This window comes from Streptomyces sp. NPDC051018 (assembly GCF_044456085.1).
GTDB lineage: Bacteria > Actinomycetota > Actinomycetes > Streptomycetales > Streptomycetaceae > Streptomyces.
On sequence record NZ_JBITFN010000009.1, the window covers coordinates 1 to 57,139 of the forward strand.

Annotated in this window: 44 protein-coding genes and 4 pseudogenes; 20 read left to right on the forward strand and 28 right to left on the reverse strand. The window is 70.5% G+C overall.

What is annotated here, in order from left to right; all coding sequences use genetic code 11:
• The first annotated feature begins 449 nt into the window (after positions 1 to 449).
• Positions 450 to 1,274 (forward strand): class I SAM-dependent methyltransferase, encoded by an 825-nt coding sequence (locus ACIBCM_RS17080; RefSeq protein ID WP_399243910.1) that lies wholly within the window; start codon positions 450 to 452, stop codon positions 1,272 to 1,274.
• A 267-nt stretch (positions 1,275 to 1,541) separates the two neighbouring features.
• On the opposite strand, the gene ACIBCM_RS17085 is transcribed toward ACIBCM_RS17080, so the two are convergent.
• The gene (locus ACIBCM_RS17085; RefSeq protein ID WP_399244385.1) at positions 1,542 to 2,678 is read right to left on the reverse strand and encodes a YbhN family protein; all 1,137 of its coding nucleotides are present in this window, start codon (positions 2,676 to 2,678) and stop codon (positions 1,542 to 1,544) included.
• A gap of 299 nt (positions 2,679 to 2,977) precedes the next feature.
• Here ACIBCM_RS17085 and ACIBCM_RS17090 point away from each other — a divergent pair, with 299 nt between their 5' ends.
• Entirely contained in the window at positions 2,978 to 4,042 is a 1,065-nt protein-coding gene (locus ACIBCM_RS17090; protein WP_399243912.1) for a class I SAM-dependent methyltransferase family protein, read from the forward strand.
• Here ACIBCM_RS17090 and ACIBCM_RS17095 read toward each other — a convergent pair.
• From ACIBCM_RS17095 to ACIBCM_RS17105, 3 genes are all read right to left on the reverse strand, one after another.
• Complete coding sequence (locus tag ACIBCM_RS17095; RefSeq protein WP_399243914.1) at positions 4,017 to 4,511, reverse strand: DUF1772 domain-containing protein; 495 nt, start codon at positions 4,509 to 4,511, stop codon at positions 4,017 to 4,019. The two genes, ACIBCM_RS17090 and ACIBCM_RS17095, sit on opposite strands and share 26 nt — an antisense overlap.
• 327 nt (positions 4,512 to 4,838) lie before the next feature.
• Positions 4,839 to 6,416 carry a von Willebrand factor type A domain-containing protein gene (locus ACIBCM_RS17100; protein ID WP_399244387.1) on the reverse strand — a complete coding sequence of 526 codons (1,578 nt, stop codon included), beginning with the start codon at positions 6,414 to 6,416 and terminating at the stop codon, positions 4,839 to 4,841.
• A 279-nt stretch (positions 6,417 to 6,695) separates the two neighbouring features.
• Positions 6,696 to 7,022 (reverse strand): hypothetical protein, encoded by a 327-nt coding sequence (locus ACIBCM_RS17105; RefSeq protein ID WP_399243916.1) that lies wholly within the window; start codon positions 7,020 to 7,022, stop codon positions 6,696 to 6,698.
• A 209-nt stretch (positions 7,023 to 7,231) separates the two neighbouring features.
• Between ACIBCM_RS17105 and ACIBCM_RS17110 the strand changes: the two genes are divergently transcribed.
• On the forward strand, positions 7,232 to 7,933 hold the full coding sequence (locus tag ACIBCM_RS17110) for a DNA-binding response regulator (RefSeq protein WP_399243918.1): 702 nt from the start codon (positions 7,232 to 7,234) through the stop codon (positions 7,931 to 7,933).
• Positions 7,934 to 8,191: 258 nt separating this feature from the next.
• Here ACIBCM_RS17110 and ACIBCM_RS17115 read toward each other — a convergent pair whose 3' ends face one another.
• The 3 genes from ACIBCM_RS17115 to ACIBCM_RS17125 all read right to left on the reverse strand — a co-directional run bounded on the left by ACIBCM_RS17115 (position 8,192) and on the right by ACIBCM_RS17125 (position 13,060).
• Positions 8,192 to 9,214 carry a DUF1963 domain-containing protein gene (locus ACIBCM_RS17115; RefSeq protein ID WP_399243920.1) on the reverse strand — a complete coding sequence of 341 codons (1,023 nt, stop codon included), beginning with the start codon at positions 9,212 to 9,214 and terminating at the stop codon, positions 8,192 to 8,194.
• 211 nt (positions 9,215 to 9,425) lie between these two features.
• Positions 9,426 to 10,283 carry an ABC transporter permease gene (locus tag ACIBCM_RS17120; protein WP_399243922.1) on the reverse strand — a complete coding sequence of 286 codons (858 nt, stop codon included), beginning with the start codon at positions 10,281 to 10,283 and terminating at the stop codon, positions 9,426 to 9,428.
• Positions 10,280 to 13,060, reverse strand: coding sequence for an alpha/beta fold hydrolase (locus tag ACIBCM_RS17125; protein ID WP_399243924.1), 2,781 nt, complete (start codon positions 13,058 to 13,060; stop codon positions 10,280 to 10,282). Before ACIBCM_RS17125 ends, ACIBCM_RS17120 begins: the two co-directional genes overlap by 4 nt.
• Positions 13,061 to 13,657: 597 nt before the next feature.
• Here ACIBCM_RS17125 and ACIBCM_RS17130 point away from each other — a divergent pair.
• Positions 13,658 to 14,836: a S8 family peptidase gene (locus ACIBCM_RS17130; RefSeq protein WP_399243927.1), complete on the forward strand. Its 1,179-nt coding sequence runs from the start codon at positions 13,658 to 13,660 to the stop codon at positions 14,834 to 14,836.
• Positions 14,837 to 14,966: 130 nt separating this feature from the next.
• Here ACIBCM_RS17130 and ACIBCM_RS17135 read toward each other — a convergent pair whose 3' ends face one another.
• Positions 14,967 to 15,461: a DUF4291 domain-containing protein gene (locus ACIBCM_RS17135; RefSeq protein WP_399244389.1), complete on the reverse strand. Its 495-nt coding sequence runs from the start codon at positions 15,459 to 15,461 to the stop codon at positions 14,967 to 14,969.
• Between the two features lie 208 nt (positions 15,462 to 15,669).
• Between ACIBCM_RS17135 and ACIBCM_RS17140 the strand changes: the two genes are divergently transcribed.
• Positions 15,670 to 16,590 (forward strand): aminoglycoside phosphotransferase family protein, encoded by a 921-nt coding sequence (locus ACIBCM_RS17140; RefSeq protein WP_399243929.1) that lies wholly within the window; start codon positions 15,670 to 15,672, stop codon positions 16,588 to 16,590.
• Positions 16,591 to 16,593: 3 nt separating this feature from the next.
• Here the strand turns inward: ACIBCM_RS17140 and ACIBCM_RS17145 are convergent, their stop codons facing one another.
• On the reverse strand, positions 16,594 to 17,961 hold the full coding sequence (locus ACIBCM_RS17145) for a sporulation protein (RefSeq protein ID WP_399243931.1): 1,368 nt from the start codon (positions 17,959 to 17,961) through the stop codon (positions 16,594 to 16,596).
• 206 nt (positions 17,962 to 18,167) lie between these two features.
• Between ACIBCM_RS17145 and ACIBCM_RS17150 the strand changes: the two genes are divergently transcribed.
• Positions 18,168 to 18,710, forward strand: coding sequence for an ATP-binding protein (locus ACIBCM_RS17150; protein WP_399243933.1), 543 nt, complete (start codon positions 18,168 to 18,170; stop codon positions 18,708 to 18,710).
• Between the two features lie 313 nt (positions 18,711 to 19,023).
• Entirely contained in the window at positions 19,024 to 19,323 is a 300-nt protein-coding gene (locus ACIBCM_RS17155; RefSeq protein ID WP_399243935.1) for a hypothetical protein, read from the forward strand.
• A 404-nt stretch (positions 19,324 to 19,727) separates the two neighbouring features.
• Here ACIBCM_RS17155 and ACIBCM_RS17160 read toward each other — a convergent pair whose 3' ends face one another.
• Complete coding sequence (locus tag ACIBCM_RS17160) at positions 19,728 to 20,504, reverse strand: GntR family transcriptional regulator (protein ID WP_399243937.1); 777 nt, start codon at positions 20,502 to 20,504, stop codon at positions 19,728 to 19,730.
• A 174-nt stretch (positions 20,505 to 20,678) separates the two neighbouring features.
• On the opposite strand from ACIBCM_RS17160, the gene ACIBCM_RS17165 reads away from it, so the two are divergent.
• From ACIBCM_RS17165 to ACIBCM_RS17185, 5 genes are all read left to right on the forward strand, one after another.
• Complete coding sequence (locus ACIBCM_RS17165) at positions 20,679 to 21,023, forward strand: hypothetical protein (RefSeq protein ID WP_399243938.1); 345 nt, start codon at positions 20,679 to 20,681, stop codon at positions 21,021 to 21,023.
• On the forward strand, positions 21,020 to 22,324 hold the full coding sequence (locus tag ACIBCM_RS17170; protein WP_399243940.1) for an FtsK/SpoIIIE domain-containing protein: 1,305 nt from the start codon (positions 21,020 to 21,022) through the stop codon (positions 22,322 to 22,324). The genes ACIBCM_RS17165 and ACIBCM_RS17170 overlap by 4 nt, the downstream gene beginning before the upstream one ends.
• Positions 22,321 to 22,515, forward strand: a complete 195-nt coding sequence (locus ACIBCM_RS17175; RefSeq protein ID WP_399243942.1) for a hypothetical protein — start codon at positions 22,321 to 22,323, stop codon at positions 22,513 to 22,515. The genes ACIBCM_RS17170 and ACIBCM_RS17175 overlap by 4 nt, the downstream gene beginning before the upstream one ends.
• 286 nt (positions 22,516 to 22,801) lie before the next feature.
• Positions 22,802 to 24,166, forward strand: coding sequence for a replication initiator (locus ACIBCM_RS17180; RefSeq protein ID WP_399244391.1), 1,365 nt, complete (start codon positions 22,802 to 22,804; stop codon positions 24,164 to 24,166).
• Positions 24,163 to 24,303, forward strand: coding sequence for a hypothetical protein (locus ACIBCM_RS17185; RefSeq protein WP_399243944.1), 141 nt, complete (start codon positions 24,163 to 24,165; stop codon positions 24,301 to 24,303). Before ACIBCM_RS17180 ends, ACIBCM_RS17185 begins: the two co-directional genes overlap by 4 nt.
• 47 nt (positions 24,304 to 24,350) lie before the next feature.
• Here ACIBCM_RS17185 and ACIBCM_RS17190 read toward each other — a convergent pair whose 3' ends face one another.
• The 7 genes and pseudogenes from ACIBCM_RS17190 to iolC all read right to left on the reverse strand — a co-directional run bounded on the left by ACIBCM_RS17190 (position 24,351) and on the right by iolC (position 33,082).
• On the reverse strand, positions 24,351 to 25,868 hold the full coding sequence (locus tag ACIBCM_RS17190) for a recombinase family protein (RefSeq protein ID WP_399243946.1): 1,518 nt from the start codon (positions 25,866 to 25,868) through the stop codon (positions 24,351 to 24,353).
• An 18-nt stretch (positions 25,869 to 25,886) separates the two neighbouring features.
• Positions 25,887 to 26,045 (reverse strand): annotated as a pseudogene (locus ACIBCM_RS17195) (DUF4291 family protein); the annotation flags it as partial.
• Positions 26,046 to 26,227: 182 nt separating this feature from the next.
• Entirely contained in the window at positions 26,228 to 27,730 is a 1,503-nt protein-coding gene (gene mmsA / locus ACIBCM_RS17200; protein ID WP_399243948.1) for a CoA-acylating methylmalonate-semialdehyde dehydrogenase, read from the reverse strand.
• A 40-nt stretch (positions 27,731 to 27,770) separates the two neighbouring features.
• Positions 27,771 to 29,660, reverse strand: coding sequence for a 3D-(3,5/4)-trihydroxycyclohexane-1,2-dione acylhydrolase (decyclizing) (gene iolD, locus ACIBCM_RS17205; protein WP_399243950.1), 1,890 nt, complete (start codon positions 29,658 to 29,660; stop codon positions 27,771 to 27,773).
• Between the two features lie 260 nt (positions 29,661 to 29,920).
• Positions 29,921 to 30,808: pseudogene (iolB, locus tag ACIBCM_RS17210) on the reverse strand (5-deoxy-glucuronate isomerase); the annotation flags it as partial.
• A gap of 34 nt (positions 30,809 to 30,842) precedes the next feature.
• Positions 30,843 to 31,727, reverse strand: coding sequence for a deoxyribose-phosphate aldolase (locus tag ACIBCM_RS17215; RefSeq protein WP_399243952.1), 885 nt, complete (start codon positions 31,725 to 31,727; stop codon positions 30,843 to 30,845).
• Positions 31,724 to 33,082, reverse strand: a complete 1,359-nt coding sequence (iolC, locus tag ACIBCM_RS17220) for a 5-dehydro-2-deoxygluconokinase (protein WP_399243954.1) — start codon at positions 33,080 to 33,082, stop codon at positions 31,724 to 31,726. The genes ACIBCM_RS17215 and iolC overlap by 4 nt, the downstream gene beginning before the upstream one ends.
• A gap of 130 nt (positions 33,083 to 33,212) precedes the next feature.
• Here iolC and ACIBCM_RS17225 point away from each other — a divergent pair, with 130 nt between their 5' ends.
• Together ACIBCM_RS17225 and ACIBCM_RS17230 are read left to right on the forward strand one after the other, a co-directional pair.
• Entirely contained in the window at positions 33,213 to 34,124 is a 912-nt protein-coding gene (locus ACIBCM_RS17225; protein ID WP_399243956.1) for a sugar phosphate isomerase/epimerase family protein, read from the forward strand.
• A 777-nt stretch (positions 34,125 to 34,901) separates the two neighbouring features.
• Positions 34,902 to 35,102 (forward strand): helix-turn-helix transcriptional regulator, encoded by a 201-nt coding sequence (locus ACIBCM_RS17230; RefSeq protein WP_399243958.1) that lies wholly within the window; start codon positions 34,902 to 34,904, stop codon positions 35,100 to 35,102.
• 183 nt (positions 35,103 to 35,285) lie between these two features.
• On the opposite strand, the gene ACIBCM_RS17235 is transcribed toward ACIBCM_RS17230, so the two are convergent.
• Positions 35,286 to 37,670 (reverse strand): MMPL family transporter, encoded by a 2,385-nt coding sequence (locus ACIBCM_RS17235; RefSeq protein ID WP_399243960.1) that lies wholly within the window; start codon positions 37,668 to 37,670, stop codon positions 35,286 to 35,288.
• A gap of 178 nt (positions 37,671 to 37,848) precedes the next feature.
• Between ACIBCM_RS17235 and ACIBCM_RS17240 the strand changes: the two genes are divergently transcribed.
• Positions 37,849 to 38,748, forward strand: a complete 900-nt coding sequence (locus ACIBCM_RS17240; RefSeq protein WP_399243961.1) for a TetR family transcriptional regulator — start codon at positions 37,849 to 37,851, stop codon at positions 38,746 to 38,748.
• A gap of 131 nt (positions 38,749 to 38,879) precedes the next feature.
• Positions 38,880 to 39,194 (forward strand): heavy-metal-associated domain-containing protein, encoded by a 315-nt coding sequence (locus ACIBCM_RS17245; RefSeq protein WP_399243963.1) that lies wholly within the window; start codon positions 38,880 to 38,882, stop codon positions 39,192 to 39,194.
• A 1,020-nt stretch (positions 39,195 to 40,214) separates the two neighbouring features.
• Here the strand turns inward: ACIBCM_RS17245 and ACIBCM_RS17250 are convergent.
• The 9 genes and pseudogenes from ACIBCM_RS17250 to ACIBCM_RS17290 all read right to left on the reverse strand — a co-directional run bounded on the left by ACIBCM_RS17250 (position 40,215) and on the right by ACIBCM_RS17290 (position 50,458).
• Entirely contained in the window at positions 40,215 to 41,504 is a 1,290-nt protein-coding gene (locus ACIBCM_RS17250) for a citrate synthase (RefSeq protein WP_389267897.1), read from the reverse strand.
• 226 nt (positions 41,505 to 41,730) lie between these two features.
• Positions 41,731 to 43,938, reverse strand: coding sequence for an ATP-dependent RecD-like DNA helicase (locus tag ACIBCM_RS17255; protein WP_399243965.1), 2,208 nt, complete (start codon positions 43,936 to 43,938; stop codon positions 41,731 to 41,733).
• Positions 43,939 to 44,293: 355 nt separating this feature from the next.
• Positions 44,294 to 45,328 (reverse strand): hypothetical protein, encoded by a 1,035-nt coding sequence (locus ACIBCM_RS17260; protein ID WP_399243967.1) that lies wholly within the window; start codon positions 45,326 to 45,328, stop codon positions 44,294 to 44,296.
• The gene (locus ACIBCM_RS17265; protein ID WP_399243969.1) at positions 45,325 to 45,894 is read right to left on the reverse strand and encodes a SigE family RNA polymerase sigma factor; all 570 of its coding nucleotides are present in this window, start codon (positions 45,892 to 45,894) and stop codon (positions 45,325 to 45,327) included. Before ACIBCM_RS17265 ends, ACIBCM_RS17260 begins: the two co-directional genes overlap by 4 nt.
• Positions 45,895 to 45,957: 63 nt before the next feature.
• Positions 45,958 to 46,728, reverse strand: coding sequence for a hypothetical protein (locus tag ACIBCM_RS17270; protein WP_399243970.1), 771 nt, complete (start codon positions 46,726 to 46,728; stop codon positions 45,958 to 45,960).
• A 141-nt stretch (positions 46,729 to 46,869) separates the two neighbouring features.
• The gene (locus tag ACIBCM_RS17275; RefSeq protein WP_399244393.1) at positions 46,870 to 47,667 is read right to left on the reverse strand and encodes a sugar phosphate isomerase/epimerase family protein; all 798 of its coding nucleotides are present in this window, start codon (positions 47,665 to 47,667) and stop codon (positions 46,870 to 46,872) included.
• A 35-nt stretch (positions 47,668 to 47,702) separates the two neighbouring features.
• Positions 47,703 to 48,323 carry a DUF993 family protein gene (locus ACIBCM_RS17280; RefSeq protein WP_399244395.1) on the reverse strand — a complete coding sequence of 207 codons (621 nt, stop codon included), beginning with the start codon at positions 48,321 to 48,323 and terminating at the stop codon, positions 47,703 to 47,705.
• Between the two features lie 90 nt (positions 48,324 to 48,413).
• Positions 48,414 to 49,310: pseudogene (locus ACIBCM_RS17285) on the reverse strand (DUF993 family protein); the annotation flags it as partial.
• Positions 49,307 to 50,458 carry a Gfo/Idh/MocA family protein gene (locus tag ACIBCM_RS17290; protein WP_399243972.1) on the reverse strand — a complete coding sequence of 384 codons (1,152 nt, stop codon included), beginning with the start codon at positions 50,456 to 50,458 and terminating at the stop codon, positions 49,307 to 49,309. The pseudogene ACIBCM_RS17285 and the gene ACIBCM_RS17290, both read right to left, overlap by 4 nt.
• A 741-nt stretch (positions 50,459 to 51,199) precedes the next feature.
• On the opposite strand from ACIBCM_RS17290, the gene ACIBCM_RS17295 reads away from it, so the two are divergent.
• From ACIBCM_RS17295 to ACIBCM_RS17305, 3 genes are all read left to right on the forward strand, one after another.
• Positions 51,200 to 52,342 (forward strand): LacI family DNA-binding transcriptional regulator, encoded by a 1,143-nt coding sequence (locus ACIBCM_RS17295; RefSeq protein WP_399243975.1) that lies wholly within the window; start codon positions 51,200 to 51,202, stop codon positions 52,340 to 52,342.
• Between the two features lie 331 nt (positions 52,343 to 52,673).
• The gene (locus ACIBCM_RS17300; RefSeq protein ID WP_399244397.1) at positions 52,674 to 53,615 is read left to right on the forward strand and encodes a GNAT family N-acetyltransferase; all 942 of its coding nucleotides are present in this window, start codon (positions 52,674 to 52,676) and stop codon (positions 53,613 to 53,615) included.
• A gap of 194 nt (positions 53,616 to 53,809) precedes the next feature.
• Positions 53,810 to 54,598, forward strand: coding sequence for a sugar phosphate isomerase/epimerase family protein (locus ACIBCM_RS17305; protein WP_399244399.1), 789 nt, complete (start codon positions 53,810 to 53,812; stop codon positions 54,596 to 54,598).
• Here the strand turns inward: ACIBCM_RS17305 and ACIBCM_RS17310 are convergent.
• Positions 54,498 to 55,430: pseudogene (locus ACIBCM_RS17310) on the reverse strand (EamA family transporter); the annotation flags it as partial. The gene ACIBCM_RS17305 and the pseudogene ACIBCM_RS17310 sit on opposite strands and share 101 nt — an antisense overlap.
• A 266-nt stretch (positions 55,431 to 55,696) precedes the next feature.
• On the opposite strand from ACIBCM_RS17310, the gene ACIBCM_RS17315 reads away from it, so the two are divergent.
• The gene (locus ACIBCM_RS17315) at positions 55,697 to 56,620 is read left to right on the forward strand and encodes a LysR family transcriptional regulator (RefSeq protein ID WP_399243977.1); all 924 of its coding nucleotides are present in this window, start codon (positions 55,697 to 55,699) and stop codon (positions 56,618 to 56,620) included.
• Positions 56,621 to 57,139: the final 519 nt, after the last annotated feature.

The window sequence follows — 57,139 nt, forward strand, 5'->3', positions numbered from 1 at the left end:
GCTTCACCGCCCTGCTGCGACAGGACGGCGGCGACGGTCTCTCACCTCCGCACGAGTTCACAACGCTTCACGGCGCACTGACACCACCCCCCAGGCCATGCGTTCGACAGGGGGAGAAAGTCATGCCAACTCCGGAGGCCGGGCGCCCCATTGCGGGGCCACCAAAAAGGTAATGGGGGGCGGGAGGGTGCTGAGGCCGGGAACCAGGGTGCGGACGGCCGGGGTGCTCCGGCCTGGGGCCGCGGGCCGGGGGTGCTGGGACCGGGAGGTGCCTCGGCCCGGGGCCGCTGGCCGGGGAGGCGGGTGGCCGGGCGGAGGTGCGGCCCGGAAGGGGGGCGGCGGCCCGGGAGCCGGGTTCCGGTGTCGTCGTGGGGTGCTGCGGCCCGGGAGGGACGACCGGGGCAGAAATCGTGTTGAGTGAGGTCAGGGGCCCGTGGCGGGCTCATCCGATGGCCGATCGAGCTTTCTCGGAACCCGCACTCGCCGCCCTCTACGACGTGCTCCATCCCTCGGAGGGACGGGCCGACTTCTCCTTCTATCTCCCTCTGATCATGTCCGCGCGATCCGTGCTCGACGTCGGCTGCGGTACGGGAAGCCTGCTGCACTCCGCCCGCCTCGCCGGTCACACGGGACGGCTCGTCGGCCTCGACCCGGCGCCCGGGATGCTGGAACAGGCCCGCGCCCGTCCCGCTGTTCCCGCTGAGAGCCCCGGGGGTACATCCGCCGCGCCGGACATCGAGTGGGTACTGGGTGATCTGCGGTCGTTCCGTCCACAGGGCGAGTTCGAGCTGGTCGTGATGTCGGGCCATGCCTTCCAGGTGTTCCTGGAGGACAAGGAACTGCGGGACGCGCTGGCCGCGATCGCCTCCGCGCTGACCGACGAGGGCCGGTTCGCCTTCGAGACGCGTAATCCTCCCGCGCGGGAGTGGGAGTCCTGGAACACCACCGAGGCGGACGACCACGCGGTCATCACCCCTTCCGGTGACCCGGTCCATACGGTCATCGAGGTGGAGACCCCGGTGACCGGGGACATCGTCTCGTTCACCTCTACGTACTCCAGCCCGGCCTGGCAGCGGCCCGAACACAGCCGCAGCAGCCTGAGGTTCCTCGGCGTGGACACCCTGTCGTCCTTCCTCTCCGGGGCCGGGCTGACGGCCGACCGCCAGTACGGGAACTGGGACCGCACCCCGGTGACCAGCACCAGCCCTGAGATCATCACCATCGCGCGCCGCCGCGACCCGGCGGGGAGCGACGAGGCCCGGCGGATGCCCTAGCCCGGGAGGCGTCGGAGATCCCGGAGGCGCCGAGGTTCCCCGGGGCCGTACGGGAATCCCACTCCGCCGAGCGTGCCCGGCCCCCGGAGGCGCACCCCGGTTCCGAAGGCCGAGGGCTCGGGTCATTGGGCTCGGGGCCATGGGCTCGGGGGGCTCGGGCACTCAGACGTCGGGGCTCAGGGGGTTGAGGCCCAAAAGCTCGGCGCCCCCGGGGCACGGGGCTCAACAGGTCGGCGCCCCCGGCACGAAGCCCGGCTCGGGAACTCGTCACAGGATCCGGCGGCGGACCAGCACCGCGAGCACCGCCACTCCGGGCAGCAGGGGCAGCCACACGGTGAGGAAACGGAAGCCGATGACCGTGGCCGTCGCGACGACCAGCGGCGCACCGGCCGCCACCAGCGAGAGCGCCAGGGCCGGTTCGACGGAGCCGATACCGCCCGGCGCGGGGATCAGCCCGGCCGCCATACGCGCCGTCAGATGGGCGATCACGACATACGCCCAGGGCAGGGAGAGCCCCAGCGCGAACGCGACACACACGAGCACCCCGGACTGGAGCAGAGGAAACGCGAACGCCCCTCCCCACAACGCCAGCGTCCGGGCCGGCATCGCGTGCAGGGTGCGCGCGTCCATCAGCGCCGTACGCAGAAACCCGGCGACGACGCGGCGCAGCCGGCGGACGGTCACCAGGACGGCCCCCACCACCGCCAGCGCCCCGACGACGGCGAACCCCAGGGCGAACCCGGCGGTCGACAGCACCCGGCCCGGCGGCAGGAGTTCATGCAGCCGGAGCGCTCCGGGGAACGCCATCACCAGCCCCACCAGCAGCGCGATCCTGGCGACCGCCTCGACCAGGGTGTAGAGGGCGAGCGCCGCCGTCGAACGGTCCAGCGGAACGCCACAGCCGCGCAGAAAGCGCAGGGTGACCACATGCGCGCCCAGTCCGACCGGGAGCAGATGGTTGGCGGCACCGGCCGCGAACTGCGAGGCCAGCAACCGTCCCGCGGGCAACCGTTCCACGATCGTCCCCTGCCGTACGCAGGAGGCCGCCACCCAGCACAGCCCGGTGAGTACGCCGCCCATGACCAGCCAGCCGGGGTCGGCCGCGCCGAGACGGCCGACCCCGGAGGTGACCAGGGACCAGTTGCCGAACGTCCAGACCACGACCAGCGCGAACGGCACCAGACAGACGATCCGCCGCACGGGCAGCCGACGCCCCCACCGCCACGGAAACTCCCGCCGCTCTCCACCGACCGGTGAGAGGGCGTCGGTCCCGGCTCCTGCCACGGCCAGGGTTCGGACGCCGGTCTCCGCCCGGCAGTCCGCTCCCGCGTGGATCTCGGTCACTGCCTGGGGGGCGGTTGTTGTCCGGGGTTCGGATACCGACTGGGTACGGGTCCGGGACATGGCCACGCTCTCGACCGTCCTTCTTGCTCCAACGACTGCTCTGACGTTCAACGGCCGGCTCCCCACTTCGGTTCGTTCTCGTTGAAACGGCGGGACCGAGCCCCTTGCAGGAACCTTTCGTCATGGGTAGCTCCCCCGGCCGGACCGTCATCCGATGGAGGGGCCGACGGCAGGAGCAGTCATGCTCCTGTGTACGGCAGAACACGGACGGATACTCACAGACTTCGATGAGGACTCACTCACATGCCGAGTAGCTGCACGGATACCGTCCTCAGGTCCATGCCCAGAGGCTGATACCCATGAACGGGCGACTGAAGAACATGCAATGGGCCACGATGCGGCTTCTGCTGGGAACCGTCGGGCGGCTCAGCGACGGCATCCGCATCGGATACCGTCACGGTTTCGACAGCGGATCGATGCTCGACTATGTCTATGTCAACAAAGCCCACGGCCGTCTCGGCATCGGGCGGATCATCGACCGCGTCTATCTGAACGCCGTCGGCTGGCGCGCCATCCGCGCCCGGCGCGAACTCCTCAAGGAGATCCTCCGCCAGGAGATCGCCGACCGCGCGGGTCCGGCCGGTGAGGCCGGTACGAGCAGGAGGTCCGGTGCCGCCGGAACAGACGGCTCAACCGGGTCCGCCGGTGCGATGGCCGAGCCCGGGACACACGGGCCCCTCGGACCGGCCGGCTCCCGGAGCAGCGGGCCCGGACCTGTCGGCCCCGGGACCAATGGGCCCGAGAGCTCCCGGTCACACGGGCAGCGCGGGCCGCTCACTGCGACCGCTCCGGCCGGGAGCGCCGCACGGACGGGACGGAGCGGGCCCCGGGCCAACGGGTCGGCCGTACCGGTCGCGGTCCTGGATGTGGCGTCCGGACCGGGCCGCTATCTCCAGGACGTCGTCGAGGAGTTCGCCTCCGGAACCGTACGGGTGGAGTGCCGCGACCTGGACCGCGCCGGACTCGACCAGGGCGAACGCCGGGCCCGGGAACGCGGACTGACCGCCATCACCTACTCCCCGGGGGATGCTCTCGACCCCCGACCCGGTGACCCCGCCCCCGATGTGATCGTCGTGTCCGGGCTCTATGAACTGCTGCTCGACGACTCCGTCATCGCCGCCTCCATCGCTCGGCTGCGCACCCTGCTGGCGCCCGGCGGGGTTCTCGTCTTCACCACCCAGACCCGCCACCCCCAACTGGAGTTCATCGCCCATGTGCTGCCCAACCGTGACGGGGCTCTGTGGGTGATGAAGTGCCGTCCGGTCGAGCAGGCGGAACGCTGGGCCACCGATGCCGGCTTCACCGAGGTCAGCAGCCGCCGGGAGTCGGTGGGCCTGTTCACGGTGACGACAGCGCGGAACTGACCAGCAGCACGAACGCCGCGATCGTGAACAGGGTCCTGACGAGATGGAGCCTGTTCCAGCGGGGCTCGAAGGCCGCCCTGACCTCGCTGTCGGCCCGGCCGCTCCCGTCCCCCGATGCCCCGTCCTTCTCCGCTGCGGCCAGTGCGTTGTTCAACGGAACGTTCCCGGCGACGGTGATGATGTGGTTGATCACCGAACAGACGAGGCCCGCCACCAGCAGCCAGAGCTGGGTGTCACCACGATCGTCGACGGGAACCACGAGACACACCGCGGGGAACACGATGATCCCGAAGAAGGTCAGCAGGAACAGCGGCCGTGGCACCACTTCATTGATACGGCGCATGGCCGCCAGGAACTGTTCGTCGGAGAGCCGGGCGAGCGCGGGCATGACCCCGGTCCGGAACGTCAGCATGAAGCCCGCGTACAGCCCGGTCGAGATGATCGCGAGAGCGAGAAGCACAGTGGCCATGGCACACATGATGGCCCCTCACCCCGTGCCGGCCACCCCTCGCTCACACCGATCCGCTCACCTTTCCCCTCCGTAGTCCCCTTGGGCCCCTTACCTCTCCGGGATTCCCACCACTGCCGTCATCCGGGATCCCCGCCCGGTCTCCCCGGCACGGCCCGTGGCCCACGGCCTCCACCGACGGTCTCGGGCGGCAGTGCCTGCTCCGCCGCCTCAGGATCCCGGCGATGTATACCCGGGCCCGCCCCGGTCGGGTGGCTCCCGAACCCCCGCGGTATCCGCTTCCCGCCTCCGCGGATCCCTCTCTGTCCGGCTCGGGTGTTCCGTGGCTCAGTGCTTGAGCCGTTCCGCCTGCCCGATCGCATCCGCGAGCCGGCGCACCTCCTTGTCCTCCGTCCTGCCTGCCAGTTCCCTTGCCCGTGCCGCCAACTCCCCGAGCCCCGGAGCGCCCGGCATCGCCCCACCGCGCAACGACTCGGCGAAGTAGGCCGCGACCGCCGTGACCTGGAGCCGGGCCGACGCCTCGCCCCACAGCTCCCCGTCGATTGCGCCGGTCGTGACCGAGCCCGACTCCTCGCGCGGATCCCTGGTCGCCGGGTCGAGCCAGCGGACGGTCGCCGTCGCGAGATGACCGCTCGCACCCGCCCTCAGGCGTACGGCGTACAACGCCGTCACGGTGTGGCCGGGCCCCACCTCACCGCCGTCCACCCGGTCGTTGCGGAAGTCCTCGTCCGCCACGGCCCGGTTCTCATAGCCGATGAGCCGGAACTGGCGCACCGTTTCGGGGTTGAAGGCCACCTGTGCCTTCGCGTCCCGTGCCCGCAGCTCCACCTGCGTGGGCAGGGTGTCCCGGAAGACCTTGCGGGCCTGCTCGGTGGTGGACACATAGGTGGTGTGCCCATCGCCCTTGTCCGCGAGCTGCTCCATGAGCGCGTCCCCGTACTCACTGCCGACGCCCACGCCGAACAGGGTGATGCCGTAGGTCCGCCGCGCGTCCTCGATCCGCTCCAGGATGGCGTCGGCCCGGGTCGCGCCGGTGTTGGCGAGGGCGTCGGAGAGGAGCACCACCCGGTTGGTGGCACCACTCCGGCGGCCCTTGACCGCCGTGTCATAGCCGGTCCGCACACCCGCCTCGACATTGGTGGACTCGGCCGGCTCCAGGCTTTCGATCACCTCCTTGACCCGGTCCCGGTTTCCGTCGAGCCGGGTCATCGGCAGCCGGGTCCTCGCCGTGTCGCTGAAGGTGACCAGCGCGACCGAGTCATCGCCGCGCAGCTCCCCGGTGAGGATGCCGAGCGACTTCTTCACCAGGTCGAGCCGGCCGGGCTCGCCCATGGAACCGGAGATGTCGATGACGAAGGTGAGGGCGGCGGGCGGCCGTTCGCCCGTGCGGTCGGAGGGACGGGTGGCTAGCCCGACCCGCACCAGCGACCAGTCGTCGCCGCCCTCTTCCTCCCCTCCGGCCTCTCCTCGGATCTCGCCGTCGGTACCCCGGGGGTGGGCACCGTCGACGGTCACCGAGAAGCCGTTGCCCTTCGGCCTCGGATAGTCCTGCCGGAAGCTGTTGATGAACTCCTCGGGCCGGATGGACTCGGCGGCCGGCCGCTTTCCGTCCTCCAGCGTGCGGCGGGCGTAGCCGTACGAGGCGGTGTCCACGTCGAGCGCGAAGGTCGAGAGGTAGTCCGCCGGGGGGCGGGCACTGTCCGATTCCCGGTCCCGCTTCTTTTCCTCCGCCCCGTCCACCGGACCGTCCGGGCCGGTCGCGGGGGCTCCGCCGCCCGGGAGCGCGGGGGTCGGCGGTGCTTTCGCGCCGCCGTTCCTCGGCAGGGAGGTGTCGGACGCGGTCTCCCGTTCGCTCCCCGCCCCGTCACTGCTGCAACCGGAGGTCAGCAGGACCGCGCCGGCCATCAGTGCGGCGAGGACTCCCCTGGCTGCCCGGGTGCCGGACACCCGCCCGCCGTGCGCCCGTACGCGGATGGAGTCCGGCGCGCAGAGGGACGTCACGGTACCGGACGTCCATGCGTCACCATCGAGTTTCCTTGCGCTGGGCTTCATCCCGGCTCCCCGTGAATCGTCGGCACTTGTGACTGTGACGTCCGGAGCGGTTCACAGGAGCCGTCGGAGGAGTTGCGGATGGATCTCAATGCGGCAACGGGCCAGACCGCTGCCCGGTCGCGCGGCGCCCGGTCAGCCTTCTTCCCAGCTCACACTTCCCACCCCGCTCCCTCCTCCGCAGGTCCCCGACGACCATCCGGACTGGCCGGGGCTGAGGGTGATCCACTTGCCGTTGACATCGGGCCACAGGCCGCAGACGACGACGGCACGGAAGGCGACCACCTGGCTGCTGTGGTTGGAGCAGTCCGCCCGGCCCGTCCAGCCGTCGGTGCTGGTACTGCATGACAGCAGCGCCGGCCGTGGGGCGGATTCCGCCGCGTGGGCGATCGGGCTCATGGCGATCAGCGGCAGCGCGACGACGGCGGCGGACGCCGCCATGGCGGTGATACGACGGATCATGGTGAACTCCCCTTCGCTGGAAGGCCTCACTCGGTTCTCGTGCCTACAAGCGTGTCCAGCCGGGCGCCTGAATCAAAGCGAGTGGCAAGGACTCGCCAGTCTCTGACCAGGACCTTGTCACGGTGCGCTTTCGTGTGCGTACATGGAGTCGCGCGCGGATCCGGGGGGACGGACCGTGTGTCAGCGGGAATACCGGGGGATGATGTGCCATGTCAGTGGCGGTGGTTCCGGGCTCCGTGCTCGGCAGGGAAGTATCGCGGTCTGTGCTGCGGGAGGCGCCGGGGCAGCCCGTTCGGGGAGTCACACGTGTCAGAGCGGCCCTCGCCGGCCTGGTCCGCTCGGCACGCCATGAGCTTCTGAGCTTCGACGACCCGGCGGGCGCGCTCGGCCAGGGTGTGCCCGAGCCTTTCCTGAGATTCGCCGGAATATGTGTGCGGACTGCCGCCGCCCGGACGACGACGGTGCGGCGGATCGCCCCGCGTCACGGTCTGACCCATATCCGCGAGCCCTGGCGCTGTCCCGGCGAGGCCAGAGTCACGGACTCGATCCCGTTCAAGATAATCGTGGCGGACCGCTCGGTCGCCGCCGTCCCGCTCGATCTCGATCTGCACTACAACGGCGTACTGCTGATCCGGGACCCCGTCGTCGTCCAGACCCTCGTACGCACCCATCGTGCCTGGTGGGACAGCGGCGACGATCTGACCAGGCATGTGCTGCCCCATGCGATGCCCGCCCATCTCCAGCCCGTCCTCCAGGCCATACTGGCCGGCCTCACCGACGACGCGGCCGCGGCCCGTCTCAATATGTCCGGCCGGACCTACAGCCGTCGGGTGGGCGAACTACTGGCCGCTCTCGGCACGACGAGCCGCTTCCGCGCCGGAGCGGAAGCGGCCCGTCGGGGCTGGATCTAGTGCGGTGACGGCACGTCTGAAGCTCTTCCTCCGAGACGAAGGAGACCCCCGGCCTCTTCAGCACGGGGGCGGAGGACGTGATTCAAGGGGGACGCTAGTGCTGTGGCCGGAAAGGTTTGCCGTGGGCCCGCGGCGTCCGGTGCGGTGCAGCGCAAGGCGGAGGTCCGCAGCTCGTACTCGCCGTACTCGCGCGGTCCGACAACGCAGCGAAGTGCCGTGCAGGGCGTCGCGGGCCGGTGAACGTTTCCGGCCACAGCACTAGTGAACCCAGCATCCCGTATCAGCCCACCGGTTGTCGTCCATGGCCGGTGGGGCGGTGGCGTCCGCCGTGAACACCAACGGTCCGTCGCCCCAGCGATCGTAGAGTGCGAGCAGCGAGTCCCGCGGCCCGGCGCAAGGCCCGCTCTCATGGGAGTGGCCCGGAACATCGGAAGGCGCGGAGCGGCCACACGGGCATGTCCCCCCGGCCGGCGGGCAGGAGGCCGGGCGCCCCAGGAGCATGGCCGTCCATGGCCTGTCCCCCACCGCTGCCGCGTTCAGCAGCCGCTGGACGTCTGCGAACACCTCGAAACCGGCGTCCATCTCGTCAAGCTGCTCGTCCAGGGCCTCGGCGAGCGCGTCATAGCCCCGGCTCTGCCAGCCGGCCTTGTAGTTCGCCGTCAGAAACAGCCCCCGATGCGGGCTCACCCGTACCGGCCGGTCAAGCTCGGGGCCGAGGCCGAGGCCGCCGAGGTAGTCCAGATCGTCCGGCGGACGGATGGTCCGCAGCTCGTGCAGGGGGACGTCGGCATGAAGCACGACATGGCCGGGTCGGGAAGGGGCTGCCTCCTTCTCATCGCGGAAGAACCACAGCCAGCCGCTCGACGGCAGCCATCCGGCGTCGGCGACGCCGGGTACCCGGGCAAGGTTGATCTGTGCGGTGAAGGCGAGTGCGGCCTCGGTGGCGTTTCCCTCGTCCTCCCAGCGCGGCACGATCCGAGTGGTGGGCCACTGCCATCCTCGGGGCAGATCCGGCACCCCACCCACGCGGGAGCCACCGATGTCGCCGGATTCCGCCGGGCCGCCGTCACGGACCGGCGTGAGCAACCAAGCAGGACGCACCAGCGCCCGGATGCTGTCGACGAGACGGTCCCTGGCGGGCTGGTCCAGGGCGTCGTCCCACTCGTCGGACGCCTCCAGCACCGCCCTGGTCAGCATCGCGTCCAGATCTTCCGCGAGCAGGTGCCGGTTGGGCTGTGGGCGGGGCGAGGCCGAAGACGAGGCGGGTTGAAGTACAGACATGATGAGCAGGCTAAGCGGCTCTCTCCAGCCGGCACGCACATGTCACCACCGCCCCGCCCGGACGCCGTCGGCCCGACGGCCGTGTCCGGCGCACACGGCACCCGACTCACCCGCGGCCGTACGAGAGCGGAACTCGCTTTGCGGCCGCGGGCACCGGACGCCGCGGGCCCCGCCCGTAGGACGACGGACGGGACCATGGCGGTGAGACGGACTAGGACACGATGTCCTTGCGGGCAAAGTTGCGGAAGGCCAGGGCGAACAGCACCAGCGCGTACGCCACCGAGACGGCCGCACCCTTCACCATGCCGCTCCACTCCAGCTGGGGCTGGAGTGCGTCGATCCAGGCGAACTGCCAGTGTGCGGGCAGGACATCACGCCAGGAACCGAGGGCCGTGACCGCGTCCAGCACATTGCCGACGATGGTCAGTCCGACCGCGCCGCCGACCGCGCCCAGAGGAGCGTCGGTCTTGGTGGACAGCCAGAACGCCAGCCCCGCCGTAACCAGTTGGGAGACAAAGACGAAGGCCACCACCAGCGCCAGACGCGGCAGCGTCTCGGCGGTCGGCAGCGTGCCGCCCGTGGGCAGCTCCAGCGGCCCCCAGCCGTACGCGATCGTGCCCGCCGCCAGGGCGACCAGCGGCAGGAGCACCATCGCCGCGGCGCTGAAGCCGAGTGCCACCGCGAGCTTGGACCACAGCAGCCGGGTCCGCGGGACGGGCGCGGCCAGCAGATAGCGCAGGGAGGACCAGTTCGCCTCGGACGCCACGGTGTCGCCGTGGAACAGCGCGACCGGGACCACCAGCAGAAAGCCCGCCGAGACGAACAGACAGGTGGCGGCGAAGTTGGCGGCCGAGGCGGTGGCCGTGTCCATGAGGGTGATGCGGCCGTTCTCCCGGCCGTCGGGCGAGCCGCCGACGGCGAAGGCAACGATCAGCACGAGGGGCAGCGCCGACAGCACCCCGGCCATCACCATCGTCCGCCTGCGCTTCAGCTGCCGTACCGCCTCGACACGCAGCGGCAGGGTGCGCCCGGCCCGGTAGCCGGGTGCCGAGTCGACCAGCGTACTCATGCGGAACCTCCGATCAGGGTGAGGAAGGCGTCCTCCAGGCGGCGATGCGGGCCCACTCCGGTCAAGGGGACGTCCATCCGTACGAGTTCGCTGATCAGCGCGGTGGCAGAGGTTCCGTCCAGCCGGATGAGGAGCCCTTCGTCGACGCGTGCGGCGGACCCGATTCCGGGCAGTGCGCCGATCTTCTCGACGACCGGGTCGGACACCTCGGCGGCGGTGGTGACGAGGAGTGTGTCGCTCTCGCCGGTGATCTCCGCGACCGGCCCGGCCTGAACGAGCCGCCCCCGGTCCATGACGACGAGATGGGTGCAGGACTGCTCGACCTCGGACAGGAGATGGCTGGAGACGATCACCGTCCGGCCACCGGCCGCGTACCGGATCATCACATCCCGCATCTCGCGGATCTGTGGCGGGTCGAGTCCGTTCGTCGGCTCGTCGAGAATCAGCAGATCCGGCATACCCAGCATGGCCTGGGCGATGGCGAGCCGCTGCCGCATGCCCTGGGAGTAGGTGCGTACGGCGCGGGCGAGGGCGTCGCCGAGGCCCGCGATCTCCAGGGCCTCCGCGATATGGGCGTCCTCGGCGGGGCGGCCGGTGGCCCGCCAGTACAGCTCCAGATTCTCGCGACCCGAAAGATGCGGCAGAAAACCGGCACCTTCGACGAAGGCACCCACCCGGGAGAGCACGGGCGCGCCCGGCCGGATGGCATGGCCGAAGACACGGATCTCACCCTCGTCGGGCCGGATGAGACCCATCAGCATCCGCAGGGTGGTCGTCTTGCCCGCGCCATTCGGCCCGAGGAGGCCGAGGACCTGGCCCTTCTCGACACGGAAGGAGACGTCCCGTACCGCATAGCGGTCGGAGGACCTGGTGTATCGCTTGGTGAGGCCGGTGATCTCCAGGGGGACTCCGGCGAGTTCGGGATCGGGGGCCGGGGCGACGGCGCGCCTGCGGGCGGTGAACAACAGCACCGCCGCCACCAGCGCGCCCGCGGCCGGGAGGCCCCAGGTCCACCAGGGCAGCCCGGCGGCCCCGGTCTTCACGGAGGGCGCGGTGGGCACGGTGAGGGTGCCGTTCCCGGTATCGGTGCCGTTCCCGGTGAGGGCGACCGTGTAGGTGGCAGGTGAGGCCGGGGAGGCGTACCCCAGGTCGGTGGCGGAGAGCACCAGCCGCAGCCGGTGGCCCGCGTCGACCTGGTGGTCGACGGCCGGCAGGGTCAGGGTGATGTCCTTGCCGCGCTGGGCGTTCTCGACATGGACGGGGGCGACGAGCTGGGAGGGCAGGACCTGTTCGCGGCCGTCGGGGCCGACGTCGTACACCTTCCCGAAGAGGACGGCCTCCCCGGTGGTGGAGGCGACGTTGACGCGGACCGTGGGTGAGCCGGTGATCCGCAGGGACTCCTGGAGCGGTTCGGAGTCGAAGCGGGCGTACTGGCCCGGGAAGTCGAGGGAGAGTCCGACACCGAGCGAGGAGAACTGTCCGAGTCCGCCGCTGAGGCCGGGGACGCCGGAGATCGCGGGCGGGCTGGCGCCGGCCGGGTTGGCGAAGCTCTGCTGCCGACCGGAGAGCGCGATGGGCCGGGGACCGCTGTCGAGGCCGGGATAGCGGTTGCCCGTCGCGCCGCGCAGCAGAGCCTGGCCGTCGGTGGAGTCGACGCCTCCGGTACGGCTGACCCGGAAGGCGGGTCCGGTGTCGGTACCGGTGTCCTGCCGGAGATGGCGGTCGAACCAGGCAGTGACACGGTCCTCGACGCGGCCGCTCTCACGGTCACCGCCGTCATGACCGCCGGCGATCCAGTCGACGGCGACGGGCGCGCCGTTGGCGCTGATCCGCTGGGCCATGGCGTCGGCCTGCCCGAGCGGGAAGAGGGAGTCGGCCTGGCCCTGGACGATCAGCGTGGGCACCTTGATCCGGTCGCCCACGGCGGAGGGGCTCCGGGATTCGAGGAGGCGCCGCGCCTCGGCGTCGGGCTTTCCGGCGACGGCGACCCGTTCGTACATCGCGCAGAGTCCGGGCTGGAAGCGTCCGCAGCCGCCGGGCGGTACGGGGGACTTGGCCGGCCCGGATCCGGGTGCGGTGGCGCCCGCCGCACCTCCGGGCGAGTCGCCGGGGGTGGTGGTGGGTTCTTCCGTGGCGGGGCCGGTGGCCGGGGTGCCCACCGAGCCGGTGGAGAAGAAGATCCCGGCCCACAGCTTCTTGAAGACGCCGTTCGGGAACAGCGCGTCCGCCAGGTTCCAGTAGGTGATCGCGGGCGCGATCGCGTCCACCCGGTCGTCGTGACCTGCGGCGAGCAGGGAGATCGCCCCACCGTAGGAGGCTCCCGCGATACCGACGCGCGGGTCGCCGTCGGCGTCGAGCCGGACCTCGGGGCGCTTCGCCAGCCAGTCGATCAGCCGGGAGACGTCCTTGACCTCGAAGTCCGGGTCGTTGAGTCCGATCTGCCCGGTGGACTCGCCGAAGCCGCGGGCGGACCAGGTCAGCACGGCGTAGCCGTCGCGGGCCAGGTTCTCGGCCTGGGCGCGCGCATCGTCCTTGCTGCCGCCGAAGCCATGGGCGAGAAGGACGGCGGGGCGCCGTTCGTCCGAGTCGCCCACGGTGAAGTACGAGGTGTCGATCTTCGCACCGGGCATGGTCTGCGTCCGGTCCTCGCGGTGTACGGGCGCGGGAGTGTCGTCGGCGACCGCCGTCCAGGTGCCCGCACCGGCGAGGGCAACGAACGCGGCGGCGCCCGCGAGCCATCGGCCTCGCGAGCGTGGCCGGGGAAGTCGGATCTGCATGTTTGAAACCTTAAGCGGTCTCTTCGGGGGGCTTCCGCCGACGCCAGGGGGAAGTCGGCGACATCCCTGAGGAGTAGTGGGCACGGCCGACTACACCGGACGCGGTACGGGCCGGAGCGCGGTCGTCGGACTTGTTCATCGCGGGGGGGGGCCGGAGGCCGCGCGACCCCGACGGGGGCCCTGGAGGCCGGCGCGACCCGACGGGCCCGGCGGGACGTCTGTGTCCCCGGACCCCGCGTACGCCGGGGCCGGCCCGCCGGGCTCCCCGCGCCCTTGGGCACGCGTACGGGCAGGGCCCGCGGGACGACCCGCGCACTCGGCCGCATACCTTGCGGCCCGCCGCGTACAGGATCGGGGTGAGCGAACGGCCCCGGGGTCCGCCCGTCGTCCATGATCGCGGTGCGCGGCCCCGCCAGAGGCCCGCCCGCCCCGCCCTGCGCACTTCTCGTGGAGAACCACCCCCAGCGCTCTTGTGTCATGTCTCATGTCACGAGACTCTGTTCGGCGCGACGCGCGTTCGAGGCGTCGGCATCACCTTGGCACCCCGCACGACCGTACTTGCCCGTAACCCGGTCAACGAAAGGTCAGGTGCACGAGATGAGAAGCATGGCCCGCCGCTGGGGCGCGCTGATACCCGCGGTCGCTCTCGCGGCCGGTATCCAGTTCGCCGTGTCCCCCGCCGCGCAGAGCGCACCGGTCGGCGACCTCCGTCTCGCCCCCACGGCAACCGCCGTACCCGACAGCTGGATCGTCGTCCTGAAGGACGGCTCGACGCGCGCCTCCGACTTCGGCGTCACCGCGAAGCACACCTATCGCAGCGCCCTCAATGGCTTCTCCGCGAGGCTGACCCCGGCGAAGGCGGCGAGGCTGGCCGCGGATCCCCGGGTGGCGTATGTGGAACAGGACGAGAGGGTCCGGCTCAACGACACCCAGACGAACGCCACCTGGGGCATCGACCGTATCGACCAGCGCGATCTGCCGCTGTCGGGGACCTATACGTACAGCAACCCGTTGACGACCGTGCACGTGTACGTCATCGACACCGGAATCCGTACCTCCCACCGTGAGTTCGCGGGGCGTGCGAGCATCGGCGCGGACACGGTGGGCGGAGGCCAGAACGGGCAGGACTGCCAGGGTCACGGCACCCATGTCGCGGGCACGATCGGCGGCAAGACCTATGGCGTGGCGAAGAACGTCAGTCTCGTGGCCGTACGGGTCCTGGACTGCCAGGGCGCCGGCAGCACGGCCGGGGTCATCGCGGGCATCGACTGGGTCACAGCCAACGCCCGGAAGCCTGCCGTGGCGAACATGAGCCTGGGCGGCGGGAGCAACGCGTCACTGGACAGCGCGGTGAAGCGTTCCATCGGCTCGGGCGTCAGCTACGCGGTCGCGGCCGGCAACGGCAACATCCTGGGCCAGCCGCAGAACGCGTGCGGCTACTCCCCGGCCCGCGTGCCGGAGGCGATCACGGTCGGCGCGACGGACCGTACGGACCGCAGGGCGTCCTTCTCCAACTACGGGACCTGCCTGGATGTGTTCGCACCCGGCGTGGGCATCACCTCGGCCTGGCGTACGACCGACTCCGCCACCGGTACGATCTCGGGCACCTCGATGGCCAGCCCGCATGTGGCGGGAGTCGCGGCGCTTCATCTCGCGCGCACCCCCCACGCCTCCCCGGCCCAGATCCGGAACGCGCTGGTGAACAACGCGACGAACGGCAAGGTCATCGACCCGCGCACCGGTTCGCCGAACAAGCTGCTGTACTCGGTGTTCTAGCCCCCCCCCGCCAGGGCGGAACCCTTTCGTCCGGTGTGAGGAATCGTCCGTTGCGAGGAAGCCCCCGGACACGGCCGGCACCAGGGCCGGGTCCAGGGGCCGACTCGATGTCTGGTTCTTCCCGCGGTCCTCATCCGCTCCCGGCCGCCTCATAGGGGCACTCGCCGGGCAACAGCGCGGCCGCCGCCTCGCGTTCCCCGTCCCGTACGAGCGCATGGATCCGGTGGGCCAGCGGCGTCACATCCGTGATGGACACGGTCCACTCGTCCGCGTACCGCCGGGACGCCTCCCCGGAGAGTCCCAGCTGAAGTGAGCGGTACGGCAGCGGCCGGAGGTCCAGATCACGTTCGGGATCCCACTGCACCCGCACCGGTGACCGGCGCAGTTCGTCCTTCCAGGTCTTCCGGTCGGGGTGCACATCGCTCGCGTAGTGCGAGAGGCAGGCGTTCCGCACCGCCCAGTCGAAGCCCTCACGGGTGATCTCGACGGCGAGTACGGTCTCCTGGTTCTCCTTCAGCCCCCAGCCGCAGCGATACATCATCCACAGGAACGAGGGCTTGACCCATGTCAAGTCATGTTCACAGTCCTTTTGGATTCGCCCTTGCTCACGGCTGCACGGGGTCAGGCTAGGTGCCCCTTCTGCACGAACCGGGGAGCTGCCGCCCCACCGGCATCACTCCGCCTCCAACCGGTGAATGACCTCCCGCCACCTGGCTCTCTCGTAGCAGCGGCGGTTCGCTCGGTACCGTCGTGGTCGTGTCCGGCGGACGTCGGGTTGGTCACCCGTAGGCGTGTGCCGGTTGATCGCACGCGACGAGGGAGCTGGTTCCGGCATGACCGTGGGCGCTGTTCGGGGTTCGGAAGAGGGGTTCACATCGGCGGGGGCGGCAGGGGTGCTGGCTGCGGCATGCCGCTCCGCCGGGCTCGACCACAGAGACGCGGAGTTGATCCGCTTCGGCGAGAACGCCTTGTTCCGCTTGGCCTCGGTGCCGGTGATCGTGCGTATCGCGCGGTCGGTGGAGTACCTGCCGTTCGCGCGTAATGAGGTGGCGGTCTCCCGCTGGCTGGCGGCTGAGGGATTTCCAGCCGCTCGGGTCGTTGACGACCTTGAGCAACCGCTGTCCATCGAGGGGCATCCGGTGACCTTCTGGCATCTGATCCGGGAGGCGGACCGGAAGGCCACGTACGGGGAGCTGGGTGCGGCGCTGCGGGATCTGCACGCGCTGACACTGCCTGTGGGCCTGGAGCTGCCGCCGTACAACGTGTTCGGGCGGACGGATCTCCGCATTGAGCGGGCCGTGGGCATCCCCGAGGACGACCGGCAGTTCCTGCGGAAGCGGGATCGGGAGCTGAGGGACAAGCACGCGGAGTTGAGGTTCCAGTCCTCCAAGGGGCCCGTGCACGGAGACGCACATGTGCAGAACCTCATGGTGGACACTCAGGGCCGAGTGATCCTGATCGACTTCGAGAACTTCAGCTTCGACCATCCGGAGTGGGATCTGATGGTCACAGCTGTTGAGCATCACAGCCTCGGCTGGCAGACGGATACGCAGTACGCCGACTTCGTACGCGAGTACGGGCGCGATCTGCGGGACTGGCCCGGCTACGACACGTTGCGCGGGATCCAGGAGTTCCACATGACCACGTGGCTGATGCAGAACGTCACCGAGGACGAGAAGACCGCCGAGGAGTACCAGCGCCGTATCGCCGGGTTGCGCAACGACGACGGCCCACGGGACTGGCGCCCCTGGTAGGACCTACTCGTCGTCGAGCCGGGCGAGTGCGTCGCGTACCTGCTCGTTGAACGCCGCAACGGCTGGGTTGGTGGCGTGCGTGCTGACCTCGACCTGGAAGTCGGTGACGTAGCGCTGGAAGCGGGCCGACTGGAGGGAGTCTCCGGCGTCGACTGCGAGACTCGCCGTCGTGACGGCGGCCTCAAGCTCGCCGTTCAGGAGATGGCTCTGGGCGAGCACCATGCGGCAGAAGCCGAGTGTCCGGGCGTACTGGGGATCTGTGGTGTCGACGGCGCGCTGAGCCTGGGTGAGGGCTTGGTCTCGCATCTTGAGGTCACGGAAGCAGTGGCACAGCTCGCCCATCAGTTCCGCCGAGTCGAAGTAGGCGAGCCATGCTGGGTCTTCGGCGGTGTCAGCGCGTTCGAAGTGGCGTTCTGCCTCGTTCATGGCCTGGCCTGCACCGCGTGGATCACCGGAGTTGGAGAGAGCGCGGGCCTCGTGCGCGGCGTAGAGGGCCATGGCGCGTGGGGTGGCCTGGCCCCGTGCTCCTTCGAGGGCGGCGCGGGAGAGCTGGACGGCCTGGGCGTGGTTGCCGAGGTAGTTGGCCTGGTGGCTGAGGTTGGCCAGGATGCGTGAGCCGAACATCCGGTCGTCGATGACCTTCGTCAGCCGGAGTGTGGACGTCAGATAGCGGTGGGCGAGACGGTGGTTCCCCGTGTCGTAGGCCGTCCATGCGAGCAGTTGTGAGATCTCGGCGGCGGCCCCGAACAGCGCGTTGCCGGTCTTCTGGCTGTAGCTGGCACTCAGCAGAGGCAGAACCTCATGGCGGAAGTAGTGGCGCAGCGCCTTGTGGCCATGGCCTCCGCCGTAGAGGAAGTCCAGTCGCATGAACATCTCGGCGGCCGTGCGGACGGCTCGGACATCGCGCATCCCCACCCGCTGCGGTACTGGCCTGTCGGCCTCGATGCCGTCGGGGCGGGCAATCATCCATTGCAGGACGGTGGCGCTCAGGTCGCCGTCCGCGATGATCAAACCGCTGTCCGCCTCCGGCCGCTCCTGGGCGAGATCGTCCAGCGTGGTCAGGGCTTCTGATAACGACCCCGGGTATCCCACACTCAGGGGCTCATCCGTCGTTCGCGTCCAGCCCGCGAATCCGAGATCGGCCGGTGTCAGGCGGCGGCCGACCTTGGCGCCGAGGACATCGGCCAAGATCTCAGCGGTCTGCGGTTGGATCCCCGATCCGTTGCGCCATCGCTGTACGGCGACGTGCGTCGTCCCGAGCTGCTGCCCGCGCTGCTGAGCGAGATCGCACATGCGTTTGGCGAGGCCCTTGTTCGTGACTCCGGCCTCGTTCATCAACGAGATCAGTTGCGCGTTCGGCTCTCGGCTCATGCTCCCCCTGCCAACCCGAGAATGACGGCTTGTGTTCATCGTGGCACAGTCCGCTGACAGTCGGGGGTTCATACGTGAACCCCCCGTCCCCCTCGGGGTGTTCACGTGAACCCCCTGGTGAACGCTCCCGAAGGCGCTCTCTCCGCCGTTCACTTGTCGCCACGGAAAGGGACGGGACAGGGCCTGTTCCTCCGGGAGGGGACACGATGAACGCGGGGCAGAGCAGACGGTCAGCGAGCGCTCCGGCAGCGATCGCCCGGAACGACGCGATGGTGCCGAGGGATGTTGACCACTTCCGTGCGATGACGCTGTTCGTCGAGTCCTCCGACTCCGTGAAGGCGGCGCGGGACATGGCTCGGGCCACTCTCCTGGACTGGAACCTCTCGCATCTGGTCGACGATGTGCGGCTTGTCGTCTCGGAGCTGGTCGGAAACGTCGTCCATCACGCCGTACCGGACAACTGGCTTGCCCGGCCCGGTGCCGCGCGGCGACTGGATGTCTCGTTGCGGATGTGGCCGCGGTGGCTCTTCGTCGGTGTGACCGATGAGGACTCCAGCCCACCCACCCTCGCGACCGGGGATGTGTTCTCGCCGGAGCTGGTTGACGGCTTCCCTGAGGCAATGCTCCCGGATGGGGGCCGAGGTCTGCGGATCGTACGAGCCCTTGCCGACGAGTTGTGGTGGTCGCCGGAGGAAGACGGAGGCAAGACCGTGTTCTGTCGCTTCGACCTCGACGGCGCGTCGGCGTAAGAGCTCCGGGCGGTTGCCTGCCTAGCTCCTCCCCCGCGATCGGGAGGAAGGCAATCTGCCCGGTGACCGGCCGGTCCGACCATCCCGGCCGAAGGGTGCGGCTCCTCTGCGATCAAACCCCCGGCAGAGGGGCCGCGCCCCGCACAACACCTTCATACCGAGACCGGGCCACCCCATCAGCCCTGGAAAGCGAAGGGTGGCCCGGCAAGGGGACGCAGCGGTCCCCGGTGCCTGATGGTACCGGGGCCGCTGCGCTGCTTTTACGCCTTGCGCCAGCGGGAGTTGATGAACCGTTAACGGAGGCGGAGCAGAAGTGGACGACGTGACTGGCACGGGTGGGAACTGGTCGGGTGACGGTCTCGACTCAGAGATCGACTGTGCTCTGTGGGTTCCCGGTGTCGACTACATCACCGGCTGGCGCGAGGCACGGGCTGTCACTGAGCGGCTGAACGCTGCGCTCCGGTCGGCCGGGTTCGAACTCTCCGAACTGCGGGCGGTCGCAGCGTCCGGTGCCGACGGGTGTGGAGTCGTACGGCTGGCGGGCCGACCGGGTGCGATGGACCGGCTGGCCGGACTCCTGAAGTCGGCCTCGGACGGCGGCCGTGTCCTGTGAATGGCATTCGTGCTGGTGAGCGCGGTACGTGGGCACGTCGCCGGCCGCAGGGACTTTGGGCGGTAGCTGCCATGGGGCGAGAGAGCAGGGGGCCTTACGCTGGCCCGGCGAATCGGGCAGGCACCTGGTCTGCCCGCTGTTGTGCCCGATTGGCCCCCTGCTCTTCGAGGCTCGCCCCTTGGGAGCTGCCTAAAGTCTCGGAGGCCGTCGACCCTCAGCCCCTGGGCCCCGGCCAGGGTCAAACAATCGGGGCTTCGCCAGCCGTGGGCTGGATCGGGCGGGGCATCGGCCGACCGGGCGGGACCGGCGGTTACGCCGCATGCCCGGCCGGGGCGGCCGGGCATGCCCGGCGCGCCTGGGCGCGCCCTTGAGGAAGTGAAGAAAGTTTCGACCGATCTTGCGCCTCAGCTCCGGGCGGTGGGGCGCTGGCGCGCGGTGTCGGCGGTGATGCGGTAGGTGAGCTGGGCCTGGCTCCCGCTGGCGCGGAGTTCTTCGAGGATCAGCGGTTCGCTCCTTGCCCCTTGCGTGACACGGAGGGTGTGGATGACGGGTGTCGCGTCCGGGAGTTCCAGGGCGGTGCGTTCGTCGGCCTGCGGCATCCGGGCCCGTACGGTCTCCGACCAGGTGAGCTTGTGTCCGGCTTCCGCCATAGCGCCGTACACCTCTTCGATCGGCGCGCCGGGGTTCTCCGCGAGTGCTGGTACACGGTCGGCGGTCGAGAACGGGATGAGCGTGCGGTGCAGGGCGCGGGCCCCTGTCCTCGGATCGATCAGTGTGCGGTCCGTGCCGAAGAGTGCTTCCCCCTCGTCCAGTGCGAGGAGCGGCCCGGTTTCGGACGTGGTCTGAGTCCGGTAGCCGGTCGGTTCGTGGGCCTGCTCCCATGGGATGCTTCCGACTGCATATGCGGTTCCTGTGCGGGTGATGGTCCGCTCAACGGTCAGCAGTGGGGTCGCCACGCTCTTCACGAAGCTGCCTTTGCCGTGCCGTACTTCGATGAGCCCTTCGGACCTCAGCGCGGAGATCGCGTTGCGCACGGTGGGGCGGCTCACTTCGTAGCGTTCGATGAGCTGGGCTTCTGAGGGCAGCGGGGAGCCGGGCGGGTAGTCCCCGCTCGCGATGCCGCGCCGGATCGCGTCGGCCACCTGCTGGTAGAGGGGTCCGGGGCGCTCGATGCCTGCCATGTCCGTGGGCCTTCCTTCGTCGGTGCCGGTTCATGGGGTGCCGCACTCCCCGTTGCTTACGTCACTCGTCAGCATAAGTTGTTGCCTCCCGGAGTCAAGACATGCATAGTCGTCACTCGTAAGCACAAGTGACGTCATGCTCTGGCGTTCGAGATCAAGGGAGACCAACCACTGATGCAGTCCATCCCTGTGGACACGACGCGACTGGGCGTACTGCGGTGCGCCATCGCACCGGAAGTGAAGTACAGCAACACGGAGACGAAGGAGATCAAGAAGGACCGGGACGGCAACCCGGTGCACACCGTCGCAGTGACGGTCCGTCAGGACGGTCGCCGTATCTCGGTGATCGAGATCGCGGTGTCAGGCGAGCCGAAGGGGATCTCGGAGGGCGCGGAGGTACGGGTCACGGGGCTGGTGGCGTTCGCCTGGTCGATGGGTGACCGGCACGGCATCAGCTTCCGTGCGGACGCGATCACGCCCGTGTCGGTGACTTCCGGCAAGGCCGGGGGTGCGGCATGAGTACGGCACTGCTGGTGATCGGAGCCGTGGGGCTGGCGTGGGCCCTGGGGGGAGGCGAGCTGTTACACCGCCGCTGCCCGGTCGGGCACTGGTACATCGCCGGATACCCCGTGGCCGCGCTCCGGGTCTGGTTCACCTGGCGCAAGATCGCGGCACTCAACGGACTGACGGTCACCAAGCGCCCTCCGCGCGCCCTGATCGGCGACGTCATGATCAAAGGTGAAGCGCTCCGGCCGATCACGCCCCGGATCTCAATCCCCCGCGTCACGCGCCTGGGCCTGACGGTCTCCGTTCGTCTGTTCCCCGGACAGACCCCGGCCGTCTACCGGGCGGCGGCAGACGCTTTCGTCCACGCGTGGCGGGTTCACGCGGTCCGGGTCACCTCGCCGGAACGGGGCCTGGTGCTGCTGACCGCTCTGGGGTCCGATCCGCTGGCGCGCCCTGGACTCGCCGTGGCTCCCGATGCCCTGCTGTCCGCCCTGGTGGGCATACGGGAGTCGGGCCGGGCGTGGGTGGTGGACCTGATGGAGGTGCCGCACTGGCTCATCACCGGTGCCACGCGGTCGGGCAAGTCGACCCTGCTGGCCCGGATGATCACCCGGCTCGCACCACAGCGGGTCGCGCTGGTCGGGATCGACTGCAAGGGCGGCATGGAGCTCGGGCTGTTCACCCCCCGGCTGAGCGCACTGGCCACTTCACGGCGAGAAGCCGTGGCTGTCCTGGGCGCCCTCCTGATCGAGATGCAACAACGCATGCGCCTGTGCCGCTCGCACACCGCGCGCTCGGTCTGGGAACTGCCCGTGAAACTACGGCCGATACCCGTCGTGGTCATCGTGGACGAACTGGCGGAGCTGTACCTCTCGGACGGCACCCGCGACGGCCGGGCCGAGGCGGAACAGTGCTCCACCATGCTCCTGCGGCTGGCACAGCTCGGGGCCGCGCTGGGAATGCATCTGGTGGTGGCCGGACAGCGAGTGGGGTCCGATCTCGGGCCCGGTGTCACCGCCTTGCGCGCGCAACTCGGGGGCCGGATATGCCATCGGGTCAACGATCCCGGCACAGCGGAAATGACCCTGGGCGACCTCGACAAGGACGCCGTGGCGGTCGCCCAGACGATCACCCCGGAAGAACAGGGCGTTGCCGTCTGCACCGGCGCTGAAGGCGGCTGGGAACGCGCCCGCTCCCACCGCCTCACCCCGGAGGAAGCGACCGACACGGCGGCCAGATACGCCGCTGTCACCCCCGACATCCCCACCCTCACACGGGCCCTGCTCCAGTACCAGAAAGGCGAGCAAGCATGAGCGAACAAGCCGCAATTCCCTTCGCTCTGATCTTCGGGATCATCACCGTGCTTCTGGTCCGCTCACGTGACGTGAGGGCGTGGGAGGCGGTCGCCATCGCGCTGTTCGGGATCTACCTCGGCCAGACACCGGTGATCTTCACCGTCGACAGCATCGTGACCTGGGCCTTCTCCGGGTTCACCCACACCTGACAAGGAGCCGTATGCCGATGCGCCGAGTCCGCTGCCCCCTCTGCAAGGGCGAGCGCCACCGCAAGACACGCACCGGTCGCCTGCGGCGCTGCCGCTGCTGCCGGGGCACCGGAACCATCCGCTGATCCACGGTCCCACCCTCCGACCGCTGAGGAGCACTCATGAGTGATTCCGCCCCACTCTCCGCCATCCCTGCCGCTCCGGCGGCCCCATCAGGAAGGTCTCCACCATCTCCCCGGAGTCAGCCTCCGCTGACAGGCGCGCCGCACTCGACCGCGCGGCGCGCCTGCGTCAGCTCTCCGAAGTAGACCGCGACGCGATACGCATCGTCCAAGATCCGCAGTTCTCCCGCTGGCTGGACCAGGTCAAAGCCACGGGCGGCTGCTCCCACCCGATCCATCTCTCCGGCTCGACGACCACACGGGACACCCGGACCGGTGAGATCCTGCACCACTACGACACCCGCGACGAACCCGGAGAACGCCTCCTCGTCCGCTGCCGCAACCGCCGAGCGTCCGTCTGCGCGCCGTGCTCCCGGCTCCACGCTGGCGACACGTACCACCTGGTCCGAGCGGGCCTGACGGGCGGCAAGAGTATCCCCGCGTCGATCCGCGAACACCCCCGGCTCTTCGTCACCTTGACCGCCCCCTCCTTTGGCCCGGTCCACCGAGCCGGGGAGCGCTGCCACCCCCGCCGGAACGCGGGCACCTGCGAACACGGGCGGCGCATCGGCTGCGGCTTCGCCCATGACGCTGGCGCGCCGGTCGTCGGCCAACCCCTCTGCGCGGACTGCTACGACTACCCCGGCCACGTGCTGTGGCACGCCCATGCGGGCAAGCTCTGGGACCGCTTCACGGCCGGAGTCCGCCGCAATCTCGCCTCATCGGCTGGCCTGGCACAGTCCCGGTTCCCGGACCACGCGCGCCTGTCCTTCGCACGCGTCGCGGAGTACCAGCGGCGCGCCGCCGTCCATGTCCATGCCGTCGTACGCCTCGACGGACCGGCCGGGCCCGACGACGAACCCCCCGCCTGGGGCACTGCCGACCGCATCACCGAAGCGGTGCGGGAGTCGGCCGCTCGGGTCCTCATCCACGCGCCCCACAGTGCCGCGCTCGGTGAACGGTCCTTCCAATGGGGCGTTCAGACCGATGTCCGCCCTCTGCGCGTCGGCGACGGTGACGGCCCGGATGACGACGCGGTGGCCGCGTACGTCGCCAAGTACGTCACCAAGGGGGCGAGCGAGACCGGCGCCGGTACCGATCACCGGCTCCGGAGCCGTGACGCCATCGACGCAACGCCGGTGAGCCGGCACGTACGAACCCTGATGCGGACGTGCTGGTTACTCGGCGGACTCCCTGAGTACGAGCCTCTGCGCCTACGTCGCTGGGCCCACACACTCGGCTACCGGGGCCACATCCTCACCAAGTCCCGCGCCTACTCGACCACGTACGCGGCCCTCCGTGCCGACCGGGCGGCCCATCAGGGCCCGGTCGAACCGTCGGTGGCTTCGATCACCGATTCTCGGTGGCGGTACGCGGGGTCCGGCCACTCCCCGGGGGCTGTCCTCATCGCGGCAGGCATCGCCCATGATCTTGAGGTCAACGGGGGGCTCGTCCGGGAAGCAAAGGCGCGAGTAGGGGCCGCTCTTTGAGAGGACACAACCGTGAGGCGGACATGGCCCGGCATCTGGAACGCGTCTGCGGAAAGTTCTCGACCAGGATCGGGCCGAAATCGGCGCGCCGTCTGGCCCGGCTGCTGGAGCGTCAACCCGGAGGAAAGATCGGCTGAGTGAAGCGGGGAGGGACCTCACATGAGGCCCTCCCCGTTCGTCAAACTCAGACCCAGATGGGATTCTGCTCGATGTCGATCCTGCCGTAGTCGAACTGACGGCCCTTCTTCGTCGCTGCCTTGATCTTGACGGCAGCGAAGAGGAAGCGCATGACCGCGTTCAGACGCTGCTGCTCACCTGCTTTCTCCAGCGCTTCCCAACTCTGGCGGGCGTGTGGGCCGACAAGGCCGTCGAGCACTTCGGTCACGGGTCGAACGATCATCTTCTGTTCAACCTCGGCGATGCGCGCTTCGACTGTCTTGCGCATCTCGCGGTACTCCCGCGTCTTCAGCTCCTGGCTTTCCCACATGTCCTTGAGGTCGTCCAGCTCCCGGCGGTCCGCATCGATGGCCGCTTGGTCTTCCTGGGAGAGAGCTGACGGCGTGGGAGCGTCGGTGAGGTCAAGGCGCTCCAGAAGACTGATCGCGGCCTCGGTGACGAACTGCTCCAGGATCGGGGCGGAGACTGCACGGTTGCAGCGCGGGGCATCCAGCCGGTGGCCGTGGTTGCAGACGTACTTGGACCCGCTCGCCCCCGATCCCCCCATGACCTTGCCGCAGCCCGTACAGGTGACCACGCCGCGCAGCAGATAGAACCTGACCGGTCGCTCACCCCTCTTCACCGCTGCGGCACGGTAGGCGCGGCGCTCCTGCGCCTCGCGCCACATGCCCTTGTCGATGATCGCGGGCCATTCACCGTCTCCGATCTCCTCTCCCCGGAAGACCCGGATCCCGGCGATATGACGGTTGCTGAGGAGATCCCGTACGCGGGGTGCGTTCCAGGAACGGCCCTCGGCGGTCTTCTCCCCGCGCTCGTGCAGTTCCCTGGCCAGTTGGACGGGGCTCACCCCGTCCAGATAGCGGGTGAAGACCTCCCGTACGATCTCGGCCTCTTCGGGGATGATCACCGTGCCGGTCCTGTCGTACCCGTAGCGGCGCCTTCCCGTGTGGGGCCGTCCGTCCTGGGCTCGCTCGACCAGTGCGTCGATCAGTCGGCGTGAGGTGTCGTCGCTGGATCGGCAGGCGTGCGCCACTTCGATACGGAGGAAGAAGCGGTCGTCGGGGTCCGCGAGATCGCGCCGGTTCGCCTGACCGTGCAAGGTGATGTCGTGGTCGTCGGCGATCTGCAACAGCTCTTCGAGATCACGTGGCTGACGCATCAAGCGGTCCGGGTGGTAGGTCAGAACGTGGCGTATGCGCCCCTGTCCGGCGTGGGCGAGCAGGGCGTCCCACCCCGGGCGCTTGCGCTTTCGCTGCCATGCAGAACGGTTGTTGTCCACAAACACCTGGTCCTCGGCGACCGTGAGACCAAGCCGTTCGGCCACCTCGCGACAGATGCGCTCCTGGCGGTCGACGCCCGTCTGATCGTCGTCGTTCGCATGGGAGATCCGGCAGTAGATCGCTGCGGTCTCTCCCGCCCAGTCGGAGGGGCGCTGCCTGGTCCGCTGTGTGCCAGCCGCTTGCCTGGCCCGGAGGGCTCGCCGTAAACGGGCCTGTGTCTGCTGGTCCTTCTCTTCCTCAGCCATGGGAAAAGGCTATGAACACGGCTTGACCCACGTCATACGGTCCCGCTTCCACGACGCGGGAAAGCGGCCGTCGCGGGCCGCCGGGCCGCCGATCGACGGGGTGTACGCCTGGTAGACGGTGATCGTCGACGCGGTGTGGAGCGCGCGGATCCGGCGCTGCGGTTCTCGGTCCTGCATACGGATCAGCATGCAGGGGTCGAGGAGAGCGGAGCCAGTCGTTTTCGGCCCCGGCGGCGGGGGCCGGGGCACACCGTGCTCCGGTCGTGGCACCGTCCCGCTCCGGCGCGCGGTGAACGCCGCGCCCCGGTGGACCGGCGGGCCACGGGCTCGGTGAGCCCGTGGCCCCGACCGGGCCGGACTCAGTGGTTGCGGGGGAAGCCCAGGTCGACGCCCGCGGGAGCGTCGGAGGGGTCGGGCCAGCGGGTGGTGACGACCTTGCCCCGGGTGTAGAAGTGCACTCCGTCGTTGCCGTAGATGTGGTGGTCGCCGAAGAGCGAGTCCTTCCAGCCGCCGAAGGAGTGGTATCCGACGGGGACCGGGATCGGCACGTTCACCCCGACCATGCCCGCCTCGATCTCCATCTGGAAGCGGCGGGCGGCGCCGCCGTCACGGGTGAAGACAGCCGTACCGTTGCCGAACGGCGAGGCGTTCATGAGCGCCACACCGTCCTCGTACGTCGCCACCCTCAGCACGCACAGCACCGGGCCGAAGATCTCGTCGCGGTAGGCGTCGGAGTCGGTGGAGACCTTGTCGAGGAGCGAGAGACCGATCCAGTGGCCGTCCTCGTAACCCTCGACCGTGTAGCCGGTGCCGTCGAGGACGACCTCGGCGCCCTGGGCGGCCGCGCCGGTGACATAGGAGGCGACCTTGTCGCGGTGGGCCCGGGTGATCAGGGGGCCCATCTCGGACGAGGGGTCGTTACCGGGGCCGATCTTGATCTTCTCGGCCCGCTCGCGGATCCTGTCGACCAGCTCGTCCGCGACGGAGTCCAGCGCGACGACCGCGGAGATCGCCATGCAGCGCTCGCCCGCGGAGCCGTACGCCGCCGAGACCGCGGCGTCGGCGGCCGCGTCCAGGTCCGCGTCGGGCAGGACCAGCATGTGGTTCTTGGCGCCGCCGAGCGCCTGGACGCGCTTGCCGTTGGCGGAGGCGGTCTCGTGGATGTAGCGGGCGATCGGGGTGGAGCCGACGAAGGAGACCGCGGCGACGTCCGGGTGCGCGAGCAGCGCGTCCACCGCGACCTTGTCACCGTGGACCACATTGAGCACTCCGCCGGGCAGCCCGGCCTCGGCGGCCAGCTCCGCCAGCAGCACGGCCGCCGACGGATCCTTCTCACTGGGCTTGAGGACAAAGGTGTTTCCGCAGGCGATGGCCAGCGGGAACATCCACATCGGCACCATCGCCGGGAAGTTGAACGGGGTGATGCCCGCGACGACCCCGAGCGGCTGGCGGATCGAGGCGACGTCGACCCGGCTGGAGACCTGGGTGGACAGCTCGCCCTTGAGCTGTGTGGTGATACCGCAGGCCAGCTCCACGATCTCCAGACCGCGTGCCACCTCGCCGAGCGCGTCGGAGTGCACCTTGCCGTGCTCGGCGGTGATCAGCGCGGCGATGTCGTCACGGCGGGCGTCCAGCAGCGCGCGGTAGCGGAAGAGGACGGCGGTGCGCTGGGCGAGCGAGGAGGTGCCCCAGGCCGCGTAGGCCTCCTTCGCCGCGGCGACGGCCGCGCCGACCTCGTCGGCCGACGCCAGCGCCACCCGGGTGGTGACGGCGCCGGTCGCCGGGTCGGTGACCGGGCCCCAGTTGCCGGACGCGCCTTCGACGGTCTTGCCACCGATCCAGTGGTTGACGGTCTTCGTCATGACGAAAGGCTCCTTCACAGTTACCAGATGCCCGGTCTGTTCATAGATGACGGCGTCGGGCTGCGATGTGTCGCTCGTACTCCTCCCGGGCCTTGACCGCGGACGGACGAGTCGCGGTCGCTGCCACGGGGACATCCCACCACGCCTGCGCCGGAGGCGGGCCCGACACAGTGTCTGCCGTTTCGGTCTCGACGTAGACACCTGTGGGCACATCCGACCAGCGCGCCTCGGCCAGCGCTTCCCGCAGGTCGCCGACCGAGCGGACGCGGATGACCCGCAGGCCGAGCGCCGCCGCGTTGGCGGCGAGGTCGACGGGCAGCGGCGCCCCCGTGTAGGTGCCGTCCTCGGCGCGGTACCGGTAAGCCGTGCCGAACCGCTCCGCGCCGACGGATTCGGAGAGACCTCCGATCGAGGCGTACCCGTGGTTCTGGATGATCACCACCTTGACCGGGATGTTCTCCTGTACGGCCGTGACGATCTCGGTGGGGTTCATCAGATACGTACCGTCGCCGACGAGCGCCCAGACGGGCCGGCCGGGCGCGGCCATCGCGACACCGATCGCCGCGGGGATCTCGTAACCCATGCAGGAGTAGCCGTACTCGACGTGGTACTGGTCGGCGGAACGGGTGCGCCACAGCTTGTGGAGATCGCTGGGGAGCGAGCCCGCCGCGTTGATCACGATGTCGTCGCCGGTGACCAGGGAGTCGAGCACGCCGAGCACCTGGGACTGGGTGGGGCGGGCGTTCGGGCCGTCCGGCCGGTACGCGGCGTCGACGCGGCGCTCCCAGCGTTCCTTGGCCGCGCCGTACTCGCTCTCGTACGAGGACGGGACGCGGAATCCGTCGCCGAGCGCGGCCGTCAGCTCGCCGAGGGCGGCCCCGGCGTCCGCGACCAGCGAGATCCCGGACATCTTGTGGGCGTCGAAGGAGGTGACATTGACGTTGAGGAAGCGGACGCCCGGGTTCTGGAACAGGGTCGAGGACGCGGTGGTGAAGTCGGACCAGCGGGTGCCGACGCCGATCACCAGATCCGCCGTACGGGCAAGGTCATCGGCCGTGGCCGTGCCGGTGTGGCCGATCCCGCCGACGTCGCACGGGTGGTCGTACGGCAGCGAGCCCTTGCCCGCCTGGGTGGAGGCGACGGGGACGCCGGTCGCCTCGGCGAACGTCCTGAGCGCGTCCTCGGCCTCGCTGTGGTGGACACCGCCGCCCGCGACGATCAGCGGCCGCCGGGCCGTGGACAGCGCGTGAACGGCTCCGTCCAGAGCATGGCGGTCGGGCCGGGCGCGTCCCACCTGCCAGACGCGTTCGGCGAAGAAGTCCTCGGGCCAGTCGTACGCCTCGGCCTGGACGTCCTGGGGCAGCGCCAGCGTCACCGCCCCCGTCTCGGCGGGGTCGGCGAGGACCCGCATCGCCTGGAGGGCGGCCGGCATCAGGGCCTCGGGTCGGGGCACGCGGTCGAAGTACCGGGAGACGGGCCGCAGGGTGTCGTTGACCGACACATCGCCCGCGTACGGGACTTCGAGCTGCTGGAGCACCGGGTCGGCGGGCCGGGTCGCGAAGACGTCGCCGGGCAGGAGGAGGACCGGGAGCCGGTTGACGGTGGCGAGCGCCGCGCCGGTCACGAGGTTGGTCGCGCCGGGGCCGATGGAGGTGGTCACGGCATGGGCGGAGAGCCTGCGGGACTGACGGGCGTAACCGACGGCCGCGTGGACCATGGCCTGTTCGTTACGGCCCTGGTAGTACGGCATCGCCGCCCGTGGTCCGGTCCCCGACTCCAGCAGCGCCTGGCCGATGCCGGCCACATTGCCATGGCCGAAAATGCCCCAGGTGGCGGCGATCAGCCGCCGTCGCCGACCGTCCCGCTCGGTGTACTGACGGGTGAGAAAGGTGATGAGTGCCTGGGCTGTGGTGAGTCTGCGCGTGGTCATCGGAGGCCTTCCTCGGGGGAGATTCCGGATCCGGCGGGCGGAGGCAGGGGGCGCGGGGCACCGGGGGCGTCCGCGCCGGGTACGGCCGCGCCGGGGTGGGGCGAGTTGCCCGGGGGGCCAGGGTGGCCCGGCTGATCCAGGTCGGCCGGCTGGCCCAGGTGGCCCGGCCGGTCCGGGTTGGCCGGCTGGTCCGGGTTGGCCGGCCGGTCCGGGTTGGCCGGCCGGCCCGGGTGGCCCTGGCTGCCGGTGCGGGGCCCGCCCGCGCCGTACAGCGGAAGCCGTGGGTCCATCGGCTGTGCCGGCCAGGTGCCGCGGATCCAGCCGTGGTCGGGATGGTCGCTGATCAGCCACGCGCGGTCGGGTCCCGGACCGGCCATCACATTGAGGTAGTACATGTCACGGCCGGGCGAGGCGATCGAGGGGCCGTGCCAGCCGTCGGGGACGAGGACGACGTCCCCCGTGGTCACCTCGGCGAGGACGTCCGTGCCGCCCGCGCGGGACGGCGAGACCCGGTGGTAGCCGAGCCCGCCCCCCTCGATCTCGAAGTAGTAGATCTCCTCCAGCTCCGATTCGACGCCGGGCCGGTGCTCGTCGTGCTTGTGCGGCGGGTAGGAGGACCAGTTCCCGCCGGGTGTGAGCACCTCGACCGCGATCAGCCGGTCGCAGTCGAAGGTGTCGGTCGCGGCGAAGTTGTTCACCTGGCGCGAGCACGTGCCCGAGCCGCGCAGTTCGACCGGTACCTCCGGCGCGGGGCCGTAGCGAGCGGGGAGTCGGCGCTCGCACTTCGCTCCTGCCAGGGCGAAGCGGCCTCCCGCACCGGAGGCGATCTGTGCGTGGACATCGCGCGGCAGATAGGCGAAGTCACTGACTCCGCTGAACACACTTTCCCTGCCCAGCAGTTCGAAAAACTCACCGTCGACGCGCACTGTGCAGCCGCCCCTGAGCGGCAGCACGATCCACTCGCTGTCCCCGGTGGCGAGGGAGTGGACCCCGCCCGGCTCCAGTTCCACCACCCGGATGCCGGTGTATCCCCAGCCGGCCCGGCCGGGATCGATCCGCAGCGCGTACGGACCCTCCGCCGCGCTGCCCGCCGGTACGTACCACTCCCGGAGCCTCTTGTCCTGATTCCGCGTTGCCTCGGCGCTCATGACGTATCCGTACTCCCTGATTCCTCGATTCCTTCTAGAGCAGTCCCACGGCCGTGTCGACCGCACCGGCCACGTCTCCGTCGAACGGATAGAGCAGTGAGCGTCCCACCACCAGACCCTGGACCGTGGGAAGCCGCAGCGCACCGCGCCACTTCTCGTACGCGCCGTCCTGGTCGTCGCCTATCTCGCCGCCGAGGATGACCGCGGGGAGCGTCGAGGTCTCCATCACCGCCGCCATGTCGTCGGGGTCGTCGGTGACGGGGACTTTCAGCCAGGTGTACGCGGACGTGCCCGCCAGCCCGGACGCGATCGCGATCGACCGGATGACCGCCTCGGCGCTCAGATCGTTGTGAAGGCGCCCGTCGACCCGGTGGCAGACAAACGGTTCGACGAAGACGGGAAGCCGGTACTCCGCCATCTCGTCGACCGCGCGGGCGGTCGCGTACAGGGTGTCGAGCGAACCGGGGTCCTGGTAGTCGATCCTCAGCAGCAGCTTGCCCGCGTCGAAACCGAGGCGGTGCAGATCCCGGGCGCGGTGGCCGGTGAAGCGGTCGTCGAGTTCGAACGCGGCGCCCGCGAGGCCGCCGCGGTTCATGGAGCCGATGACCGCCTTGTCGTCGAGCGCGCCGAGCAGCAGCAGATCGTCGAGTATGTCGGCGGTGGCGAGTACTCCGTCGACGCCGGGGCGGGAGAGTGCGAGGCAGAGTCTTTCCAGCAGATCGAGGCGGTTGGCCATGGCGAGCCGGCGGTCCCCGACGGCGAGCGCGCCGCGCGCCGGGTGGTCGGCGGCGATGATCATCAGTCGGCCGCTCGCGCCCATGAGCCGGGGCCGCTTGCGGCGGCGTGCTGCTGCCTCCGCGACGGCCTCGGGATGGTGGGTACGGATCCCGACCAGCTCGGCGATGTCGACTCTGCTCACGACAGCGCCCCGGGGCCTGCCCGGCCCGGCCCATGGAACGGAGTCGGAGGATCGGTGGGTACGGGCCGCCCCCGGGGGCCGGGCGGGTCCGGCGGTTCGGGCGGGGGCGTGAGTACGGGCACGTCCGGCGGTTCGGGCGGTGGTGGTGCTGCGGCCGGGGGCGGCGGTACGGACAGGTCCGGTCGTACGGACGCGTCGGGCGGTGCCGACAGGGGCGCGGGCCTGCGCCCGGACACGGCCTCCGGCGAGGCCCCGGTTGCCTGCGAGGCTCCGGTTGTCGGCGAAGACAGCGGTAGAGGTGGAGACATGGACGCGGATGGTGGCGTGAACACGGGTGATGACGTCGGTACGGGCGGGGGCGCGGCCTCCGGTGGGATCGGGCCGCCCTCGAGCACTTGCTCGACCTCGTCCGCGTACGGCATCGCGGCCGAACAGGCGAGGCGGGACGCCACGATGGCCCCGGCGATGTTCGCGTAGCGCATGACCCGCTCCAGTTCCCAGCCCGAGAGGAGCCCGTGGCAGAGCGCACCGCCGAACGCGTCCCCCGCGCCCAGTCCGTTGACCACTTCGACGGGCACGGGCGGCACTTCGGTCCTGGTGCCGTCGCGGTGCACGGCGAGTACACCCTCGGGGCCCCGTTTGACGACGGCGAGTTCCGCCCCGGCGTCCAGAAGCGCGCGGGCCGCAGCGTCCGGATCGCGCTCCCCGGTGGCGATCTCGCACTCGTCGGTGTTGCCCACGGCGACGGTCGCCCCGGCCAGCGCCTCGCGGTAGTACGGCCGTACGGCTCCCGGGTCCGGCTCGGTTTCGGCGTCCCACAGCACGGGCCGCCAGTCGAGGTCGAAGACGGTGAAGCCCGCGCGGCCCCGGTGGGCGAGAGCGGCCAGGGTCGCGCCACGGCTCGGCTCGGCGGACAGCCCGGTGCCGGTCACCCAGAAGACATGGGCGGCGCGGATCGCGGCCATGTCCAGCTCATGCTCATGGATCTCCAGGTCGGGGGCCCGGGGCTGCCGGTAGAAGTAGAGGGGAAAGTCGTCCGGCGGGAAGATCTCGCAGAAGGTGACCGGAGTCGGATACGCGGCCACCGGTGTCACCCAGCGGTCGTCGACGCCGAACTCATCCAGCGCCTGGTGGAGATACTCCCCGAACGCGTCCTGCCCGGTGCGGGTGATCACGGCGGTGCGTCTGCCGAGACGGGCGGCGCCGACGGCGACATTGGCGGGTGATCCGCCGAGGAACTTTCCGAACGCGTCGACCCGGGCCAGGGGAACCCCGGTTCGCAGCGGATACAGATCCACCCCGATCCGGCCCATCGTGATCACGTCGTACGGCTGAGGGTCGTACGGCTGAGGCATGCCCGTCCCTTCGGTTCGACGCCCGGCTCTCACCAGGTCTAGTGCTCCTCACTGAATCCTGTCAACATTTTGTCCTGACATTCGGACGAAGGCTTGACACCCTTCCGCAACGGCCGGAAAGCTCGTGGCCATGAGCTCCTCCGCCCCCTCCCTGAACCGCATCCGGGTCGGCTCGGCCCCTGATTCCTGGGGTGTGTGGTTTCCCGACGATCCCCGGCAGGTCCCCTGGCGGCGCTTTCTCGACGAGGTGGCGGAGGCCGGTTACGAGTGGATCGAACTGGGGCCCTACGGCTATCTGCCGAGCGACCCGGCCGTGCTCTCCGAGGAGACCGCCCGGCGCGGGCTGAAGGTCTCGGCGGGGACCGTCTTCACCGGGCTGCACCGCGGTCCGGCCGTCTGGGAGGAGACCTGGGCCCATGTCGCGGACATCGCGGCCCTCACCCGCGCCATGGGGGCGGAGCATCTGGTCGTCATCCCTTCCTTCTGGCGGGACGACAGAACCGGTGACGTACTGGAGGACAGCACCCTGACGCCCGCGCAGTGGCGCGATCTGACCACGCAGACGGAGCGGCTGGGCCGGGAGGTCCGCGAACGGTACGGCCTGCGGATCGTGGTCCACCCGCATGCCGACACCCATATCGACGGCGAGGAGAACGTGAGCCGCTTCCTCGACGCCACCGACCCCGGCCTGGTCTCGCTCTGTCTGGACACCGGGCACTACGCCTACTGCGGCGGGGACAGTCTCGAACTGTTCAAGACCTACGGCGAACGGATCGGCTACCTCCACCTCAAGCAGGTCGACCCCGAGATCCTCGCCGGGGTCGTCGCCGATGGTGTGCCGTTCGGCCAGGCGGTGGCCGGCGGTGTGATGTGCGAACCCCCCTCCGGGGTGCCCGCACTGGAGCCCGTACTGTCCGCGGCACAGGCCCTGGGCGTGGAACTCTTCGCCATCGTCGAGCAGGACATGTACCCGTGCCCGCCGGACAAGCCGTTCCCGATCGCCCGGCGGACCCGCCGATTTCTGCGCTCCTGCGGAGCCTGAACCCACTTCCCAGGACACAACCCGGACCGGGCTTCCCCCGGGTCGAGCCGTGGCATCCGCCTCCCCTTCCCGGCCCGCCGTTCACCGGCCGCCTCCCCGAGTCACCACGTCCCCGAAGACGGGACTCCCCCGGCGAAGTCCCATGCCGTGTCGCCGCCGTGACGATGCAACAGCGGTGCGGAAGCAGCCCTGGGACGTGTCCCCGTCGTGGTGTGGCCGATCACGGTCCGTTGCCTCCGCTTCGGACCCGTCCGGTATGTGCCGCTCCCGGCCGTCGTGCGGTCACGCTGGTCCCGGCCCGGCGAGCCTCAACAGGGTCTTCGGCCAGGGTGATTCGGGCCGCGACCCGGGGATTCCATCACCGTGATCGGCTACACCAGTCAGCGGGACGCCATCCAGCCCTGTGACGGTGGCTCCGTCGGTGGCGCCTCCCGGGCACGCTTCCGGGCAACCCGTCGTTGTCCTGTCCGACGCTTCCGGGACTGCCCCGATACCCCCGGCCCCTGGAACCCGGAAACCTGTCGGCGCCTCCGCGCCTTGAGGTCTCCCGACGGCGGTCCGCGCCTTCCCTCTGGTCACCTCCGTCACCTTTGTCACTGGCTGATCACGTATGTCTCCGTTACGCGGGTTTTCCGTCACAGCCGGTCGACAGACCCGGCCGTCCCTCCCCTCTCATCGTTCAACGGGCGCAGGGTCAAGATCGCCGACGCCCGCGCGACAGCTCCCCCGGCGGCCCCCGGCCTCCGCTGCCGCGCATACCAGGGAGGTGCCACACAGATGACGGACCGCAGGCTCTGGTCGTACAAGGAGATCGCCGCTCATATCCGGGTGCAGCCGGATACCGTCCGCTCCTACCGCAAGCACGGTCTGCTCCCCCCGCCGGATCATGTGGAGGGCGGCAGACCCTACTGGTACGCGGAGACCGTCCGCACCTGGGTGGCCAACCGCCCCGGCAACAGGAGCCGCAGAGACCGCTGACCCCCGCCCGGAGCCCCGTCCCGCGCGTCCCGCCCGGGATACGGACGGGCGAGCCAGGCGGGTTCCCCCGACTCCACGCCCCTGCCCCGTCGCCGGGTCGGGTGCGTGGAGTCGGAGAGACCCGGCACCGGCGGCCCCGCCGGCCCGGAGCCCCGCCCCGCGACAGGGCCCGGGTCCTGTCCGTCAGCTCCGGGGACCGTCGCCCGCCGCGGCCTTGTCCCGCTTGTCCGGCGCCCCGGATCCCGGCTCCGGTCCCGCATCGGGGCCCGTGGACGGGACCGTCCCCCGCGCGGGCTCGGGTATCTCGCCCTCGCTCAGTCCGAAACGCTCATGGAACCGGCGCAGCGGGCCGGGCGCCCACCAGGTCCACCGGCCCGTCAGCTTCATCACCGAGGGCACCAGCAGACCACGTACCACCATGGCGTCCATCAGCACCGCCAGCGCGATACCCAGTCCGAGCATCTTGGTGCTGGTCACCCGTGAGGTGCCGATCGCCACCATCACCACCGCGAGGATCAGAGCGGCCGCCGTGATCAGCCCGCCGGTGCGCTGGATACCGAACCGCAAGGCGTGCTCATGATCGTGCGTACGGTCGTACTCCTCCTTGATACGGGAGAGCAGAAAGACGCCGTAGTCCATCGAGAGGCCGAAGGCGACGCAGAACATCAGCACGGGCAGATTCGTCTCGATGTCGCCTGTGGGGGTGAACCCCAGCAGCCCCGAGAGATTGCCGTCCTGGAAGATCCAGACCACCGCGCCGAACATGGCCGTCAGACTCAGGCCGTTGAGCACCACCGCCTGAAGGGGGATCACCACACTGCCCGTGAGCAGGAAGACCAGCAGCAGGGTCACTACCACGATGATTCCGAGCGCCAGAGGCAACTGCTCCCCGATTGCCGACTTGGAGTCCTCCAGCACGGCCGCCCGGCCGGTGACCGACGTCTCGAACGGAGCCGATATCCCGCGGATGTCGTGCACCAGGCGCTGGGCGCCCTCCCCCACCGCCTCCCCCTCGGGCTGGACCGTGAAGTACGCGTTCCCCTCCGAGGCGATCGGCCCGTCCACCCGGAGCACACCCGGGAGGTCCTCGATCCGGTCGCGGTAGCTGGTGTACTCGGCGGGGGTCGCGGCCGTGCCCTTACTTTCGGCGAGGATCTCGATACCGCCGTCCGGGCTGCCGGGGAAGCCGTCGCGGATGTGCTGCTGGACCACATGGGACTCGGCGGTGGAGGGCAGTTGCCGGTCGTCGGGCGTACCGAACTTCACCCCCAGGAACGGCAGCCCCAGCAGCACCAGGCCGGCGGCTGTGGTGAAGGCAAAGAGCGGCGCTCGGCGCATCACCAGATCGGCGAGCCGCGCCCAGCCCGCTCCCGTTTCGCGTGCGTCGACGGGTCCGCCACCGGCGGTACTTCCGGCCGGCGCACTCGCCCCATCGCCCGCGCCCGCCCCTGTCGTACGGCGTCCGCGTCCGCGCCGGAAGAGCGCGCGGACGTCCAGGGCGTTGACACGCGGTCCCAGCAGCATCAGCGCGGCCGGCAGCAGGACGAGCGCGGCCGCAGCGGCGAGAAGCACCACGGCGATGCCCGCATAGGCGAAGGAACGCAGGAAGTACTGCGGGAAGACCAGCATCGCGGCCAGCGAGACGGCCACCGTGAGCGCTGAGAACAGAACGGTGCGCCCCGCGGTGCGCAGCGTGGTGGCCACCGCGTCCCGTACATCGGCGCCCGCGCCCAGCTCCTCCCGGAACCTGCGGACGATGAACAGGGCATAGTCGATGGCGAGTCCGAGCCCCAGGGCGGTGGTGAGATTCTGTGAGAAGACCGAGACATCGGCGAACTCGGTGATACCACGCAGTACCGCGTTCGTCCCCAGGATGGCGACGATGCCGACGGCCAGCGGAAGCAGCGCGGCGACCACACTGCCGAAGACCATGATCAGCAGCACGAGCGTCACCGGCAGGGCGATCAGCTCGGCCCGCAGGAGGTCCTCCTGAATGGTCGTCGTCATGTCGTGTTCAACGGCGACGGGACCTCCGATCGAGACCTCGACCGGACCGCGCTCACCCCGGAATTCCGGCGCTATCCGGTCCAGGACCTCGGCCCTGGCCTTCTCGTCCCCCTGGATGCGGGCCGCGATCAGCGCCTCGCGCCCGTCCTCGGAGCGGAGCGCGGGCGACTGTGTCTGCCAGTAGGACCCGACTCCGGTGATGTCCGCTTCGGCGGCGAGCCGCTCAGCCAGCCGCCGCCCCTCGGCCGCGACCGCCGGGCTGTCCACGCTTTCCCGGCCGCCGTCGACGAGCAGAATGAGATTCGGCTGGGAGGCCGGGAACTCCCGCTCCAGCGCGGCGGTCGCATAGGTCGACTCGGCTGCCGGGTCCTGCCAGCCACCGCTGCCCATCCGGTCGGCCGCTCCGCTTCCCGCGAACACGGCGAGCACGGTGATCACCAGAGCGGCCAGCAGGGCCAGCCGCGGCCTGGCGGTGACGAACCGCGTCCATCCCCCCAGCCGTGGCGGGCCCCCCGCGGGAGTCCGGCTCCCCGCCGGATGCGGGCTGTTGACTTCAGACATCGTGCGGTGTCCCCTTCACCTGGTTCACCCGGATCACCTGGCCCGTGCGGGCCTGCGAGCAGGCAGCATGGATCGAGCAGTAGCCAATACACTCGCAAATGCGAGTCATCGCTCGCATTACCTAGAATGCGAGCGAGCACTCGCGTTTGTCAACCGCACCAGGAAGCTGGGGATTTCAGTGCCGGAGCCCATGAGGCCGGAGCGGACGGGGTCAGGCCGGACAACACCGCGACCGGGCGATCAGCCGACCGGGGAGCAGGGACCGCCCGCCCCCGCGACCACCATTCCCGGGGGAGCGAGCACCCCGGGATCCGGAACTATCACCTCCGCGCCCCAGCCCGGGGGAACACCGACGGCCAAGGCGGCCACCGGCCCGCAATCGGACACCCCGCCCCGGGGAGCCACCCCCTCCGGCACGCCCGCGGAACGCGGAGCCGCACCCGCCAAGCCACGCCGCCGGCAGGCGCGCGGCGAGCGGCGGATCGCCCAGCTACTGGAGGCCGCCGCATCCGTCTTCTGCTCCTCCGGCTACGCCGCGGCCTCCACCAACGCGATCGCGCGCGAGGCAGGCGTCTCCCCCGGCACGCTCTACCAGTTCTTCCCGAACAAGGAAGCCATCGCCATCGAACTCGGCGGCCGCCTCCTCGAACGGTGGCGGGACTCCCACGGCGAGGTCCTGGTCGCCGCGGGCCGCGATCTCCCGCTGGAGGAACTGCTGGACGCGGTACTCGACCCGCTGTTCACGTTCAACTACGAGAACCCGGCCTTCGCCGTACTGATCAACGGACCCGACACACCCGGCCAGATCACCGAGGAATTCGAGACCCTCCACGCGGGACTCCTCATGGGCCTGACGGCGATCATCGGAGGCCACCTCCCGGACGCCTCCCCCGCCGAGCTCTCCCTCATCGGGAACACCGCGATGGCCATCTTCAAGGCCGGGCTCGACCTGGCGCTCAGCCATGAGGGCGCGGAACGGGATGCGTACGCGGCAGAAATCAAGAACGTCATGTTCCGCTATCTGGAACCGATCTTCCCCGACAACGGCGAGGGCTGCGCCCCCCAATACACCCCGTGAGATCACCCGAGAGCCATACTATACCCCCTAGGGGTATAGTATGGTGAGTGTCCGGCACTCCGGGGGCAGTACGGCCCCCGTGCGCCCGGAACGCGACGAACGCTGCTCTCATGCCTCACGAGGAGAACGACATGACCGCCAAGTCCGAGATCGAGATCACCGAGACCTCCGCCTCCAGCTGCTGTGGCGGCAGCTCCTGCGGCACCGGCGCGGCCGATGTCGTGACGGAGGGCTCCGTCACCACCGTCTACAAGGTCACGGGCATGACCTGCGGCCACTGCGAGGGCGCCGTCTCCGGCGAAATCTCCGCCCTTCCGGGCGTCACCTCGGTCACCGCCGTCGCCTCGACCGGAATCGTCACCGTCGTCTCGGAGGCACCGCTCGACGAGTCCGCCGTGCGCGCCGCGGTGGACGAGGCCGGCTACGAGCTGGCCGGCCAGGCCTGACCCGGCGTGTCCTGCCCGCGCGGGCAGGCACGCCACCGGGCCGGACCGACACCCGAACCGCCACCGGGCCGGCATCGGAACTGCCGCCGGGTCGGCATCGGCATCGGGCCAACGCCGGGACGGAACCGATACGGGTCGGGACCGCGGCCGGGCCGGAATCGGTTACGGCCCGCGATACGCGCCGAACCCGGCCCGCCGCGCACACTGGGGCCCACCCGGGCGGGGAACGGCTGTGCGGCTCTCTGGGGGCCCCGGAACGGCCAGACCGCCACCCACCCCACCTCCGGACGAACAGCCGGGGAGGAGGGCGCCGAGGCCGTTCTCCCGGGCGCCGGGCAGCACCCCCGGCCCCGGGGCTGCTCCGCTCGAACCACCAAGGGCGGGGAGCCGAACCGCCCGCGACCGGCGAAGCGGTGATCCGCTCTCCTGTACGAAGTGATCTGCGTCTCGCGGAGGGCCGGATCCGTCTCGCAGAGCGGACACCCAGGGCGTCCGAAGGCATTCTTTTCCAGCCCCTTGGCCATGATGCAAAAAGCCCGGCACTGACCACATAGAGCCAGCTCAAACCCATGATCACGAAATTCGCACCGGGCTTTTCGTCCGCGTTTGCGATGACGGGCGACCGATCCTTCCGCGCCTTGGTCCAGCTACATGTGAGGCACAAGACCTTCACAAAGAGACCTAGATCACAGATATTGAGGGGTAACCATTGAGGCCCCTCGCGGGTCTAAATGGACGATGCCACGAACGTCTTGGGGGACGTTCATGGGATGTCTTGGGGGACATCCCAGGCAAGCGTTGGCCGGGGCACGTGCCCGGGGAGCTTTGAGCGGCCCTCCCGTGCGTACGTACCCCGGCAGACCGCGTGAGCTTCTGCGGTTGCAGACACCCGGCCGGATCCCGTGGGGGGAATCCGCTCCGGGGATATGGGAAGCGCCCCGCTCGCCGACCCGTGGGGGGATCGGCGGTGGGGCGCTTTCCGCTTTGCTGTCCGGAGTCGCGCGGGGCCTCGCAGGAAGGTCAGCGGGCCTCGACCGGAACGAAGTCCCGGAGGACCTCACCCGTGTAGATCTGGCGCGGACGGCCGATACGGGAACCCGGCTCCTTGATCATCTCGTGCCACTGGGCGATCCAGCCGGGAAGCCGGCCGAGCGCGAACAGCACGGTGAACATCTCGGTCGGGAAGCCCATGGCCCGGTAGATCAGACCGGTGTAGAAGTCCACGTTCGGGTAGAGCTTGCGCTCGACGAAGTAGTCGTCGGCCAGAGCGTGTTCCTCCAGCTTCAGGGCGATGTCCAGCAGCTCGTCGGACTTGCCGAGCGCCGACAGGACGTTGTGCGCCGCCGCCTTGATGATCTTCGCCCGGGGGTCGAAGTTCTTGTAGACGCGGTGCCCGAAGCCCATGAGCTTCACGCCGTCTTCCTTGTTCTTCACCTTGCGGATGAAGGTGTCGACGTCGCCGCCGGTCGCCTGGATGCCCTCCAGCATCTCCAGCACCGACTGGTTGGCGCCGCCGTGCAGGGGGCCCCAGAGGGCGGAGATGCCCGCGGAGATCGAGGCGAACATGTTCGCCTGCGAGGAGCCCACCAGGCGCACGGTGGAGGTCGAACAGTTCTGCTCGTGGTCCGCGTGCAGAATGAGCAGCTTGTCCAGCGCCGAGACGACGACCGGGTCGAGGTCGTACTCCTGGGCGGGGACCGAGAAGGTCATCCGCAGGAAGTTCTCCACGTACCCGAGGTCGTTGCGCGGGTAGACGAACGGGTGACCGATCGACTTCTTGTACGCGTACGCCGCGATCGTGGGCAGCTTGGCGAGCAGCCGGATCGTGGAGAGGTGGCGCTGGTTGTCGTCGAACGGGTTGTGGCTGTCCTGGTAGAACGTGGACAGCGCGCTGACCACGGAGGACAGCATCGCCATCGGATGGGCGTCGCGCGGGAAGCCGTCGAAGAACCGCTTGACGTCCTCGTGCAGCAGCGTGTGCTGGGTGATCTCGCCCTTGAAGGCGGCCAGCTCGTCGACGGTCGGAAGCTCTCCGTTGATGAGCAGATACGCCACCTCGGTGAAGGTGGAGCGCTCCGCGAGCTGCTCGATCGGATAGCCCCGGTACCGCAGAATCCCCTCCTCACCGTCGAGGTAGGTAATCGCGGATTTGTAGGCGGCGGTGTTCCCATAGCCGCTGTCCAGGGTCACGAGACCGGTCTGGGCTCGCAGCTTGCCGATGTCGAAGCCCTTGTCGCCGACGGTGCTCTCGACCACCGGGTAGGTGTACTCGCCGTCCGCGTACCGCAGTACTACAGAGTTGTCGCTCACGTCATCCCTCACCGACGTAGTGCCTCTTCTTCGAGGTGCCCTGACTGTCTCTACCATCCCCCATTTGGCGCATGAGAGTGCACTCGGGGTCGACCATTGGGCCCCATTGGCGGCACTCAGTGCCGCCAACCTGCTCATCCTGCCCCGTACGCCCCGATTCCGGAAGTCGGGGTGCCATTTCCCACCCAAGGGACGGGTGGGACGAGGGCGGGGCGAGCCGCTCCGATCAGCGCCCGGCCAGCCGGTGGTCGAGCGATGTGAAGCGTCTGCCTGCGGAAACCGTCCGCACCGCCTGCCCTATCGCCTTCCGGGAACCCACCAGCACCACGAGTTTCCGGGCCCGGGTGACCGCCGTGTACAGAAGATTCCGCTGGAGCATCATCCACGCCCCCGTGGTGACCGGGATCACCACCGCGGGATACTCGCTGCCCTGCGAACGATGAATGGTCACTGCATACGCATGGGCCAATTCGTCCAGTTCGTCGAAGTCGTAGGGCACCTCCTCGTCCTCGTCCGTCAGCACGGTCAGACGCTGATCGTCCAGGTGAAGCGAGGTGACCACCCCGACCGTGCCGTTGAAGACACCGTTCTCGCCCTTCTCATAATTGTTTCGGATCTGAGTGACCTTGTCGCCGACCCGGAATACCCGGCCGCCCAAGCGCTTCTCGGCCACATCGGGCCGGGCGGGGGTAATCGCCTGCTGGAGCAGGCCATTGAGGGTGCCGGCGCCCGCCGGGCCGCGGTGCATCGGTGCGAGGACCTGCACATCTCTGCGCGGGTCGAGTCCGAACTTGGCCGGAATTCTGTGGGCAGCCACCTCGACGGTCAGCCGTCCCGCGTCCTCCGTCTCCTCCTCCACAAAGAGGAAAAAGTCGGAGAGGCCCGAAGTAACGGGCTGCAGACCGGAGTTGATCCGATGGGCGTTGGTGACGACCCCGGACTGCTGGGCCTGACGGAAGATCCGGGTGAGCCGGACACGCGGCACCGGGCCGCCCTCCGCGAGCAGATCGCGCAGCACCTCGCCGGCACCGACGCTCGGAAGCTGGTCGACATCGCCGACCAGCAGCAGATGCGTGCCGGGCGCGATCGCCTTGACCAGCTTGTTGGCCAGCAGCAGATCCAGCATGGACGCCTCGTCGACCACGACCAGGTCGGCCTTCAGCGGGCGGTCCCGGTCGTACGCGGCGTCACCGCCGGGCTTCAGCTCCAGCAGCCGGTGCACGGTGGACGCCTCGGCGCCCGTCAGCTCGGAGAGCCGCTTGGCCGCACGGCCGGTGGGCGCGGCGAGCAGGACCTTGGCCTTCTTGGCCCTGGCCAGCTCGACGACGGACCGTACGGTGAAGGACTTCCCGCAGCCCGGTCCGCCCGTCAGCACCGCGACCCTGCTGGTGAGGGCGAGCCGGACGGCCTCCTCCTGCTCGGGGGCCAGCTCCGCTCCCGTACGGTCCGCGAGCCAGGCCAGGGCCTTGTCCCAGGCGACGTCCTGGAAGGCAGGGAGCCGGTCCTCCGGCGCCCGCAGCAGCCGGGTCAGCTGCCCGGCGAGGGACAGCTCCGCCCGGTGGAAGGGCACCAGATACACCGCGGTCACCTCCTCCCCGCCGTCGGGTCCGGGTACGCGCTCGCGTACGACGCCCTCCTCGTCCGCCGCGAGGTCGGCGAGGCACTCGATGACCAGGCCGGTGTCGACCTGGAGCAGTTTCACGGCGTCCGCGATCAGCCGCTCCTCGGGCAGGAAGCAGTGCCCCTGGTCGGTGGACTGCGACAGGGCGTACTGAAGACCAGCCTTGACCCGCTCGGGGCTGTCGTGGGGTATGCCGACGGCCTGGGCGATCCTGTCTGCGGTCAGAAAACCGATGCCCCATACATCGGCCGCGAGGCGGTAGGGCTGGTTCCTGACCACCGAGATCGAGGCGTCCTCGTACTTCTTGTAGATGCGCACCGCGATGGAGGTGGAGACACCGACTCCCTGGAGGAAGACCATGACCTCCTTGATCGCCTTCTGTTCCTCCCAGGCGGTGCCGATCAATTTCGTCCGCTTCGGGCCGAGGCCGGGGACCTCGACGAGCCGCTTGGGCTCCTGCTCGATGATGTCGAGGGTGTCGACGCCGAAGTGGTCGACGATCCGCTCGGCGATACGCGGACCAATCCCCTTGATCAGCCCGGAGCCGAGATAGCGGCGGATGCCTTGGATCGTGGCCGGGAGCACCGTCGTGTAGTTCTCGACCGTGAACTGCTTGCCGTACTGAGGGTGGGAGCCCCAGCGCCCCTCCATGCGCAGGGACTCGCCCGGCTGCGCGCCGAGCAGCGAGCCGACCACCGTGAGGAGATCGCCGGAGCCGCGGCCGGTGTCGACCCGGGCCACGGTGTACCCCGTCTCGTCATTGGCATAGGTGATTCGCTCCAGGACACCTTCGAGCACCGCCGGATTGGACATGCCCCGAAGCTACCCCGGAGGTCCGACAGCCCGGATCGCCTGTGGATAACTTCGCGAGGGCCGCCTGTGGACAACTCGGGGCCCGTCGGCCGGTTTCCCTACAGTGATCACACGGGCCCGGACGCCGGGGAGCCCGGCCGAGCGGGCCGGGGCCCCAAGTCCCCTGCCGTGTCCCGGCACGATCGGGCCCGTTCCCCCATAACGCCGAATCGCTTCAGGAGTCTCCATGACATCGACAACGACACGACGGACCACAATGCCGACGCCGACATCGACGCCGGCACCGGCACCGGCACCGGCACCGGCACCGGCACCGGCACGGAGAACGCGGAACGGGCCGTACGGCCTCGGGCGGTTACCGCTCGGGGATCCTTCCTCCCACACCGGTGCCGACCCCGTCGAACTCTCCCTGCGCCAGGACTCGTCCGTCCGCCGCGTACGCGGTGGCGGTGTACCGGTCCCCGCCGCTCTTGGTGAAGACATGGTAGGTGCCCCAGCCGCTGTGCCCGCGCAGGCGCAGGAGCGTCGTCCGGTACTCCTTCCCCTCGGCCGTCCGCACGGTGATCAGCGCGGGGACGGCATCGGTGCGGAAGGCACCCACGACGAGCCCCGTTCCGGGATGGAACCCGCCGCTGAGACTGTCCGGCGGGAGGTCGTCGCCGGCGGCCCGCCGGGCCTCGGTGACAGCGGACCGCAGGTCGCCGGCCCCCACGACATAGTTCTGGTCACCGTCCGGCAGCAGCACCAGCCCGATGCCCCGCCCGATGTCGACGGCCCGGTACGGCTCCACCGTCAGCGCACCCCGCTGCTCGCCGGACGGCGAGAGGTCGGCCTTCGGTCCCCCGGTCGGGTTCGCCTCCCGGCTCGTATCCGGGCCCGCCTCCGCCTCCACCCCGGGCTCGGGGGACAGAACGACGGAAGGAGGCGATGTGGCGGGGAACGGCGGTGGGACGGGGCGAGCCTGACTGGCGGTCCCCCCGGCCCCCGGTACCGCGAGGTGGACGGCGAGGGAGAGAGCGGCCGTGGCCACCACGGCACCGCCCGCCCCGGTGATCCGGCGCCGGCGCCCGGACCGGCCCCTGCGCACCACCTCGTCGACCGGCGCGGGACCCACCGGGTAGATGTCGGCCTCACGGCGCAGGGCCCGGGCGAGTTCCTCTTCCGTGCCGACGGCGGATTCCCCGTCGGGGACGACGCCGTGACCGCTTCTGCGGAGACCGCCGCCTCCCGCGCAGCACTGGGAGCAGCCGAAATGGCCGGTGTCGCCGAAGCGACCGACGGCACGGACATCACCGAGGTCACCGAGGTCACCGAGGTCACCGGCGACATCGAATCTGCCGGCCGGGCCGGAGTCACCGGAGTCGGCCGCGGCCGGCCGGTGGCCGGTCACCGGCGGACCTCTTCGGACCGCAGCCCGCCTCTGGGGGTCACCGTGCTCCCCGCGCTCGCGTCCTCCCCGGTATCGGTGCCGTTCATGCCGGGCTGGTCGCGGAGCGCGCGCAGGGCACGCGCCGCATGGCTGCGGACGGTACCGACGCGGGTGCCGAGGAGTCCCGCGACCTCGGACTCGCTTCGGTCCTCCAGATACCGCAGGACGATCACCGCCCGCTGCCGGGGAGGCAACCGGTGAAGCGCCTCGGCGAGAGCGCTGCGTTCGGCTATGCGCTCCGTGCCGTCCGGCACGGCCGTCTCAGGAATCCGGTTGGTCAGCCACTCCCGTACGCGTGTGCGCCGGAGCCGGTCCACATTGGCGTTGATCATGATGCGCCAGACGTAGGCATCGGGGTCGTCGGTGCGCTGGATGCGCTCCCACTTCACGTACGCCTTGGCCAGGACTGCCTGCACCAGGTCCTCCGCGTCATGGTGATGGCCGGTCAGGAGGCGGGCGGTCCGGAGCATCCGCGGCCAGCGGCTGGTCACGAACGCCCGGAACTCCGCCTCCTCGCTCGTCTTCAATCAAGGTCCTCTGGCAGCGGCCGCTGTTCGCTTTCGGGGTCCATGGTCAAAGGTGGTGACGCCTCACGGCTCCGGGCTGTCCGTCCACAGGCTGGCGAGCACCTTCCCGTCCACGGCGTACGCGGTGACCGTCACTGTCCCGGTCCCCGGCCCGGCGTCGGGGAGGTCCAGCCAGTAGGTCCCCCAATCAGGCCTTCCCGGCAGCCGGAGCATCGCCGCGGGCCTCTCGGGACCCTTCCCGATCCGCACGGTCATCCGCGCGGGCACGGTGTCCGTGCGCCAGGCGCCGGTGAGCAGGACGCGCCCGGCGTCTCTGAGGGCGACCCCGCTGAGGCTGTCGGGCCGGATGCCGTCGCCGGTGTATCCAGGTGCCTTGGCCTGCCGCAGACTCTCCGAGAACTCCGCGTCGCCGTAAGCCACGACATGGTTCTGCCTGCCCTCGGCGAGGAGAGCCATCCTGGCGCCGCCCCGGCCGAGGAGGACCGGCTGGTCCGGCCGGACGACTCGCGGGCCGGCCCCCGCGGCTCCTTCACCGGCCCCGAGGCCGGCGGCGCCGGTCCCGTCCGGTCCGGTGGCCGCGGCGGCCCCCTCACCCGAGTCGACGCCCAGCTCCGCACCCGAGGGCTCCTCACCCGCACGGGTGTCCGCGCGGGTCTGCGTGCCCGTGTGCCCCTGCGTACCCGTGTGCTCGCGTGGCCTCTCGGACGGTCGGCCTTCGGCCCCGGCTCCCGGCGCGGCAGGCGTCCACGCCTCGCCGACGGCGACGGCCGCCCCGGCACCCACCGCGAGAGCGAGCATCAGCGCCCCCGCTGTGACGAGCCGCTTCGTCCCCATGCTTCCTCCAGGCTGAGCAGGGCGATCGCCGTGACCGGTGACCGCGTACACCTCTCAGACGGCGCCTGGGCCCGTTGTCTATGTCACCGCGGACGCACGAGTTTTCGAGCGGACGTGCTCAGGGAGAGAAGCGGCGCCGTTTCACCAGGTGTGCTCGGTGAAGCGCTCGACCGTCTCGGTCAGCACCTCCACCCCGTCCCGTGCCCACAGCCGGTCGTTGAACAGCTCCACCTCGATCGGGCCCCGGTATCCGGCCGCGTCGACCCGCTTCCGCCACGCGCGCAGATCGACGCAGCCGTCTCCGAGCGCTCCCCGTCCGTTGAGTACGCCCTCGGGCAAGGGAGTTGTCCAGTCGGCGAGTTGGAAGGCGTGGAGGCGCCCGGCCGCGCCCGCCCGGGCCACCGCGGCGGGGGCCGTGTCGTCCCACCAGACGTGATAGGTGTCGACCACCACGCCGACGTGGGAGGACGGAAACCGTTCGGCGATGCCGAGTGCCTGCGTCAGGGTGGAGACCACGCACCGGTCCGCCGCGTACATCGGGTGCAGCGGTTCGATCGCCAGCCGCACTCCCCGGTCCCCCGCGAGGGGCGCGAGAACGGAGAGGGCGTCGGCGATCCGTTCCCGGGCGCCCGTCAGATCCCGGCTGCCCGGTGGAAGTCCGCCGGAGACGAGGACCAGGGTGTCCGTGCCCAGGGCCGCCGCCTCGTCGATGGCCGCGCGGTTGTCGTCCAGAGCCCGGGCGCGCTCGTCGGGATCGCTCGCCGTGAGAAAGCCGCCCCGGCACAGGCTGGTCACCGTCAGACCGGCGTCCCGGACCAGCCGCGCGGCCGCCTCGACCCCGTACGAGCGGACCGGCTCCCGCCACAGGCCGACGCCGGGGATACCGAGCCGCTCGCAGGCGGCGGTCAGTTCGGGGAGGGACAGTTGCTTGACGGTCATCTGGTTGACGCTGAACCGGTCGAGGCCGTTGCCGTTCACGGATCGACTCCATACACACCGAGAAGGGATGCCATCCGGGCCTCGGCCAGCGCCGGGTCGGGGAAGAGACCGAGGTCGTCGGCGAGTTCGTACGTCCGGGCCAGATGCGGCAGCGAGCGGGCCGACTGGAGTCCGCCGACCATCGTGAAGTGCGACTGATGGCCGGCCAGCCAGGCCAGCAGCACCACACCGGTCTTGTAGTAGCGGGTGGGCGGCTGGAAGAGATGACGGGCCAGCTCGACGGTCGGGTCCAGGAGCGCGCGGAACTCCCGGGTCCCGGTGACGGCACCGGGATGATCCACGCCGTAGGTGGTCCGCGGGGCAGCCACGGGTGGCGCAGCGGGCACCGGACCGGGAGGAGGCGCTCCATCGCCCCGGTACGACGCCCGGCCGGAGCCCCACGTCCCGACCGGCTCCCCGGACCGATGGCATGCCTCCCCGGACTGGCCGTACGCCTCTCCGGACTGGCGGGCCGCCTGCGTGGTGCTCTTGGCGCCCTCCGGGTCGGGAACCGTCGCCGGAGTCCCGGTGTGTGCGTGACGCGTCAACGCGATGGCATCCGCCGGGCCCGGGGCGGTTGCCCGAGTCGGGGCGACCGCCGGTGCCGGGCTGCTCACGGAAGTCGGTGCGGCGGGCGGACCCGGGGTAGCCGGGCCACGGGCGGAATCCTGGGCATGGGCGTCAACTGGGGCGTCCGCCGTGTCCTCGCCGCGGGACGGGTGCGCGTCGAGGGTTCGTACGGCGTGCGCGGCCAGGGGAGCCAGCGGGTCGAAGACGCCGAGCAGGGCGTGGCTGAAGCCGTGGTCGTCGCCCGCGATCAGCTCCGGGTAGTGGAAGTCGTCGCCGGTGTAGCACCGTACGCCGTCGGGGAGCCTTCGCCGCAGGGCGATCTCAAGGTCCGGGTCGAGGAGCGAGATTTTGACGCCGTCGACCTTCCGGGGGTGCGCGGTGACGATCTCCAGCAGGGTGTCCGCGGCGAGGTCCGCATCGGATCCACCCCAGTAGCCGGTGAGCGCGGGGTCGAACATCGGGCCCAGCCAGTGCAGGATGACGGGTTCGGCCGCCTGCCGCAGCAATTCTCCGTACAGATCGAGGTAGTCGTCCCGGGCGCGGGCCGTGGCGGCGAGCGCGCGGGAGGCCATCAGGACGGCCCTGGCGCCCGTCTCCTCGACGAGGGCGAGCTGTTCCTCGTAGGCGCGTCGGACGGCGGCGAGGTCGTCGGGGCGGGCGGGACCGGTCAGCTGGTCCGTTCCCACCCCGCAGACGATCCGGCCGCCCACAGCTCTCGCCTCGGCGGCCGAGCGGCGGATGAGCTCGGCGGCGGCCGGCCAGTCCAGGCCCATGCCCCGCTGTGCCGTGTCCATCGCCTCCGCCACGCCCAGTCCGTACGACCACAGATGGCGGCGGAAGGCGAGGGTGGCGTCCCAGTCGACGGCGGCGGGCGCGTCGGGGCGGCCGGTGTCGGCGCGGGGGTCGGCGACCACGTGCGCGGCGGCGAAGACCGTACGGGAGCGCAGTGGGCCTCCCGGCCCGTACCGGGCGGGCTCGGCACACGGAACATGGACGCGCAATGTGCCGTCAGCGCCCGGCAGCCGGATGGTCACAGCGTCAGCTCCGGTACGTCGAGGCGGCGGCCCTCCGCGGACGATCTGAGGCCGAGTTCGGCGAGCTGCACACCGCGGGCGCCCGCCAGCAGATCCCAGTGGTACGGCGTGCCCAAGGCGACATGGCGGAGGAACAGCTCCCACTGGGCCTTGAACCCGTTCTCGAACGTGCCGTTGTCCGGGATCTCCTGCCACTGCTCCCGGAAGGGCTCGGTGGCGGGCAGCTCCGGGTCCCACACCGGCCTGGGGGTCGCGGAACGGTGCTGGGCGCGGCAGCGGCGAAGACCGGCGACGGCGGAGCCGTGGGTTCCGTCGACCTGGAACTCCACGAGTTCGTCGCGCATCACCCGTACCGCCCAGGAGGAGTTGAGCTGGGCGACGGCTCCGCCCTCCAGTTGGAGGATGGCGTACGCGGCGTCGTCGGCGGTTGCCGCGTACGGGCGGCCGCTCTCGTCCCAGCGGCGCGGGACGTGCGTCGTCACCAGGGCGGTCACGGACGTCACCCGGCCGAACAGTTCGCCGAGGACGTATGCCCAGTGCGGGAACATGTCGAGGGAGATACCACCGCCGTCCTCGGCGCGGTAGTTCCACGAGGGGCGCTGGGCATCCTGCCAGTCGCCCTCGAAGACCCAGTACCCGAACTCGCCGCGCACGGAGAGGATCTCGCCGAAGAAGCCGCCGTCGACCAGGCGTTTCAGCTTCAGCAGGCCCGGCAGAAAGATCTTGTCCTGGACGACACCGTGGCGGATGCCCGCGGCGTCGGCGAGACGTGCCAGTTCCAGGGCGCTCGCGAGATCGGTCGCCGTCGGCTTCTCGGTGTAGACGTGCTTGCCCGCGGCGATCGCGCGTCCGAGTGCGGTGACGCGGGCGGAGGTGGCCTGGGCGTCGAAGTAGACGTCGATGGTCTCGTCGGCGAGTACGGCGTCGAGGTCGGTCGTCCAGTGCGGAAGGTCGTGGCGCTCGGCGATGGCCCGCAGCGCGGGTTCGCGGCGACCGACGAGGACGGGTTCGGGCACCAGGGTCCGGCCGTCGCCGAGTTCGAGTCCGCCCTGGTCACGGATGGCGAGGAGGGAGCGCACCAGATGCTGGCGGTAGCCCATCCGCCCGGTGACGCCGTTCATGGCGATCCGCAGGGTCCTGGATGTCATAGAGCTGCCTCCGGGCCGGCCGGTCCCGCCCGGCCCACGGCGGGTTCGCGGGTCGGCGGAAGGCCGGGTTCGTGGATCGACGAGGTGGTGGGCCGTGAGTCGGGAACGGACGGCACCGGATCGGCCGACATGAAGAGGACGGGGCACGCAGGGGCGGACGGCACCGGATCGGCCGGCATGAACGGGACGGGACCAGCGGGGGCGGCGGACGACAAGCGACCGGCGGAGAGGAACGGCGGCACGGCACCGGCGGGCACGAGCAGGAGAGGACCGGCGGCGGAAGCAGGCGACGACATGGCACCGGAACAAAGGACCGAGGCAGAACCGGCAGGCGTCGGCAACACACCACCAGCAGAGGTGAAAGGCGGCCCGGCGCCGGCGGGCATGAGCGGAACAAGACCCGAGGGGGTGGGCGGCGTGGGACCGGCGGGGGCCACGGGTGGGACGGGAGCCGTGCGCGGGGCGGTGGGCAGGGGTGCCGGCGGAGGCACGGGGCCGGCCGGGGCACAGAGAGGCTCCACGCGGGGTGCGAAGGCGCGCGGCATGGGGACGCGATCAGGGGGAGACGGGCGGACCGGTCTTCCGGGCGGGTTCATCCGTGGTGACTGTGGTGCCCTTGGTGACCGTGGGTGCCCCGGTGCGGGGCCGACCGAACAGCAAGCGCTTTCCACACCCGGGGACGCTAGCCTGCCGCCACCGGCACGGACAAGGGTCCCGGCCAGTTCCCGCGGAGGAAAGCTGATGACTGTCACCCTGGCGGATGTCGCGGCCCGTGCTCGGGTGTCCCCGGCCACCGTCTCCCGTGTGCTCAACGGCAACTATCCGGTGGCGGCGTCGACGCGGGAGCGGGTGCTGCGGGCGGTGGACGACCTGGACTATGTGCTGAACGGCCCGGCGAGTTCGCTGGCCGCCGCCACATCCGATCTGGTCGGCATCCTCGTGAACGACATCGCCGATCCCTTCTTCGGAATCATGGCAGGGGCCGCGCAGACCGAGATCGGCGGGCAGCCGGGGATGGGACACGGCGTCGCGGGCCATGGAAGCCCGGGACACGGCGGTCCAGGACACTCGGGAGTGCCGCACAGGGGCTCATCTCGGGTGGGCGGCGAGAAGCTGGCGATCGTCTGCAACACGGGCGGTTCGCCGGAACACGAGCTGCGGTATCTCACACTGCTTCAGCGCCAGCGCGCGGCGGCGGTCGTGCTGACGGGCGGGGCGCTGGAGGATCCGGCCCATGTCGCAGCGATGTCCGCGAAGCTGGCGAGGATCGCGGACGCGGGCACGCGTGTGGTGCTCTGCGGAAGGCCGCCGCTGCCGGGGCCGGGCGGCGACTTCCTGCATGCCGCGCTCAATTTCGACAACCGCGGGGGCGGACGGCGGCTGACCGAGCATCTGCTCGCGCTCGGGCACCGGCGGTTCGGTTACCTCGCCGGGCCGGCCGAGCGCACCACGACCCGGCACCGGCTGGAGGGCCACCGGGAGGCGCTCGCGGCGGCGGGCATCGACGACGGCGGGGACCGGCTGACGGTCCATGGGCCGTACGCGCGCCGTTCCGGCTACGACGGCACTTGCGAACTGCTGCGGCGCGAGCCGGGGCTCACCGCGATCGTGGCCGCGAACGACACGGTCGCGCTCGGTGCCTGCGCGGCCCTGCGTGACCAGGGGCTGCGGATCCCCGCCGATGTGTCCGTGGCCGGTTTCGACGACCTCCCGTTCGCGGTGGACGCCGTACCCGCGCTGACGACGGTACGGCTGCCGCTGTCCGAGGCAGGGGCGAGGGCGGGACGGCTGGCGATGGGCAGGGAGGCGCCACCGCCGGGAGGTGTCGCCACGATCACGGCGGAGCTCATGGCACGGTCATCCACGGCTCCCCCGAGACGCTGAGTCCCCCCGTCGGGTTCCCTCACCCGAGTTCCCCCACCCAGGTCCTCTCCCACCCAGGCTCCCTCACCCGGATTCTCCCGCCCGAGCCCCTACCCGGATTGTGCCGGACTGGTCTCTCTTCCGGATCGTGCCGGTTCGCGTGCTCCGGCGCGCCCAGCCTCCTCCCGTGGCTCCCGGGCGGGCAGTTCCCGCTGAAGCCGGAGATGCCGCAGGCGCCCACGAGCCGCCCGCGCCCCGCACGCCCCACCCCTTGCGGACCTGACAGCGGACTCATACCTTTGACTGAGTCAAAGGTATGAACAGGACACGGGTACGGAGTGAGTCGACCACCATGCCGATCCAGGAAATCCGCGCGTTCAACCGCTTCTACACCAATCTCATCGGTGCGCTGGACTACAGCAGGCACCTCTACACGCCGTACACCCTCACCGAGTCCCGGGTGCTGTACGAACTGGCGCACAGCCCCCGTACGGACGCGGCCGACCTGAGGGCGGAGCTGTCGCTGGACGCGGGGTATCTGAGCCGGCTGCTGGCGAAGTTCGAGCGCGACGGACTGGTGGACCGGGGGCCGTCCGCGGCGGACACCCGACGGCAGCGGATCACGCTGACGCCCAGCGGGCGCGAGGCGGCCGCACTGCTCGACGAGCGGTCCCGGGAGGCCGTGGGAACGCTGATCGCCAAGGTGCCGCAGGAGCGCAGAGCGCGGCTCGTGGAGGCGATGCGGACCGTACGGGAGACCCTGGAGCACACCCGGCCCGTCCCGCACGAGGCTCCCGTGCTGAGGGACCCGGGGCCCGGCGAGCTGGGCTGGGTGGTGCAGCGCCACGGAGCCCTCTATGCCGCCGAATACGGCTGGAACGCCGACTTCGAGGGCCTGGTCGCCCGTATCGTCGCCGACTTCGCCCAAGACCACGACCCCCACCTGGAGCGGGTGTGGATCGCCGAGTCGGACGGGCGCCCGGTGGGCTCGGTGATGTGCGTACGGGACGACGCGCCCGCGACCGCCCGGCTGCGGCTGCTGCTCGTCGAGCCGGAGGCGCGCGGCCACGGCCTCGGGGATCTGCTCGTCCGGTCCGTGGTGGATTTCGCGCGCGATGTCGGGTACCGGGAAGTCGTGCTGTGGACCAATGACGTACTCGCCGGCGCGCGCCGGCTGTATCAGCGGGCCGGGTTCACGCTCGTGGCGGAGAAGCCGCACCGTTCGTACGGAGTGGATCTGGTCGGCCAGGACTGGCGGCTGCCCCTCCGGCAGAGCCAGGAAGGATCAGTCTGATGAGCCCCGATGACCGCCGTACGGGCGGGAACGGCCCCGGCCCGCGCGAGGCCGACGCCCGTACCCCCGCCAATGACCGCCGTACGACCGAGGCCGGCCCCCGCCCGCCCCGGGAGGGAGCCCGGGCACCCGGAAACGGAGAGGCCGACCCCCGCCCGCCCCGAGGCGGCCGACCAGACGGCGGCCGGGACGGGATGGCGTTCGCCTTCTCGACACTCGGGGTGCCGGGTATGCCCGTCGCCGAGGTGACCGCCCTCGCCGCCGACACCGGGTACCAGGGGGTGGAGCTGCGTGCCCACCCGGAGGAGCCGGTCCACCCCGGGCTGGGTCCGGGCGACCGGGCCGCCGTGGTACGGGAGTTCGAGCGTGCGGGCGTGGCCATCCTGAGCGTCTGCGGCTACACCCGGGTCGGCGGGCCGGGCGACGACGCGTCCGTGCTCGACGAGATCGGCGAACTCCTCGTACTGGCCCGGGATCTGGGCGCCCCGTATGTACGGGTCTTCCCCGGCGGCGGGGACCAGGCCCCGGATGTCGCCGAGGCGACGGCCGCCCGCCGCCTCGGCGCCGCCGCGGAGACCGCGGCGGATCTCGGCGTACGGATCCTGCTGGAGACGCATGACTCCCACCGGTCGGGCGCCGATGTCTCCCGCGTCCTCGGCCCGGTCGGGCATCGGCACGCCGGCGCGATCTGGGATGTGGTGCATCCATGGCTGCGCGGCGAGGAGCCCGTGGTCACCCATGCCCTGCTCTCTCCGTTCCTCGGGTACGTCCAGGTCAAGGACGTGGCCTCGGCCGAGGACCTCGCGCCGCTCCCGCTCGGCGCGGGAGTGCTCCCGCTCGCCGGGTGTCTGGAGACCCTCACGGAACGGACCTGGCTGAGCTGGGAGTACGAGAAGCGCTGGCATCCGGAGGCGGCGGACCTTCCGGCTCTGCTGGTCCCCGGCCGGGAGCACCTGGAGAACCTTCTCGCGACAGCGAGGTGAGCGCGACCCCGCCGACCAGCAGCGCCGCGGCGCCCCAGCGCAGCGGGCCGACGGGCTCACCCAGCAGCAGCGCCGCCGAGGACATCCCGAAGACCGGTACGAGCAGGGAGAAGGGCGCGACGGCGGACGCGGGGTAGCGACGCAGCAGATACCCCCAGGCCCCGAAGCCGAACACGGTGGTCCCCCAGGCGACGTACACGACCGCGCCGACACCGCTCCAGTCCGGCGACCGCAGCGCCTCCCACCCGGCAGCCGGCCCTTCGACGACCAGGGAGAGCGCGAACAGCGGCAGTACGGGCACGGTCGAGACCCAGACCATGAAGGCGAGGGCGTCCGGCGGGGACGCCTTGCGGGTCAGCACATTGGAGAGGCCCCAGCAGGCCGCCGCGGCGACGACGAGGGCGAAGGCGGGCAGCGGTCCCGATGTGCCCTGGTCAACCGCCGCGAGCCCGATACCGCACAGGGCGACCGCCATGCCGGTGATCCGGATCCTCCCGGGCCGTTCGGAGAGGGCGAGGGCCGCGAAGAGGGCGGTGAAGACGACCTGGATCTGGAGGACGAGCGAGGACAGCCCGGCCGGCATCCCCCGGTCCATCCCGGTGAACAGCAGCCCGAACTTCACCACACCGAGCACGAGTCCGACGCCGACGACCCATGCCCAGCCCACCTTGGGGCGGCCGACCAGGAGGACGGCGGGAAGCGCCGCGACCAGGAAGCGCAGGGCGGAGAAGAGCAGCGGCGGGAAGTGTCCGAGGCCGATCTCGACCACGACGAAGTTCACTCCCCACACGGCCGCGACCAGGACGGCGAGAGCGATGTGTGCGGGACGCATGCGGTGAGGATCGCCCGATGTCACCATGTAGCACCAGCACGGATTTCTTCATGGTTCGATTGAGCCCTGCTTACGCATAGATGCGCACGCACCGCCGGACATGCATCACGGCTTGTGCGTCACGGCTTGCGTATCGCTGAAGTTCCGCCCGTCCGTTCACTAAGGTTCCGCCCGTCCGTGCGACCGCACCACCTCCCGGTGCCCGTCAGCACTCCGGGAGGCGCCGGCGGACGCCGGGGCGGGAGGGACAGAAGGGACGGGACGGCATGCTCGATCTGGGGAGGCTGCGGGCACTGCACGCGGTCTGGCTCCACGGTTCGGTCGCCGCGGCGGCCGGCGCGCTCGGGTACACCCCGTCCGCGGTCTCGCAGCAGATCACCAAGCTGGAACGGGAGACGCGTACGACGCTGCTGGAACGGCGCGGGCGAGGGGTCGCCCTCACCGATGAGGCGCGCCATCTCGCCGAGACCGCACAGGAGTTGCTGGCGATCCTGGAGCGTGCCGAGACCGTGCTGGAGGAGCGCCGGGGTCAGCCGGCCGGGCGTCTGACGATCGCCGCGTTCGCCTCGGCGGCACGCGGGCTGCTGCCGGGGGTGCTCGTGGAGCTGCGGCGACTGCACCCCGGGCTCGACGCCCGGATGACCGAGGTCGACCCGCATCTCTCGATCGACCTGGTGGCTCGGGGCACGACGGATCTCGCGGTCGCCCACGACTGGGACATCGCGCCGCTGCCCGCGCCGGAGGGCGTGGAGCACGCCGTCATCGGTGACGATCTCTGCGATCTGCTGGTACCGGTGACGCATCCGCTCGTGGGCAGGGGGCCGGTGCGGAGGGACGAGCTGACGGGCGAGCGGTGGATCAGCCAGCCCCCGGGGTCGGTCTGCCACGACTGGCTGATGCGGACACTGCGGACGGCCGGCTGTGAGCCGGACGTGGTCCATCAGGCGGCGGAGAACCACACCCAGCTGGCGCTGGTCGCCGCGGACCTGGGCATCGCCCTCATGCCCCGCCTGGGGCGCGGGCCCCTTCCGGCGGGGGTGGTGGCGGTGGAACTGGACCCGGTGCCGAGACGGCGGCTGTACGCGCTGTGGCGGGCCGGAGCGGCACGCCGTCCGGCGATCTCGGTCACGGTGACGGCCCTTCAGGAGCACTTCCCCGGGCCAGGCGCGGGGAGCGTCGCAGCAGCCTGACCACGCGAACACACCGACCACCGCGGCGACCTGACAGCGGGGACGCGGGCGCCCCTCGGGCAGCCACGCAGGAGGACGTACGCACGAGGCACCCGGCGCCGCCTCCGGGGCCTCCGGGGCCTCCGGGGCCTCCGGGGCCTCCGGGGCCTCCGGCAACTCGTACGCGACTCCACGGGGCGACAGCGGGCGGCACGCCCTGACACCCGCACCGGGCGGTGTACGGCGGCACACGGCCCGCCCCGGAACGTGCCGACGCACCGACCACGCGGCCCGGCACCCCGGCCGCGGGTGCACAAGCGGGCCGGCACGGCCTCGGACGGGCGACCGGCCCCAGGTCTTCCAGTGGTTCACACCAACTGGTCCAAACCACTATCCAACAGGTCCACACCACCGCATCTTCACAACTTCCACAATCTTCACGGCTTCCGTCAGATCCATCACCTACATGCCGGTGACCTCGCATTTTTTTGCGCGCGGGTCTTATTGCCCTCTTCACGATCTGGCAGTTATTTTCAGGGC

Excerpts from the sequence above, each read along its gene's own strand:
- ACIBCM_RS17295 (WP_399243975.1), top strand. The coding sequence starts at position 51,200 with ATGACTGTCACCCTGGCGGATGTCGCGGCCCGTGCTCGGGTGTCCCCG.
- iolC (WP_399243954.1), bottom strand. The coding sequence starts at position 33,082 with ATGCCTCAGCCGTACGACCCTCAGCCGTACGACGTGATCACGATGGGC.
- ACIBCM_RS17090 (WP_399243912.1), top strand. The coding sequence starts at position 2,978 with ATGAACGGGCGACTGAAGAACATGCAATGGGCCACGATGCGGCTTCTG.
- ACIBCM_RS17290 (WP_399243972.1), bottom strand. The coding sequence starts at position 50,458 with ATGACATCCAGGACCCTGCGGATCGCCATGAACGGCGTCACCGGGCGG.
- ACIBCM_RS17165 (WP_399243938.1), top strand. The coding sequence starts at position 20,679 with ATGCAGTCCATCCCTGTGGACACGACGCGACTGGGCGTACTGCGGTGC.
- ACIBCM_RS17245 (WP_399243963.1), top strand. The coding sequence starts at position 38,880 with ATGACCGCCAAGTCCGAGATCGAGATCACCGAGACCTCCGCCTCCAGC.
- ACIBCM_RS17095 (WP_399243914.1), bottom strand. The coding sequence starts at position 4,511 with ATGGCCACTGTGCTTCTCGCTCTCGCGATCATCTCGACCGGGCTGTAC.
- ACIBCM_RS17080 (WP_399243910.1), top strand. The coding sequence starts at position 450 with ATGGCCGATCGAGCTTTCTCGGAACCCGCACTCGCCGCCCTCTACGAC.
- ACIBCM_RS17110 (WP_399243918.1), top strand. The coding sequence starts at position 7,232 with ATGTCAGTGGCGGTGGTTCCGGGCTCCGTGCTCGGCAGGGAAGTATCG.
- ACIBCM_RS17125 (WP_399243924.1), bottom strand. The coding sequence starts at position 13,060 with ATGCAGATCCGACTTCCCCGGCCACGCTCGCGAGGCCGATGGCTCGCG.
- ACIBCM_RS17120 (WP_399243922.1), bottom strand. The coding sequence starts at position 10,283 with ATGAGTACGCTGGTCGACTCGGCACCCGGCTACCGGGCCGGGCGCACC.
- ACIBCM_RS17145 (WP_399243931.1), bottom strand. The coding sequence starts at position 17,961 with ATGAGCCGAGAGCCGAACGCGCAACTGATCTCGTTGATGAACGAGGCC.
- ACIBCM_RS17235 (WP_399243960.1), bottom strand. The coding sequence starts at position 37,670 with ATGTCTGAAGTCAACAGCCCGCATCCGGCGGGGAGCCGGACTCCCGCG.
- ACIBCM_RS17275 (WP_399244393.1), bottom strand. The coding sequence starts at position 47,667 with ATGACCGTCAAGCAACTGTCCCTCCCCGAACTGACCGCCGCCTGCGAG.
- ACIBCM_RS17300 (WP_399244397.1), top strand. The coding sequence starts at position 52,674 with ATGCCGATCCAGGAAATCCGCGCGTTCAACCGCTTCTACACCAATCTC.
- ACIBCM_RS17130 (WP_399243927.1), top strand. The coding sequence starts at position 13,658 with ATGAGAAGCATGGCCCGCCGCTGGGGCGCGCTGATACCCGCGGTCGCT.
- ACIBCM_RS17150 (WP_399243933.1), top strand. The coding sequence starts at position 18,168 with ATGAACGCGGGGCAGAGCAGACGGTCAGCGAGCGCTCCGGCAGCGATC.
- ACIBCM_RS17175 (WP_399243942.1), top strand. The coding sequence starts at position 22,321 with ATGAGCGAACAAGCCGCAATTCCCTTCGCTCTGATCTTCGGGATCATC.
- ACIBCM_RS17140 (WP_399243929.1), top strand. The coding sequence starts at position 15,670 with ATGACCGTGGGCGCTGTTCGGGGTTCGGAAGAGGGGTTCACATCGGCG.
- ACIBCM_RS17100 (WP_399244387.1), bottom strand. The coding sequence starts at position 6,416 with ATGGCCGGCGCGGTCCTGCTGACCTCCGGTTGCAGCAGTGACGGGGCG.
- ACIBCM_RS17105 (WP_399243916.1), bottom strand. The coding sequence starts at position 7,022 with ATGATCCGTCGTATCACCGCCATGGCGGCGTCCGCCGCCGTCGTCGCG.
- ACIBCM_RS17230 (WP_399243958.1), top strand. The coding sequence starts at position 34,902 with ATGACGGACCGCAGGCTCTGGTCGTACAAGGAGATCGCCGCTCATATC.
- ACIBCM_RS17315 (WP_399243977.1), top strand. The coding sequence starts at position 55,697 with ATGCTCGATCTGGGGAGGCTGCGGGCACTGCACGCGGTCTGGCTCCAC.
- ACIBCM_RS17190 (WP_399243946.1), bottom strand. The coding sequence starts at position 25,868 with ATGGCTGAGGAAGAGAAGGACCAGCAGACACAGGCCCGTTTACGGCGA.
- ACIBCM_RS17085 (WP_399244385.1), bottom strand. The coding sequence starts at position 2,678 with ATGTCCCGGACCCGTACCCAGTCGGTATCCGAACCCCGGACAACAACC.
- ACIBCM_RS17305 (WP_399244399.1), top strand. The coding sequence starts at position 53,810 with ATGGCGTTCGCCTTCTCGACACTCGGGGTGCCGGGTATGCCCGTCGCC.
- ACIBCM_RS17255 (WP_399243965.1), bottom strand. The coding sequence starts at position 43,938 with ATGTCCAATCCGGCGGTGCTCGAAGGTGTCCTGGAGCGAATCACCTAT.
- iolD (WP_399243950.1), bottom strand. The coding sequence starts at position 29,660 with ATGACCACGCGCAGACTCACCACAGCCCAGGCACTCATCACCTTTCTC.
- ACIBCM_RS17160 (WP_399243937.1), bottom strand. The coding sequence starts at position 20,504 with ATGGCAGGCATCGAGCGCCCCGGACCCCTCTACCAGCAGGTGGCCGAC.
- ACIBCM_RS17115 (WP_399243920.1), bottom strand. The coding sequence starts at position 9,214 with ATGTCTGTACTTCAACCCGCCTCGTCTTCGGCCTCGCCCCGCCCACAG.
- ACIBCM_RS17270 (WP_399243970.1), bottom strand. The coding sequence starts at position 46,728 with ATGGGGACGAAGCGGCTCGTCACAGCGGGGGCGCTGATGCTCGCTCTC.
- ACIBCM_RS17170 (WP_399243940.1), top strand. The coding sequence starts at position 21,020 with ATGAGTACGGCACTGCTGGTGATCGGAGCCGTGGGGCTGGCGTGGGCC.
- mmsA (WP_399243948.1), bottom strand. The coding sequence starts at position 27,730 with ATGACGAAGACCGTCAACCACTGGATCGGTGGCAAGACCGTCGAAGGC.
- ACIBCM_RS17225 (WP_399243956.1), top strand. The coding sequence starts at position 33,213 with ATGAGCTCCTCCGCCCCCTCCCTGAACCGCATCCGGGTCGGCTCGGCC.